This window comes from Streptomyces sp. NPDC101219 (genome assembly GCF_044767675.1).
Taxonomy (GTDB): Bacteria; Actinomycetota; Actinomycetes; order Streptomycetales; family Streptomycetaceae; genus Streptomyces.
The window spans coordinates 57672-115342 of sequence record NZ_JBIWOK010000005.1; the positions used below are offsets into that span (position 1 = coordinate 57672).

Below are 57671 nucleotides of genomic sequence, written 5' to 3' on the forward strand. Positions count from 1 at the left end.
CGTCGCGGAGAGTTCCCCTGCCGCGTGCTGCGCATCGGCCGTACGACACGTGTCGTCACCGCGTCCCTGCTCCGCGTGCTCGAGAGCGGGGTGCCTGAATACAACGGTACCCACGCCGACCGCGACACGTCGTAGCACGATTCGCGCAGAAGCCCCGATGGGGTGCTTCCCGAACGGCTTCGTCGTATCAAGGGCTCCGAACGCTCGAGAGAGGTGAAGTCGACAGTTGTGCCCATCGGGGACGCCCCACTCCCTTGTGCGCTCCCTGCAGAAGCCCCGTCGGGTATGGATCCCCGACGGGGCTTCGCCGTATCACCGACATCTCACAGCGCGCTCGCCCATACAGGCTGCGGCCCCCTGGGCGCCGGGGCTCCTTAATCAGTGTCGGCAAATCGCTGCCGGACGAGGAGAAGAAGTACAGGGCGTTCCCGTAGCCTGGGCCCACGTTGCCGTCGAGATCCCTACTCCCTACCAGCGCTCCTCGGGAAGCGGGCGGCCGCTCAGACCTCACCGATGAGTTACCTCCCGCACAAACGCTGCCTCTGCTGACCGAGTTCGGGAGGAGAGTCAGCGGTGACCGGGCATGATCGGATCGGTGGGTTCGACGGCCATGTATGTCTCGGCCGTCCTCGCCTCCAGCACCCCGCCTCTGGCTTCGGGCCCTTCCACCACGAGGGGAGCACCGCGCAGGAGTCCGGCCGGCACCTCTTGGGTCCTGTACGCGTTGGCCATCTCCCGCCTGACCGTCACCAGTCGCTCGTCCTCGCGCTCGTAGAAGGTGCGCCGCGCTTTGCGGCTCATCTCCTCACGTTCCTCGTCCGCCCCGCGCCGCACGAGGAACGGAGCCGCAGGGAACAGGGGCTCCTCCGCTGGGATCTCCGTCTGCATCTGGTGCAGATGGGCGCAGGCCGCGTACAAGCCACGCGACAGGCCAAGGTGGAGGCCAATACCGGGGATACGCCCGACCACGAACTCCTTCACGGTCGAGTGCTGTTCCTGCCGAAGCCGCTCGTAAGGCACCCCTTCGGCCAGCACACGCCTGCGTAGATCGCGGGTCCCGGCATCTAGTTCAAGCGGCCTCATGGCGCTCTTCCGCCTGGATGGTCCGCCATGTCCCGGCCCCGTTTCCGCAAGCGGGACGACCCGCAGGTCCTGGACTGCCCCGAACGCCAAGGCTCTGAAGACGAGAAGTTGGTCCCGCGCGACACTGAGCAGATCGTCCGGGGTCTCGTCCAGTGAGGGTTCGCCTCCGTCACTCGAGGGGTCTGGTAGGGAGTGGACGCCGCCGACCGGGGACGGGCCCACGAGAGTGGTGTGCACCATCATGACGAGGTGGTCGTCCTCCCAGCGGCCGGGCTCCGGCAGTACCGTTCCGCAGAGCACCTGCCGGTGCGCGACGGCGATCTCCGCCGTCGCCTGGTCCAGCTGCCACTGTCCGTCGCGCATGTCGCCGACTCCCAGTGACTTGCGCGCCTTGGCTTCGATCAGCCACGGCAGCGCCTCGACCGCGTGATTGCCGTAGAGATCTGGGAGCTTCTTCGTCGGATCCACCAGCTCGGGTATGCCGCAAGCCTCCAGGTGCACGGTGGCCGGCAGCCCCGCCATACCGACCGTCAGCCACTGGGCCATCGTCATGCCCAGGTGGTATCCGAAGGCGGCATGGGCGCTGCGTTCTGTGCCGTGGCGGTAGACGGCGTTCACGAACAGCCGCCGCTCCGCCGCTCCAGCGGGCGCCTTGAAATCCTTGAGTGTGAGATACGCCTGCAGTGGGGCAACGCGGGCGATGAGTTCGTTGACGGCGAATGCCGGCGTCTTCCGCAGCCAGGGTGCCAGGTCGCGGCCCGCGCTGGTCGCCGCCGTCACGAGTTGCCGCCAAGTGGTGGTGGCCAGGTATTCACCGTCTGCCGGGAGCGCGTCGGTCACCGGCCATGGCTGCGCGGCCTTCGGCGCCTGGCGGCGGTCCCACTTCGCCAGGTCTCCGTCGGAGCGCACGCGGACAGGTATGTCGAGTGCGTCGGCCAGCGTGAAGGTGAAGTCCGAAGCCTCGGGAGGAGGGGTGAACGCCATGAGGGGAGCCTGCCAGAGCGCGCGACTCCACCTCCACCAGTGACCGGAATGGACGGTCCGCGTTCAGCACCACATCGGCCAGTTCGAAGAGCGCGTCCGCACGTCTGGTCAGGAGAACTCGTCCCGAAGGAGTGACCTGGTCGGCGTGGTGGCTCTCGTAGAGGTGACTGCGGTGTTCGGCGGCCAGGCCGAGCCAGGCGGTGACCTCGGGGCTGGCGTCCCATCCGCGCACGGCCTTCCCCACGCTGTCGTGCACCACGGCTCCTTCACTGGCCGGCCCTGCGACCGAGAGGCACAGACCGCGCGCCTCCTGAGGGGCGACCAGCGTTGGCCCCAATCTCTGGACGGTAGATACCTGCAGCCGCCTTGGCCGGATCAGGATCGCCCCGTCGTGAACAGTTGCAGTGAACTGTTCACTACGTTTTGCTTCCGGTATGGCACAGTCCCTCCGCCCCCAGGCCCTGCAACGCCAACGACTGTTCAGAGACATGAGCGTGGAACAGCTCGCCGACGCTGTAGGGGTTACGCCACGTGCTGTACGCCACTGGGAAGCGGGAACACGGACTGTTGGTGACCGAGCTTTCGGCCGATTGCTAGAGGTTCTGCGATGTGGTGCGCAGGATCTGACAGGGCGCGAACCGGGTACCGAGAATCTGGCCGACTTGCGTCGTGATGCTGGCTTGAGCACGGAAGAAGCCGCCTCAGCTCTACGACGCAAGCGTGGTGCGCACGGCCTACATATCAGCGCCGAGAAGATCCGCGATCTTGAACGCGGCAGACGTGTGCGCGGCTGGATGTGGGGATCTCCCGAGACCCTGGGGAGGGTGGCGCACATGATCGCCCAGGTCTATAAAGTCCCCGACCGGGTGGTAATGGATGCCTGGCGCCGCAGCCGCCCGGAGGACCCCCTTCCAGTGCTTCCCGTCCGACGTCCCCGTCAGCCTTCCGAGGAGTCGATGGCTGTATGGAGGGCCCTCAACAAGCGGCAACGTACCTATCTGACGTGCATCTTCCGTCACGATCAGGAGGTAGAGGAAGAACAGCGGCAGGCCCGCTTGGTGGGAGCGGAACAGCGACCGGCAGCCGAGTGGCGGCGCATGACGTTGGCGGTCTCCGCCTCGTCTGATGTAGTCGGGTACACCCGCATTCAGGAGGGGCTGCGCGCAGCGGGGGTACATGACCCAGGAGCTGGATCGTCGGTGGCCGCTTTGGAGCGGCGTGGCCTGATCGTCGTGTACCGGGACCGGCTGTATGTCGACGGTCTGGGGGATATCCCCCGTACCCGGGTGGAGATGACCCGGCACGGGCGAGCGGTGGCCCGTGCGGCCCTCGGGGCTCCCCGGGAAGCAGGACCACCTGCGCCGCTGCTGTCGTTGTGGCTCTGGAAGATCATGGTCCGGGTCGCGCGCGCCGGAGCGCAGGGGGTGGACGGCAGCCTCGCCGGGCGTGGGCCGCATTACCTGGCGGTGGGGCAAAGCCCTGATGGACGGACCCCGAGCCGGGGCTTCATCGTGTTGCGGCACCCCGACGGAGTGACTCACGGACCGTACCGGTGGTTCCTCACCGACTCCGGGCGAAGCCACATCGCCGACCACCTCGACGCCTACCGCGGCCTGTATCCCAGCATCGACACCGAGGGCCTCGACGAGAGCTCTGGCTGAACTCCCCTCCGGATTCCCAGGGCCCCATTGTCAGTGGCCTGCCGTATGGTCCGGCACGTGATGCAAGCTGACGACACAACGGACATTCAGCAGACTCACGCACTGCTGGAAATCGTCAAGGCGTTCGCCGTGTGCGAGCACGCGATGGTCGGCGAGGGACTGGACGGGCCGAGACGCCTGGACCGCCTCATGGAGGCCCACGGCATCCTGATGGCGGCATGCGGCCCGGGGCACCTGATCCTGTTCGACGAACTGATGGGCAGGCTCACTGGCGACCGGGCTGGCTCCCTGGAAGGGCTGCTGCCCGACTGGATCGACAGCGAGGCTCTCGCTGGCGTGCGGCTCATGGACAGCGAGGGCGTTGCCACGGAGGACGGGTTCGACTTCCGGCACGAAGCCCAGCGCGTCCTGCGGGCCGCGCAGAAGGTCGGGAAGTTCACCGGGCAGGTAACGAAACCGAAGCTGGATGACGAGTACAGCCAGGAAGCCGTCTTCAGCGCGATCAAGGGCTCCTTCTACCAGAGGCACCGCACCACTCTGGTTGAGAACCCGACGGTGCCGACGGGCAGTCTCACGGAGCTCAAGCTGCCCTCCCGGGCGAACGACTTCTACAAGCCGATCGCCCAGTACGCGCAGTTCAACGGCTGGTGGTGGCCCTGCCCCGCCTGCAAGTGGCCGATGAAGGTGACAACTGCCCGCACCGGCGCGCGCACAAGGGGAAGGGTGCGGTGTCTGTACCCCTGGCACGAGGAGACGGGCGCGTCGTACGAGTTCGTCGTGACCGCCCGGAAGAAGTCGGCCCCCGAACTGAGTCCGACGTTCGAATGCCGGGTCCCGTCCGGCCGGTTCGCACGCCTATGGACCGGGGCCGTACCGCACGTGCCGCAGGCTAAGCCGGCCGCAGAGTACATGGCGCTGGTACGGCCGGTGTGGCGCTACACCGTCATCCCTGGCCTACCCGAACTGGCCCTGCACCGAGCCGCCGCGGCGGCCCTGGAGGGAACCGCCTGGACATCACATCTGTGGCCCAACGGGGACCAGTGTGACCTGTGGATCACCCGCGAAGGAAGCGAACAGCCGCACTTTCCTGCTGACTTCAAGGACTACACCTGGCCGAATCACCTGGTCAGCAAACTTCATATGGACGGCGGCGATAAGGGCGGCGCCGAGTACCTGGTAGTGCCCGACCATCGCCAGGACCAGGTGGCCCAGCTCCACGCGGTGTGCCGCACATACAGGATGAAGGCGGCGATGACCGCGACGGACTACCTCGAGATGGTCATCACGCAGATCAAGGAGGGCAAGGCGTGAGCGGGGAGATGACGGGTAAGGAAGCCGGCCTGGCTGGAGCACTCGCTCTGGCCGCGCACTACTTTCCCCGCAAGGACGACGAGGGGCGCATCCTGGCCGGCTTCGAAGAAGCCACGTTCTTCGCCCACCGCAAGCCGCAGGCATGGTCGGAGTGGGCGAGCTTGCCAGTGGCCGAGCGGAACCTGATCCGTCAGGTGATGGCCTTGATGGCTCCCGAATGGACGGATGCGAAGAAACTCAGGGCCGCCGTCCTCGCGCTCCTAGGCACCCTGGCCCCCGATCCCGACCTCGCGGACAGGTCGGGAGGTTCGCTGCGGCTGCCGGCCGGAGACCCACAGCTGGCCGAGGCGGTGATCCCCAGGGTGGGAGGGGATTTCCTCGGCTACGCACAACGCGTCACCGGGCCGTTCTTCACCTTCGGCAAGCGCCCCAAGGCACAGGCGTTCGCGGGCCCAGGGACCCTCAAGACGAGGACGGCCTACCTGGGCCAAGAGCACGGCACGACCAGTAGAGAGATCCATATCCAGGCGACTCCCGGCTTCCTTGAAGCGCCCGGCCACGAGGTGCTCCCGCAGGTGCACACTCGCCCGCAGCGCGACCGGGTCGCGCCGACAGTGAACCAACTCCTGGATGTCGCCAAGATCCTTAGCGGCCAGGACAAGAGCGTCGCCTACCTGCACAAGGTGCTCAAGCGCTTCTTCAAGGCAATGAAGACGACCGACGGCGAGCTGACCGAACTGGACCTGACGTCCGGAGACCTGCAGGTCCTCAACGCCCCCACGGGAAGCGGCAAAACGGTACTCGTACGGGTCATGGCGTCCTGGGCAGCGCTCAACGACCGGCGAATCGCCCTCGCCGTCACCGATGTCCGCGCCACCCTGGACATGGCCTGGGACATCAACAACGACCTGGCCTATCTGCACAAGAACAAGCACCTAGCCGAGCCCGCTCACTGCACTCCGCTGATGTCCCCGTCGAGCATGCACCGGCGGGCCATGGACTACGCCGCCCTGGGTACCTCCACCCAGATCGACGAATGGGACCGGCGCGCCAGGACCGACATCGCGCTGCTGTCGGCCGGCTGCGCGCAGCGGGCGTTGATGGACCCGCCCACCCTGTATCCGTACGGGGAGGAGAACTGCACCTCGCTGACCTCTCCGGCCACCGGCTCCACCCGGCTCACCTGCTCCTTCGCCCCGGTGTGCGGCAAGTTCCAGCAGTTCTACCGGGCCACCGACGCGGCCGTGATCGTCACCAACCACGCCAACCTCCTGGAAGGCCGCACACGCATCGGTGTCGTCCTGGACGGGCAGGAGTTCCGCGGCAAGGCACGTGGCACCAGGGGCATGAGCGTGCTGGAGATGACGCTGCGCGCCTGCGATGCGCTGGTGATCGATGAGATCGATGCCTTCCAGACGGCCGCCATCAGCCGCTGTACCTCGGAGCTCACTCTGGCTTCCCGGAAACGGACGACCGCGTTGCGGGAGATCGACTCGGACGCCAGGAACCTGCCCGTCGTCCATGAGATGTCCCTTGCAGCGCCGGTCAGCCACGCGCGGCTCATGGCCGAGATGCTGCTGCTGTGGCTCTGCTCAGGCAGCGGGCTCAGGCTGAACCCGGGCAACGAGGCGGACAGCCCTGACGGGGCCAGCCGCGACAACACCGGCTGGCGCCTGGCCCGCTCGAGGGACCGTGAAATCCTTCAGCTCCTGTTCCCCCACCAGACCGCGGCCGACGACGTTCCGCCCGAGCTGTTCGCCTTCCTCGACGAGATCATGCCCGCCCGCTGGTACGCGGCCGGACCGGATGAGGAGGCCAAGCTTCCCGACGGAGCCGACTGGGACGCCATCCAATCAGCCCTGACGATCCTCACCGCGCAGCGCGGCCAGGACCACCTCACCGACACTCGCGACGCGATGCGCACGCTCCTGCGTGAGCTCGTGCCCGATGCGCATCAGCAGGCCGCCGTGGTGAACCTGTTGATCACCCGCACCGTGCTACGGGAACTCGACAGCGCGCTGGACGAGCTGCGCATGCAGGCCCAGACCCTGCGCTATCTCGACCTGGGATCGGTCCGCAAGATCCTTGAAAGCATGCGCAGCAGCACGGTCGCCACCCTCTACCCCCTGGCCATGCTGGGCCGCTCCATCCACGGCTACCAGGTCAAGGGCATGGACAAAAAGGAGCAGGAAGCGGAACTCCTGTCACGTTCTTTCGGCGGCGATCCGCACACCTTCGTCAGCGAACTCGGCGGCCTCACCGCTCTGCTGGCGGCCGGCGTGCAGCGCCCCGTCATGGGCCTGTCCGCCACCGCCTACCTACCACAGGCCGTACAGGAACACATCCATGCCCCGGTCCGCTGGTGGCTCCCCGACACCCGTCCGGAGTCCATCGTCACCCTCGCCACGCCTGTACGGGGCAGCAGCGGGGATGCCATGAGGATCGGGGGTCTCCCGCCAGAGCTGAAGCCCAACGCACTGCGCGATCTCGGCCGGGGCCTGTACGAGCAGCAGCTCGCCAAGCGCCTGGCCCGCCTGGAGAAGCACGAACCGGAACGGGCCCGCGTCATCCTCGCCGTCAACTCCTATGAGCAGGCCGCCTACCTCGCCTCCGGGGTGGCACAGGCCGACGGGCTGAACCACCGGATCTGCCTGCTGGTGAAGAAGCCGGAGAAACAGAACTACGAGGAGCACCTACCTGCCCACGTGGACCGGATGGTCCGCGAAGAGCTCAAGGAGTTCCCCGACCGCGGAGAGATCCTTATCGCCCCCCTCGCCGTCATCGGCCGGGGCCTGAACATCGTCGTCGGAACGCGCTCGGCAGTCCGCGACATCTATCTGTGCGTCCGGCCTGTCCTGAGCATCGAGGACACCGACTGGCTGCACGCAAGCGTCAACGCCGCCGGTTACAACACCCTTCCCGCCGGCGGCAGCGACGAGCCCTTGGCCGTCCTGCGCGCAGCAGGCGAAGCCTCCTGGAAGCAACTCACCAAGATCCTTCGCTCCCCGGCCCGGTTCTCCAACATGGACCACGACCTGCGCAAGGAACTCGTCGCAGGAATGCTCGTCCTGCTCATCCAGCTCGCCGGCCGTGCCCGGCGGGGCGAGACCGACATGACCCTCCACATCGTGGACCACTCCATCCACGACAAGAAGTTCAGCTCCGACCTGGCCACGATCATCGAACAGATCTACCGCGACTGGACTCCGAAACAGCGCGACATCATGAATGAGCTCTACGGTCAAGCGCTTCAGGCATTCCTGACCTATGCAGGGCTCGACCGCGAGACGCTCTGAACTGACCACGCCCGTCGCCGCCTTGCCGCGGCGGAGACGGACCCGCATCCTCTCCCAAGCGGAGAGACCGAGAGACGAGGTACCCCCGCTCATGGGGCGAAGCAACACGCAGCGGGATCTCACCGCGCACACCACATCGATCCGGTGCACCCCCGAGCTCCTGGACGGCATGACCGCCCTGGTCTGGGACTTCGGCGACTACCACTCGCCCATCCGCACGGCCTGGCGGGATTTGGGGAGCACGGCCTCAAAGAACGCGAAATGGATCAAGGGTGTCCAGGAATCCGACCCCTTCCTGGTCCCCTATTCCATCGCTGTCACCGTGCTCCAGCAGATCACCGATGGCTACGTCTACCTGGACAAGTACCTGGCCTTCATGGTGACGCTCAACCCCGTGGAGCCCGACGCCCTCAGGACGGTCTTCACTTACCTGGAAGGCATCGTCCGCCGGATTCCTCTGGATGAGATCCCCTTCGTGGATCCACCCACCTTGGCCCGACTGGTCGCGGACGTCGCTCCTGAGCGCCGAAGCCTGGCTAAGAACATCCTCCAGGAGGAAGACGGCAAGCCCGCCAGTCCGGACAGCTGGGCCTATGAGGCGGTGAAGTGGCACATCGCCAAGAAGCTGGCGGCAAAGCCCTTCCTCGACCGGGAAGTCGAGCCGGTCCGTGAGGCGTACGAGGCGACGAACGGCCAGGTGAAACACAGGACCGTCGGCTGGCAGCCCTCCGACAACGTCGCGGCCGTGCAGTACCGGCCCATCAGCAACGGTGACCTGATCGCCTGGGAACAGCCCATCGGCCCGGTCTTCGCCACCCTCGCCCACCCGGTCGACCTCGCCGAAGCGCTCAAGGCCCGTCCCGAGAACCCCACCCGCAGTCAAGTCCAGTACGCGCTGTCCCGCCTGTCGGTGAAGATGGCCACCTACACGGCCGAGCCGAACCCCGTCCTGAATCTTGACGCTCACATCCGGCGCATCAACAACACGGTGATCCACGCCAGCACCGTTCTCGTGGACCAGGGAACAGACCGGCCGATCATGTCTGTGTCCCTGGATGGGCGCGGTCTGCGGCAGACGAACAAGCATGCGCTGGAAATCCTGGCGAAGATGGACGCCGACCGGTCATCGCTCAACGCCATCGAGGAACGCGTCGCCGGTGAGCGCAGCCGCCTGAACGCCAGGGACGAAAATGGCAAGAGGATCGACATCCTGACTCCTCCTCCTGGCGCGATCAGGCCGACCATGCCGAAGACGGACTCCTTCGCTGTCGGTACCGGCGCCGGCATCTACCATCTCTCCCTGCTGCGGGAACACATCCAGCGAGTCTTCGGTGACGCCGTCTCCCTGCTCGACCTGAAGTCGAAGGGGAATGTCTTCGGTAAGCGTTCCCACGAGCCCGCCACCGCCGCCCAGGAGAAAGAGAAGAAACAGAAGAAGCAGGATGGCGAATACGTCGATCTCATCGGCAAGCCCTCCCCGGAGGGTATTCGCCGTTCCATCGAAGCGGCCGGATACAAGAAACTCCGCATCCTGTGCCTGTGGTACCGCGACGCGACCCTCACGCGGATGATCCACGGTCTCGCCCACCCCTACGGGCTGGACCCGGAGGGCATCGATCCGGACCCTGGCGGAAAGAAGTCCTTCCCGCTCGCGGACGGCATCGAAGCTGTCTTCTGCAACGCCGAAGCCCTGCTGGAGCACGGCCCCGGCACTCAGCGCGCCACTGACGCCCAAAGGATCGCCGGCACCTTCGCAGAACCCGGCGTCCTCCTCGCCGCCTGGTGTGAAACAGAGATCCCGGTGCGCGGCGAGGAACACGAGGGCATGAAGCCCGCCGAAGTGAAGACCGCCCTGGCGGAGAACGACGCCAAGCACCAAGTCGTCCGGGAGCTCGCCAAGGCTGCAGTGCCGTCCCAATTCCTCGTCGGCCGCGAGTACGACCCGTTCACCAAGACCTTCACCATCATCAAGAGGCCCGCGAAAGCCTTCGAGGATCACCGCGTCTACATGGGTCTGCTGGACCTCTACCGTTCGTGCGGGGTCGTGGACGACCGCTTCGAGCGTGCCCTCTACCCCGGCGACGACCCCTACCCGCTGCCCCGCATGGCCTTCTGCGGCATCCACATCCGCAAGCAGGCCACGGACCGCAAGTACAAGGGCCAGCCCAAAAGGATCATCACCGCCAGCGTGATCATCCCCTCCCCTGAACCCGGCGGCCCGTGGCGCATGATCGGCTGGAGCAACATCCACCCGCAGTGGGAGCACTACGCCCTCGCACAGAGCAACTTCCACGCCGCCAACTACCCTCTTCACACTGAAAACGGCGACGGCGAAATCCAGCGCTGGGCACAGGCCGGTGAAGACGTCCGCACCGCCCTCCAAGAGCTCCACGACGAACTCGACGGCCTGCCCTACGCCTTGATGATCGACGGTCACGCCAGCCGCCGTGTATGGCCCGGCCTCCACAACAACAAGCAGGGCCTCGGAAAAGATCCCGGGGACCCGCGCCTCTGGCTCCCCGCAAGCGGACTGCCCCCGTCCTGGAATCCGGTCAGCATCATCCGCATGAACTGCGCGCAGGCGGAAATGCCCCGTCTGGTCGCCGTCACCGAGAAGCAGAAGAACGGCAAGACCGTCCCGCTCAAGACCTCCAGCGACCTCTACTACCCGGAAGCCCGGCCCGAAGGCCACCCCTGGTTCCTGTTCACCGAACCCCGCAACTACGGCAAGAAGCGCCATGGGCAGTGGAAGACCCGCTGGCGCGCCGACCCGGGGAAAGCATCGAAGAATGCCGACGAGCGCAAGGAGAACGAACTGAACGCACCCTGGTACAGCATGACCACCAGGGAGATCACCCCGATGCACACGCGGGACGGCTACGACCGAGAGATTCTCGCGGTTGCCGCGGCGCGGCTTTGTCACCAGGCGCTCTCCTGGTCAGACCGGACGCGATACCCGGCCCCGCTCCACGCCGCGCTTCAGATGGACCTTGGCCACCCCCAGTACCGACGCTCCGAGCCGAAGGACCCTGAGAGCATGGAAATCCTGAAGGAAGCCAGCGGCACCGACCTGTAGATACCGGGACGGCTCCGAGCCGTTCGGCGTGGCGGCCTCGAAGATGAGGCCGCCACGCCGAACGGCAGCAACGCTGGCCGCATTGCCCCTATGACGGGGCACCGCGATCTTCCGTCGATGGTTTGGACACCGCCTCCTGGTCGCGCTCTGAAGGCACACTGGCCAGTCGAGGGACTCGCCACATTCGCGAAGGCAAAGCCGTTCGGCGGGCTGAGCGAACGTGTGTGCCGTGTGGTCGGCCAGGCCCTACCACGCCCGGCATCCTTGCTCCCGGTGCTCCAGAGCCGGGAGTCCAAGCGTCAGTGCCCGTGCTGCCGGACGCCGCACTCTGTCATAGCCCCCTCCATGCGGAAGCCCCGTCGTGATGTTTCCGACGGGGCTTCGCCGTATCACCGGCGCTCTCACAAGTCTGTCACCAACTACGCCGACTCCCCCGGACCGCGATGCCCTGACCTGCTACTACGCACCTGCCCTGGACTGACGTGGACGCCCATGGACGGTCTTTACAACCTGTGCCAGGTGGTGCCAAGTGAGGGACCCAGGATCAGGACTGGTGCGTCTTCCGGTCCGTCGAAGCGGTATTGCAGGGTGTTCGGTGGTGTCTCGCTCACGCCGTACACCTTCTCATCTCTCCCATACGCCCACGACCGGTTGCCGGGCACATCACCGGGTCCGTGCGAGACCTCCCCAAGCTCCCAATGATGGAAGGAGGTCGAACGCCGCCGTCACTGAACACGGGGGAAGCCGACGGGACCTGAGGGGAATCTGAGCTTCATCACCGCCGAGATCGGCCATTCTCATCCGTCGATTCATCCGGTTTGCCCGGGCGGAAGAGGCCGTTTGACGGGTGGTTGATGACCGTTGTCCGGAATGCCCCCACGAGGCGATTTTGGTCAACCGCCGCAATGGGCTGTCGGCCGCCATCGGCCCTGGTTGAGTCCCTCAGAAATACATGACCGTCCGGGCCCTCTGTCGCGAACGCCGGCATGTCCGTCGGCCACCGTGCCTCGCCCTCACCACCGGAGATCTCCTTGCGCCGCTGCACACTCACCGTCGCCGCCGTGGCGGCATCGTTTCTGCTCGGAGGCTGCTCCGGCGAGTCCGGGGCGAAGGACCCGGAGCCCGGCGGGTCGACGGCTTCGCCGGACCGGCCCTCACGGACGGGCGAGACAGCGGCCTCCGGGCTGGATCTGCCCGGGGATGCGCAGGTCCTCGTGCCCGAGACCGCCGGTGAGACGGGCCGGGGGCTGCCCGCGTTCACGCCGGAGGAAGGCAGCTACACCATCTACGCCAGCTGTGACGGCAAGGGGGAGGTGTCCATCGTGGGGCGGGACAGCAGCAAGCCGCACCCGGTCGCCTGCGGCGGGGCCCTCACCGTCGGCGTCGTCCATGTGGAGGGGAAGGAGGTGCAGCGCATCCGGATCCAGGTGGTCGGCGGGGCTGCTGCCTGGAGGGTCGCGGTGGTGTCCGGGAACCATCAGGCCTGACCCGGCGTGCCGGTGCGGGGGTCCGGGCCGGTGGTGGTCACCGGCCCGGTCGTGTCGTGCTCGTCCTCCCCCGGTCAGAGCCGGTTGCCCGGCGCGTCACCCGCGCCCCGCAGGTCACCCTCCGTGGACGGGGCGGCGAAGGCCTCGCAGTCCGCCGGGTCCGGGATTTCGGGTTCGCCGAGGAAGCCGCCGGACTGGTGGTGCCAGAGGCGGGCGTAGGCGCCGCCGGCCGCGAGGAGGCGGTCGTGGCTGCCCTGTTCGATGACGGTGCCGCGGTCGAGGACGACGAGGCGGTCCATGCCGGCGACGGTGCTGAGGCGGTGGGCGACCACGAGGGCGGTGCGTCCTTCCATGAGGCGCCACAGGGCGTCCTGGACGAGGAGTTCGCTCTCCGAGTCGAGCGCGCTGGTCGCCTCGTCGAGGAGGAGGATCGGGGCGTCGCGCAGGATGGCCCGGGCGAGGGCGACGCGCTGGCGCTGGCCGCCGGAGAGTTTGACGCCCCGCTCCCCCACCAGGGTGGCGAAGCCGTCGGGGAGTTGGGCGGCGAACTCGGTGACGTGGGCGGCGGCGGCCGCCGCGTGGATCTCCTCGTCGGTGGCGCCGGGCCGGGCGAAGGCGATGTTGTCGCGCAGGCTGCGGTGGAACATGGCCGGTTCCTGCGGGACGTAGGCGATCAGTGAGCGCAGGTCGCTCTGGCGCAGGCGGCTGATGTCCTGGCCGCCGACGAGGATGCGTCCGCCGTCGAGGTCGGACATGCGCAGCAGCAGCCGGGTGAGGGTGGTCTTGCCGCCGCCGGACCGGCCGACCAGGCCGATCCGGGCGCCCGGGGGGACGTCGAGGTCCAGCTTCTCGAAGATGGGCGGCGCGCCCGCGTGGGCGAAGGTGACCGACTCGAAGCGGATGCCGGTGTCCCGCGGGGCGAGCGGTTCGGGGTCGGCGGGGTCGAGCACGGTGGGCGGGTGCAGCAGCAGTTCGGTGAACTGCGCGGCCTCGGTCATGGAGCTCTCCAGGCGCCGGTAGATCTGGTTGAACTCGAACATGATCCGGGTGGCGTTGGAGTAGTAGGTGAAGGCCACCACGACCTCCTCGACGCCCTGGCCGCTGCCGCCGAAGGCGACGGCCACGAGCAGGCCCAGCACGTTGGTCAGGATGGACATGGGGGCGATGAGGACGTCGACGCGCAGGTTGCCGTAGTCCCACGACCTGAGGGTCAGGCGCCGGGACTCCGCGACGCGGCTGCGGTGTTCCCCGGCCTCCCGGCGCTCGGCGGCGAAGGCCCGGATGGTCTCCATGTTCATGAGGCTGTCGGCGACATGGCCGGAAACGCGCGCGACGGCCGCCTCGCGGGCGGCGACGAGCCGCTGCCGGCGGCGGATCAGCGGCAGCGCGGCCACGACGGTCACCGTGATCATCAGCAGCAGGCCGGCGACCAGCATCGGCTCGTAGCTCCACAGCACCACGGCCCCGAAGACCAGGGGGACGGCGCTGCCCACGATCCGGTAGGTGAGGGTGTCGACGAAGTCCTCGAAGCGCCTGCCGAAGCCGAGGAGCCGCTTGGTCAGGGAGCCGGCGAAGTTGTCGTGGAAGAAGGCGGCGTCCTGGGCGAGCAGGTCGTCCATGCCGCGCACGTAGAGGTGCTCCATGCCGAGCGCGTCCACCCGGTTCAGGCAGTGCTGGCCGATGCGCCAGACCACCTCGGCGAGCAGCAGCGTGATGCCGAAGCCCAGCACGTAGGGGAAGGCGGAGGCGAGGGCGAGGCCGCCGTCGGCGGCGGCCTGTCCGGCCAGCTTGGCGATGAGCAGCGGCGCGATGTAGTGGATGCCGATGTTGCCCACGGCGGGCAGCAGCAGGGCGGGCACGGCGAGCCGTCGCAGGCGGCGGAGTTCGCGGCCGTAGAGGCGGAGGGCCAGGAGGACCGCGCCCCTGCCAGGCGTCGGTCCTCGGGTTTCGGACGTCCCCATCACACTCCCGGTGGTTCGGAAAGGGGGAATCCTCCCGTCGGCGAGGGGGCATGGTCCAGGCATTTATGGATGTGCGAAAGGAACCGGACATCTTTGATGGGAGGGGGCACGAGGGGCATTTCCGGTGGTGCGGGACGCGGGGGCGGCGTGCGGCCGGGCGGGCGCGTGCGCGTGACCCCGGGGCGCGGAGTTCGCGCCTGTGCTGGCCGTCACACCCCTCTCACCTTCGGCAATTTACTAGGACGTCCTAGTATCTCTACGGCCACCACTCCGCCCGTCCTGTCCGGGAAGGCACCCATGAACGCTCTGCACCGCCCCGTGCACCCCGTCCGCCTGGTCACCGCTTCGGCCCTGTTCGACGGGCACGACGCGTCGATCAACATCATGCGGCGGATCTTCCAGTCCCAGGGCGCGGAGGTGATCCACCTCGGGCACAACCGGTCCGTGCAGGAGGTCGTGGACGCGGCGCTGGAGGAGGACGTGCACGGCGTGGCGGTCTCGTCCTACCAGGGCGGGCACGTCGAGTACTTCGAGTACCTCGTGGAGTCGCTGCGCGAGCGCGGGGCGGGGCACATCCGCGTGGTCGGCGGGGGCGGCGGCGTGATCGTGCCCGAGGAGATCGACCGGCTGCGCGGGAGCGGCGTCACCATCTTCTCCCCCGAGGACGGCCAGCGGATGGGCCTGGCCGGGATGGTCAACTCGGTGGTGCGGGACTGCGACATCGACCTGTGGGACAGCGGGGCGGCCGACGCCGACGCCGTCCTGGCCGGTGACCGGTTCGCCGTCGCCCGGGCCATCACCGGCGCGGAACTCGGCAAGCTGCCCGCGGACTTCCTGGCGCGGCTGCGGGGCGCGGCGGCGGAGCGGGTCACGCCCGTGCTCGGAATCACCGGGACCGGCGGCTCGGGCAAGTCGTCCCTGACGGACGAGCTCGTGCGCCGGTTCCGGGTCGACCAGCGGGACGCGCTGCGGATCGCGGTGATCGCCGTCGACCCGACCCGGCGGCGCGGGGGCGGCGCGCTGCTCGGTGACCGGATCCGGATGAACTCCCTCGACGGCGACCGGGTCTTCTTCCGCAGTCTCGCCACCCGGGGCAGCCACGAGCTGCCCGAGCACCTGTCGGACGTCATCGACGTGGTCAAGGCCGCCGGGTTCAACCTGGTGATCGTGGAGACGCCGGGCATCGGCCAGGGCGACGCGGCGATCGTGCCGTTCGTCGACATCCCGATGTACGTGATGACACCGGAGTTCGGTGCCGCCTCGCAGCTCGAGAAGATCGACATGCTCGACTTCGCCGACGTCGTCGCGATCAACAAGTTCGAGCGGCGCGGCGCCAAGGACGCCCTGCGCGACGTGGCCCGCCAACTGATCCGGAACCGTGAGGCGTTCGGCAAGCGGCCGGAGGACATGCCGGTGTTCGGCACCTCGGCGGCCACGTTCAACGACGACGGCGTCACCGCGCTCTACCAGTATCTCAGGCCCGCCCTGGGCGAGAAGGGGCTGCCGCTGACCGAGGGCGCGCTGCCCGCGGTGGACGTGCGCCACTCCTCCGGCATCCGGCAGGTGGTCCCCGCCGACCGGGTGCGCTACCTCGCCGAGATCACCGAGACGGTCCGCGCCTACCACGCGGAGACGGAGCGGGTCGCCGAGGCGGCCCGACGGGTCCAGCGCCTGGACCTGGTGCGGGGCGAGCTCGACCGGTCCGGGTCCGACGCGGCGAACGTGGCGGCCCTGCTGGACGAGGCGCGCAAGCAGCTCCCCCACCACGTCGCCGAGCAGATCGAGGGCTGGCCCGCCGTCGTGGAGTCCTACTCGGGCGACGAGCAGGTCGTGAAGGTCCGGGACAAGGAGATCCGCACCAAGCTCACCCGCGAGTCCCTGTCGGGCAACAAGGTCCCGCGCGTGGCGCTGCCCGCGTTCACCGACCACGGGGAGCTGGTGCGGTTCTGGCGCCGCGAGAACCTGCCCGGTCACTTCCCGTTCACGGCCGGGGTGTTCCCGTTCAAGCGGGACGGCGAGGACCCGGCCCGGATGTTCGCCGGCGAGGGCGACCCGTTCCGCACCAACCGGCGCTTCAAGCTGCTGTCCGAGGACCAGCCGGCGACCCGGCTGTCCACCGCCTTCGACTCGGTCACGCTGTACGGCCGGGACCCCGACCGGCGTCCCGACATCTACGGCAAGGTCGGCACCTCCGGCGTGTCCGTGGCGACGCTGGAGGACATGAAGGCCCTCTACGACGGCTTCGACCTGGTCGCGCCCACCACCTCGGTGTCGATGACGATCAACGGTCCGGCGCCGACCGTGCTGGCCTTCTTCCTCAACGCCGTCGTCGACCAGCGGATCGAGCGGTTCCGCGCCGCCGAGGGCCGGGACCCCTCACCCGAGGAGGCGGCGGAGCTGCGCGCGCACGCGCTGGCGAACGTGCGCGGCACCGTGCAGGCGGACATCCTCAAGGAGGACCAGGGCCAGAACACCTGCCTGTTCTCCACGGAGTTCTCGCTGCGGATGATGGCCGACATCCAGGAGTGGTTCATCCGGCAGCGGGTCCGCAACTTCTACTCCGTGTCGATCTCCGGCTACCACATCGCCGAGGCCGGCGCGAACCCGATCAGCCAGCTGGCGTTCACCCTCGCCAACGGGTTCACCTACGTGGAGGCGTACCTGGCGCGCGGGATGCACATCGACGACTTCGCGCCCAACCTGTCGTTCTTCTTCTCCAACGGCATGGACCCCGAGTACTCCGTGCTCGGCCGGGTCGCCCGCCGCATCTGGGCCGTCGCGATGAAGGAGAAGTACGGCGCCAACGAGCGCAGCCAGAAGCTGAAGTACCACGTGCAGACCTCCGGGCGTTCCCTGCACGCCCAGGAGATGGACTTCAACGACATCCGCACCACCCTGCAGGCGCTGATCGCCATCTACGACAACGCCAACTCGCTGCACACCAACGCCTACGACGAGGCCGTCACCACCCCGTCGGCGGAGTCCGTGCGCCGCGCGCTCGCGATCCAGCTCATCATCAACCGCGAGTGGGGTCTCGCGATGAACGAGAACCCGCTGCAGGGCTCGTTCGTCATCGACCAGCTCACCGACCTGGTCGAGGAGGCCGTGCTCGCCGAGTTCGACCGGATCAACGAGCGGGGCGGGGTGCTCGGCGCCATGGAGACCGGCTACCAGCGCGGCCGCATCCAGGACGAGTCGATGCTCTACGAGCAGCGCAAGCACGACGGTTCACTGCCCATCATCGGCGTGAACACCTTCCGGCGGCCCGGCGGTGACGCCGAGCAGCAGGAGCTCGAACTGGCCCGCGCCACCGAGCAGGAGAAGGAGTCCCAGCTCAAGCGGGTCCACGACTTCCGGACCACGCACCACGACGAGGCGGCGCGGGCGATCGCCCGGCTCAAGGAGGCCGCGATCAACGGGGACAACGTCTTCGAGGTCCTCATGGACGCGGCCCGGGTCTGCTCGCTGCAGCAGGTCACGGAGGCGTTCTTCGAGGTCGGCGGCCAGTACCGGCGCAACGTCTGACCGGCGCGCCGGGTGCCGTTCCCCGCGGGCGCCGTTCCCCGCGGCCGGCTAGCGCGCCCCGTACACCGGCTGCGGGGCGCGCGCCACGGCGAGCAGGGCGCGGGCCGTCTCGCCGGCCTCGGCGGGAGTGCGGCGGGCGGGGTGGTCGGCCGTGGGGCCGGGGCTCCAGCCCTCCATGACGGTGATGCGCCCGCCCTGGGCCTCGAAGACGCGGCCGGTCACCCCCGCGCAGGAGGCGGACCCCAGCCAGACCACGAGCGGGGAGACGTTCTCGGGCGCCATGGCGTCGAAGCCGCCGTCGGCGGGGACGGCCATGGTGTCGGCGAAGGTCCGTTCGGTCATCCGGGTGCGGGCGGCGGGGGCGATGGCGTTGACCTGGACGCCGTAGCGGGCGGTCTCGGCAGCGGCGACGAGGGTCAGGGCGATGATCCCGGCCTTGGCGGCGGCGTAGTTGGCCTGGCCTACGCTGCCGAGCAGTCCGGCGCCGGAGCCGGTGTTGACGACGCGGGCGACGGGCGTCCGGCCGGCCCGGGTCTCGGCGCGCCAGTGCGCGACGGCGTGCCGGACGGGCAGGAAGTGGCCCTTGAGGTGGACCCGTACGACGGCGTCCCAGTCGTCCTCGCCGAGGTTGACCAGCATGCGGTCGCGCAGGAATCCGGCGTTGTTGACGAGGGTGTCCAGGCGGCCGAAGGCGGTCAGGGCGGTGGCGACGAGGGAGGCCGCGCCCTCCTCGGTGGCGACGTCCCCGCTGTGGGCGACGGCTTCCCCGCCGCGGGCGCGGATCTCGTCGGCGACCTGCTGGGCGGGGCCGGGAGCGGCGCCGCTGCCGTCGGGGGCGACGCCGAGGTCGTTGACGACGACCCTCGCCCCCTCGGCGGCCAGGGCGAGGGCGTGGGCGCGGCCGAGGCCCCGGCCGGCGCCGGTGACGACCGCGGTGCGGCCGGTGCAGATTCCGCTGTTCATGGTGGCGTCGCCGCCTTTCGGTGTCGGTCCGGCCGGCCGGAGGGGGTGCCGGTGAGGGGCGGGTTCCGCCGGCCGGAGAGGTGCCGGTCGGCGCAGGATCCGTCGCCCGGAGAGTGGTGCCCGTCAGGTGCAGGTTCCGTCGGCCGCAGGGGTGCCGGTCGGCGCAGGATCCGTCGGCCGGAGGGTGGTGCCCGTCAGGTGCAGGTTCCGTCGGCCGCAGGGGTGCCGGTCGGCGCAGGATCCGTCGCCCGGAGAGCGGTGCCCGTCAGGTGCAGGTTCCGTCGGCCGCAGGGGTGCCGGTCGGCGCAGGATCCGTCGCCCGGAGGGTGGTGCCCGTCAGGGGCGGCGTCCGTCGCCCGGAGGGTGGTGCCGGTCGGGTGCCGGTTCCGTCGGCCGGTGGGGATGCCGGTCAGGGGCCGGTGGCGGCGTCGAGGAAGGCGGGGCGTTCTCCGCCGCCGTGGACGTGCAGGGCGGCGCCGCTGATGTACGCGGCCCGGTCGGAGGCGAGGAAGACGCAGGCGTCGCCGATGTCGGCGGGTTCGGCGAGGCGGAGGAGCGGCACGGTGCGGGAGACGGCGGCGACGCCGTCCGCGTCGCCGTAGTGGGCGGCGGCGGACTCGGTGCGGACCATGCCGACGACGAGGGTGTTGACCCGTACGGTCGGCGCCCACTCCACGGCCATGGAGCGGGCGAGGCCGGCCAGTCCGGCCTTGGCGGCGCCGTAGGCGGCCGTGCCGGGTGAGGGGCGGGTGCCGCTGACGCTGCCGATCATGACGATGGAGCCGCCCTGCGGCCGGCGGCGCATGATGCCGTACGCGGCGAGCGACGCGGTCATCGGTGCCACGAGGTTGAGGCCGATCACCCGCGCGTGCCGCTGCGCGCCGCCCTCGGCGAGCGGCCGGTGGGGGGTGCCGCCGGCGTTGTTGACCAGGGTGTCGAGTCGCCCGTACTCCTCCTGCACCCGGTCGAACAGCCGGGCGACCGACTCCTCGTCGCGCAGGTCGACGGGGAGGTAGCGGGCCGTGCGCCCGGCCGCGGTGAGGGGCCGGGCGGGGGCCCGCCGGGCGCAGGCCACGACCTGTGCGCCGGCGTGCAGCAGGGCGCGGGTGATGCCCGCGCCGACGCCCCGGGTGCCGCCGGTGACGACGGCGACGGAGCCGGACAGGTCGGTGACGACCGCCATGGAGGACCTCCCGCTTCGAGGGGACCGCTGCTATGTTCCGCCTAACAAACGTTTGGTGGAAAGGTAGCGGATCTGCTCATGGGTGTCTCCACCGCCGTCCCCGAACCCGGTGTCGCCGTCGTCACCGTCGACTTCCCGCCCGTCAACGCCCTGCCCGTGCACGGCTGGTACGACCTGGCCGCCGCGGTGCGCGCCGCCGGGGCCGACCCGGAGGTGCGCTGTGTGGTGCTGCGCGCCGAGGGGCGCGGCTTCAACGCCGGGGTCGACCTCCGCGAACTCCAGCGCGCGGCCGGGCACGAGGCGCTGCTCGGCGCCAACCGCGGCTGCGCCGAGGCGTTCTGGGCCGTCCAGGACTGCGAGGTCCCGGTCGTCGCCGCCGTGCACGGCTTCTGCCTGGGCGGCGGGATCGGCCTGGTGGGCTGCGCCGACGCCGTCGTCGCCTCCGACGACGCGACCTTCGGGCTGCCGGAGCTGGACCGGGGCGCGCTCGGTGCGGCCACCCACCTGGCCCGGCTGGTCCCCCAGCACCTGATGCGGACGCTGTACTACACCTCCCGCACCGTCACGGCGCGCGAGATGCACCGGCACGGCGCGGTGTGGCGCGTCCTCCCCCGCGACGAACTGGACGACGGGGCGATGGAGTTGGCGCGGGAGATCGCCGCCAAGGACGGCTGTCTGATCCGGCTGGCCAAGGCGGCGATCAACGGGATCGACCCGGTCGACGCCCGCCGCTCCTACCGCTTCGAGCAGGGGTTCACCTTCGAGGCCGCGCTCACCGGGGTCGCCGACCGGGTCCGCGGCACCTTCCGCCCGGCCGGGGAGCCGCCGTCATGAGCCGGGACCGGACGATGACCGCCGAGGAGGTGGCCGGCCGGCTGGAGAGCGGGATGACGGTCGGCATCGGCGGGTGGGGCTCGCGCCGCAAGCCGATGGCGCTGGTACGCGCGCTGCTGCGGTCCCCGGTGACCGACCTGACCGTCGTGTCCTGCGGCGGCCCGGACGTCGGCCTGCTCGCCGCCGCCGGGCGGATCCGCACCCTGGTCGCGCCGTTCGTCACGCTGGACTCGGTGCCGCTGGAGCCGCACTTCACGACCGCCCGCCAGCGGGCCGCGTTCACCCTGGTGGAGCTGGACGAGGCCATGTTCCTGTCGGGGCTGACCGCCGCCGCGCACCGGCTGCCGTTCCTGCCGGCCCGGGCCGGTCTCGGCTCCGACGTCCTGCGCGTCAACCCCTCGCTGCGCACCGTCGTCTCGCCCTACGAGGACGGCGAGGAGCTGGTCGCCGTCCCGGCGCTGCGCCTGGACGCCGCGCTGGTCCACCTCAACCGGGCCGACCGGCACGGCAACGGGCAGTACCTGGGACCGGACCCGTACTTCGACGACCTGTTCTGCCGGGCGGCCGACGCGGCGTACGTGTCGTGCGAGCGGATCGTCGACACCGCCGCCCTGCTCGGGGAGCGGGGGCCGCAGACGCTGCTCGTGCAGCGGATGTACGTGGACGGCGTGGTCGAGGCGGCGGGCGGTGCGCACTTCACCTCCTGCGCCCCCGACTACGGCCGCGACGAGACCTTCCAGCGGGCCTATGTGCGGGCCGCCCGCGACCCCGCGGCCGGGCGGGAGTTCACCGAACGGTTCCTGTCCGGCGACGAGGCCGCCTACCGGACGGCCGTCGCGGCGTTCCACCGGGAGGTGCGGGCATGAGCGGCGAGGGCGGGCCCGCGACGCGCGCCGAGGTCTGCGTGGTGGCGTGTGCCGAGGTGTGGCGGGGCGCGGGCGAGGTGCTCGCCGCCGCGATGGGCACGGTGCCCGCCGCCGGGGCCCGGCTGGCCCGGCTCACCTTCGCGCCCGGGCTGCTGCTGACCGACGGGGAGGCGCTGCTGGCCGGCGACGTCCCGGCGCTCGGTGCGCCGGCCCGCGTGGTGGAGGGCTGGCTGCCCTACCGGGCGCATCTGGAGCTGGTCGCGGGCGGGCGGCGGCACGTGATGATGGGCGCGAGCCAGCTCGACCGGTACGGCAACCAGAACATCTCCTGCATCGGCGACTGGGAGCGGCCCCGGCGGCAACTGCTGGGCGTGCGCGGCGCGCCGGCCAACACGGTGAACAATCCGACGAGTTACTGGGTCCCCCGGCACAGCGCGCGGGTGTTCGTCGAGCGGGTCGACATGGTCTGCGGGGTCGGTCACGACCGGGCCGCCGCGGCCGGCCCCTCCGCCACCCGGTACCACCGTCTGCGGCACGTCGTCAGCGACCTGGGCGTCTTCGACTTCGAGACCCCCGGCCGCACGATGCGGCTCCGCTCGCTGCACCCCGGTGTCACGGTCGGCCGCGTCGTGGAGTCGACCGGGTTCACGCTGACGGTCCCCGAGCAGGTGCCGGTGACCCGGGAGCCCACCGCGGCCGAACTGCGCCTGATCCGCGAGGCGATCGACCCGGACGGGCTGTGCGAGCGGGAGGTGGGGCCGTGAGCGGCACGGTGCTCTCCACCGCCCTGACCGACCTGGTCGGGGTGCGCCATCCCGTCGTGCAGGCCGGGATGGGCTGGGTGGCGGGCCCGCGCCTGGTGTCGGCGGCGGCCGAGGCGGGGGCGCTGGGCATCCTCGCCTCCGCGACGATGAGCGTCGACGGGCTCCGGGCTGCCGTGCGGGAGGTGCGGTCCCGTACGGAGGCGCCGTTCGGCGTCAACCTGCGGGCGGACGCGGGGGACGCGCCGGAGCGGGTGCGGGTGATCGTCGAGGAGGGTGTGCGGGTCGCCTCGTTCGCGCTGGCGCCGTCCCGGGAGCTGATCGCCCGGCTGAAGGACGCGGGGGTGGTGGTGATCCCGTCCGTCGGCGCCGAGCGGCACGCCGTGAAGGTGGCGGGGTGGGGCGCCGACGCGGTGCTGGTGCAGGGCGCCGAGGGCGGCGGGCACACCGGCGGGGTGGCGACCGGCGTGCTGCTGCCCCAGGTGGTGGACGCGGTGGACATCCCGGTGATCGCGGCGGGCGGGTTCCGCGACGGCCGCGGCCTGGTCGCCGCGCTCGCGTACGGGGCCGCCGGGATCGCCATGGGCACCCGCTTCCTGCTCACCTCCGACAGCCCGGTGCCCGACGCGGTCAAGGCCGCCTACCTGGCGGCCTCGGTCGGCGACGTCGTCGTCACCACGAAGGTGGACGGGCTGCCGCACCGGATGCTGCGCACGGACCTGGTCGACGCGCTGGAGCGCTCGGGCCGGGCCGCCGCACTGTGGCGGGCGCTGCGGCACGCGGCGGCCCTGCGCCGTGCGACGGACAAGAGCTGGGCGCGGATGGTGCGGGACGGGCTCGCGATGCGGCGGGGCCGGGAGCTGACGTGGGGCCAGGTGCTGCTGGCCGCCAACACCCCGGTGCTGCTGCGCGCCTCGATGGTGGAGGGACGCACCGACCTGGGGGTGATGGCCTCCGGTCAGGTCGCCGGGGTCATCGACGACCTGCCGTCGTGCGCCGAGCTCGTCGACCGGGTGATGGCCGAGGCCGGGGCCGTGCTCCGCTCGCTGGGGTCCGGCGCGGTCAGAGGCGTTCGATGACGGTGACGTTGGCCTGGCCGCCGCCCTCGCACATGGTCTGCAGGCCGTAGCGGCCGCCGGTGCGTTCCAGTTCGTGCAGTAGCGTGGTCATCAGGCGGGTGCCGGTGGCGCCCAGGGGGTGGCCGAGGGCGATGGCGCCGCCGTTGACGTTGACCCGGGCGGGGTCGGCGCCGGTCTCGTGCAGCCAGGCGAGGACGACCGGGGCGAACGCCTCGTTGATCTCGACGAGGTCGATGGCGTCGATGCTCATCCCGGTCTTCTTCAGCGCGTGCGCGGTGGCGGGGATGGGGGCGGTCAGCATCCTGATCGGGTCCTCGCCGCGCGCGGAGAGGTGGTGGACGCGGGCGCGGGGGGTGAGCCCGTGGTCCCGTACGGCGCGTTCGCTCGCGAGCAGCATCGCCGACGCCCCGTCGGAGACCGGCGAGGAGACGGCGGCGGTGAGGCGGCCGCCCTCGGCGAGGGGGCGCAGTGCGGCCATCTTGGCCAGGGAGGTGTCGCGCCGGGGGCCCTCGTCGTCGGTCATGTCCCCGTAGGGCACGATCTCGCGCAGGAAGCGCCCCTCGTCCCTCGCGCGCACGGCGCGCCGGTGGGAGCGCAGCGCGAACTCCTCCATCGCGGGGCGGGAGATGTCCCAGGTGCGGGCGATCAGTTCGGCGCCGTGGAACTGGCTGACCGGGCGGTCGCCGTAGCGGGCCCGCCAGCCCCGCGAGCCGGCGTAGGGGCCCTCGGTCAGCCCCAGGGGCAGGGCCGCCTGCCGGGCGGCGTAGGCGATGGGCACCATCGACATGTTCTGGGTGCCCCCCGCGACGACCAGGTCGGCGGTGCCGGACAGGACGGCCTGCGCGGCGAAGTGCACGGCCTGCTGGGAGGAGCCGCACTGCCGGTCGACGGTCACGCCGGGGACGGTCTCGGGCAGTCCGGCGGCGAGCCAGGAGGTGCGGGCGATGTCACCGGCCTGCGGGCCGACGGTGTCCAGGCAGCCGAGGACGACGTCGTCGACCGCCTCAGGGTCGGCGCCCGAGCGTTCCATGAGCGCGGTGAGCACATGGGCGCCGAGGTCGGCCGGGTGGACGGCCGCCAGGGCGCCGCCGCGCCGTCCGACGGGGGTGCGTACCGCTTCGACGATGTAGACCTCGGCCATGGTCACTCCTTGTCGGTGCGACGGTTCGGTGGCGACGGTTCGGTGGCGCGGGTGCGGTGACGGCGGTGCGGTCGTGACGGTGCGGTCGTGACATGTGGTGTGCTGTGCGGGGTGCGGTGCGCGTGCGCGGTGCGGGGTGTCAGGTGGGCAGGGCGATGCCTTCCAGGACCATCGAGAGGTACTGACGGGCGATCTCCTCGGGGCTGTGCTGTCCGCCGGGCCGGTACCAGGAGGCGGCGACCCAGACGGTGTCGCGCACGAAGCGGTAGGTGAGGCGGACGTCGAGGTCGGCGCGGAAGACCCCGGCGGCCACGCCGCGCTCCAGGGTGCCCAGCCAGGCCTTCTCGAAACGGCGCTGCGAGTCGGCGAGGTAGCCGAAGCGGGGCTGGGTCTGCAGGTGGCGGGCCTCCTTCTGGTAGATGGCGACGGCGGGCAGGTGCCGGTCGATCTCCCGGAAGGACTCGGTGACGAGGGCTTCGAGGGTCTCCCTGGGGCCCAGCCCGGAGGTGAGCACGGCGTCGTAGCGGGCCCACAGCTCGTCCAGGAAGGCCGAGAGGATCTCGTCGAGCATCGACTCCTTGGAGTCGAAGTGGTAGTAGAGGCTGCCCGCGAGCAGGCCGGCCTCGTCCGCGATCCGGCGGACGGTCGTGGCGTTGTAGCCCTGGGCGGCGAACACCGCGGCGGCGGTGGCCAGGATCTCCTCGCGCCGCTCGGGGGGCGCGCTCATCGCGGCCTTCCCGCGGGCGGTGCGGTTGCTGTCGCTGTGGCTGCTGTTGCGTTTCGGCACCCTGGCATTGTCGCCTCACGCGCGCTGGCTGCTGACCGACAGGACCTCGCCGGTCAGGTAGGAGGAGTAGCCGCTGGCCAGGAAGACGATGACGTTGGCGACCTCCCACGGCTCGGCGGGCCGGCCGAACGCCTCGCGGGCGGCCAGCTCGGTCAGCAGTTCCGGGGTGGTGACCTTCGCCAGGTGCGGGTGCAGGGCGAGGCTGGGCGCGACGGCGTTGACCCGGACGCCGTACGCGGCGGCCTCGACGGCGGCGCAGCGGGTGAGCGCCATGACCCCGGCCTTGGCGGCGGCGTAGTGCGCCTGCCCGCGCTGGGCCCGCCAGCCGGACACGGAGGCGTTGTTGACGACGACGCCTCCCGTGCCGGCCGCGCGCATCCGGCGCAGGGCGGCGCGGGTGCAGCGGAAGGTGCCGTTGAGGGTGACGTCGAGGACCCGCTCCCACTGCGCGTCGGTCATGTCGGCGAGGTCGGCCGTCCCGCCGAGACCGGCGTTGTTGACGACGATGTCGAGGCGGCCGTGCCGTTCCTCGGCGCGGTCGAGGAGGGCGGCGACCCGGTCCTCGTCGGTGACGTCGCAGGGCAGGGCGGTCACGCGGTGCGCGCCGAACTCCTCGGCCAGCGCGGCGGCGGACTCCTTCAGCCGGGGGGCGTGGGCGTCGGAGACGAGGACGTCGGCGCCCTCCTCCAGCAGCCGGCGGGCGGTGGCGCCGCCGATGCCGGTGCCCGCGGCGGCGGTGACGACCGCGCTCCGCCCGGCGAGCAGGCCGTGGCCGGAGGGGTACGGGGGCGGGACGGAGGTCATGGGCGACCCTCCTCGGGGGGCCGGGGCGGGCCCGGCGGCGGCACGGCCGGTCCGCTCGACGGCCGGTGTGCCGTACGTTAACCTACCAAACACTTGTTAGGGAAGGAGGGCGGATGTCCGGCTCCGACAGCGCGTCCCCGGCCCCGGTCCGCTACGCCGTGCACGGCCCCGTCGCCGTGATCACCATGGACCGGCCCCGCCACCGCAACGCCCAGAACTCCGCCATGACCTACGCCCTGGACCGCGCCTTCTACCGGGCGGCAGACGACGACGCGGTGAAGGTCCTCGTCCTCGCCGGGGAGGGCGACCACTTCTCCGCCGGGCACGACATCGGCTCCCCCGGCAGGGACGCCCACCTGCCCTTCGAGCGGCGGGCCGGGCTGTGGTGGGACCACTCGGACAAGGAGGGCGCGGAGAGCCGCTTCGCCCGCGAGTCGGAGGTCTACCTGGGCATGTGCCGCCGCTGGCGCGAGCTGCCCAAACCGGTCGTCGCGTCCGTGCAGGGGGCGTGCGTGGCGGGCGGGCTGATGCTCGCCTGGGTCTGCGACCTGATCGTCGCCGCCGAGGACGCCTTCTTCGCCGACCCGGTGGTGCGCATGGGCATCCCCGGCGTGGAGTTCTTCGCCCACCCGTGGGTGATGCCCCCGCGCATCGCCCGGGAGTTCCTCTACACCGGCGACCGGATGAGCGCGCGGCGCGCCTACGAGCTCGGCATGGTCAACCGGGTCGTCCCCCGGGCCGAGTTGACCGAGCGCACGAGGGAACTGGCTTTGCGGGTCGCCGAGATGCCCCGGATGGGGCTGGCGCTGACCAAGCGGGCCGTCAACCAGGCCGAGGACCTCCAGGGTCTGCACGCCGGTACGGACGCGGTGTTCGGGCTGCACCACCTGGCCCACGCGCACAACGCGGAGGTCTCCCGGGACCCGCTGGGAGGCATGGACGTCCGCGCGATGAAGGAGGCGTCGTCCTGATGGACCTCGCCTTCGGTCCGGCCGAGGACGCCTTCCGCACCGAGGCGCGCGCCTGGCTCGCGGCGCACGTGCCCGCGGCCCCGCTGCCCTCCCTGGAGACGGCGGAGGGCTTCGCCGCCCACCGGGAGTGGGAGCGCACACTGCACGCGGGCCGCTGGTCGGTGGTCACCTGGCCCGAGGAGTACGGCGGCCGGGGCGCCTCGCTCCTTCAGCGCCTGGTCTTCGAGGAGGAGTACCACGCCGCCGGGGCGCCCGGCCGGGTCGGCCAGAACGGCATCTGCCTCCTGGCACCGGCCCTGTTCGAGCACGGCACGCCGGAGCAGCGGGGCCGGGTGCTGCCGCCCATGGCGAGCGGCCGGACGGTGTGGGCGCAGGCCTGGTCGGAGCCGGAGGCCGGTTCCGACCTCGCGAACCTGCGGTCCACGGCCGTCCGCACCGGCGGCGGCTGGCTGCTGAACGGGGTGAAGACGTGGTCGTCCCGGGCCGCCTTCGCCGACCGCGCCTTCGGCCTGTTCCGCAGCGACCCCGGCGCGGCCCGCCCGCACCACGGCCTCACCCAGCTGATGTTCCCGCTGGACGCGGACGGGGTCGCCGTGCGTCCGATCGGCCGGCTGGACGGCAAGCCCGCCTTCGCCGAACTCCGCCTCGACGACGTGTTCGTGCCCGACGAGGACGTGATCGGCGAACCGGGCCGGGGCTGGCAGGTCGCGATGAGCACGGCGGGCGAGGAGCGCGGGCTGACCCTGCGCAGCCCCGGCCGCTTCAGTGCGGCGGCCGCCCGCCTGACGGACCTGTGGTGTGCGGGCCGGGAGGCCGGGGCCTGCGGGGAGGGGTCGCTGCGCGACCGGGTCGCCGACGCGGTGATCGGCGCCCGCGCCTACCAGTTGTACGCGTACGAGCAGGTGGCCCGGATCGAGGCGGGGTCGGTGCCGGGCGCCGAGTCCAGTCTCACCAAGGTGTTCTGGTCCGAGCTGGACGTCGCCCTGCACGAGACCGCGCTCGACCTGCTCGGCCCCTACGGGGAACTGTCCGACCTGGCCCCGGACGCGCCCGCGCAGGGCAGCTGGGCCGAGGGCTACACCTTCTCCCTCGCCGGCCCCCTCTACGCGGGCACCAACGAGATCCAGCGCGGCATCATCGCCGAGCGGCTGCTCGGCCTGCCGAGGGGACGCAGGTGATGCGGTTCCTCCTCGACGACGAGCAGCGGCAGTTCGCCCGCTCGCTGGACGCCATGCTGTCGGCGGCGGGCACACCGGCCGCCGTACGGGCCTGGGCGGCCGGCGACACCGGTCCCGGCCGGGCCGTGTGGAAGCGGCTGGCCGGGGCGGGGGTGTTCGCGCTGGCCGTGCCGGAGGAGCACGGCGGACTCGGCCCGCTGCCGGTCGAACTGGCCGTGGCCTTCGTCGAGCTGGGCCGCCACGCGGTGCCGGGGCCGCTGGTGGAGACGGTGGCCGCGGCGGCCTTCCTGGACCGCCTCGGCGACCCGGCGGCAGCCGCGGCTCGCCTGCCCGGCCTCGCCTCCGGCGCCGCCGTCGCCTCCTTCTGCGTCCTCTCCCCCACCGCGCCCTACGCCCTGGACGCCGACACGTCCGACAGGGTCCTCGTGGTGGACGGCGACACGGTCCGCCTGGCGGAGGCGACCGGGCCGGTGCAGCCCTCGGCCGACCCGGCGCGGCGGCTCGCCCGGCCGGGCGGCGGGCCGGTGCTGGCGCGCGGGCCCCGGGTGACGGCCGCCGCCGCGCACGCCGCCGACGTGGCGGCGCTGCTCACGGCGGCGCAGGCGCTCGGGGTCGGCCGCACCCTGCTGGACCGGACCGTCGCGTACGTCCGGGCGCGCACGCAGTTCGGGGTGCCCGTCGGCTCGTTCCAGGCGGTGCAGCACCGGTTGGCCGACACGCTGGTGGCGCTGGAGTTCGCCCGGCCCCTGGTGTTCGCCGCCGCGCTGGCCCTGGCCGCCGGCGACCCCGGGTCCGGCCGGGAGGCCGCCATGGCTAAGGTCGCGGCGGGCGAGGCCGCCTACGCCGCGTCCCGCACGGCCCTCCATCTGCACGGCGCCCTCGGCTACACCGCCGAGCTGGACCTGTCCCTGTGGATCCGCAAGGCCCGCGCCCTGCGGACCGCCTGGGGCACCCCGGCCGCCTGCCGGGCACGTGTCCTCGACCCTTGAACTCCCCACCAGTGGTTGGGCGAAGCCCCTACAGCGGGGCCGCGGCGTCCATCCCGGTGAGGGCTCCGACGGGGTCGGGGTCGGGGGTGCCGCGCGGCCACCAGTCGTCGCGGCCGGGCTCGGACTCGTAGGCGTACCAGAGGTGGTCGCGGCCGAGGCGGAGCTGGACGTGGCCGCGCGGATGGGTGAGATGGTTGCGCCACGGCCGGAAGGCGGGCAGGTCGGCGGCCAGCAGCAGGGGACGGGCCCGGTCGAAAGGGCCCGCCGGCGGGTCCCAGGACTCCTCAAGCACCTCCAGGCCCGCCGGGCCGCCCTGCCGCCAGGCGGCGACCGCGCGGGCCAGCTCGGCCGGGGTGCGGCCGGCGGCGGTGGCGAGGGAGGAGTACAGGGCGCGGGTGGCGACGGTGAGTCCCGACCCGGGCCGGGCCGCGGCGAGCCGCACCGCGTCCTGCCACAGCGTGAGGCCGCCGACCGGGTCCCGGCCGGCGGTGAGCAGGGCGTGGGCGCGGGCGGCGGCGTCGGTGGCCAGCTGGTCCAGGGCGAACGCGTCCGGGCCGCCCGGCACCCCCGGGTACACCGGCGGCTGCTCGGGGTGCGCGGGCGCGGGCAGCGGGGCCGGGAGCGGCGGCAGGGCACGCGGCTCGAACGCCTCGGTGGCGCGGATGCCGGGCAGCGGCTCGGGCCGCGTGTCCCGGGCGGCACGCGCGGCGCTGCGGCGGGACAGGTCGTCGATCACCTCGCGTTCGCCGCGCCCGCGCAACAGGAGCAGGACGAACGGGTCGGCGTCGAGGAGCCGGGCGGTCGCGTAGCAGAGGGCGGCTGCGTGCTTGCAGGGGTGACCGGAGTCGGGGCAGCTGCACCGCGGGGCGAGATCGCCGGGGCCGGGCAGCAGCGGGACACCGCAGTCGGCGAGGGACTGGGGCATCACCTTGTCCAGCAGGGCCGCGATGTGACCGGGCCGCTCGGCGGCGGCGTCCAGGAACCGGTCCCATTCGGCGTCCTCGAACGTCCGCAGCCGCACCTGCACGCGGTACGGCCGCGGGCGGCTGCCCTGCACGTACGCGAGGACGAGCCCCGGCGTCACGGTGACCGCGTCGACGTGACCGCGCTCCGCGTACACCCGGCCCCGCGCCAGCCGCGCGGCGTCCAACGCCCCCTCCTCCAGCGCGGTCACCCAGGCGTTGCCCCACCAGGTGTCGGCGATCCCGGCCGCGGCGTCCGCGCGGGGCCCGAACGCCGGGAACGTGCGGCGGAGTTCGCCGTCGCGGGCGGGGGCGGCCATGGAGCGGGGGGTGTGCGGCGCCCCGCCCGCGGCGGGCGCACGGGCCGGCCCGGCGGACCGGTCCCGCGCCGGGGGTGCGGGGACCTCGCGGTCGTCCTTGGGGGTGGGGGGCGGGCCGGCGGCCGTGGCCCGCGGTCCCGGGCCGCCGGGCTCATCGGCGTCCGACGGCGGCGGCATGCGGAACGCGTCCGCGAGCGCGTCCCGCACGGCGCGTGCCCGCGCGTCGGCGACACGGTCGCCGCGCGAGGTGCGGGGCAGCCGGGGGGCCGGGGCGGGGGTCCGCCGGGGTGCCGGGCGATCGCCGCGCGGCCCGGCCTCGGCACGGGCATGCAGCGCCTCCTGACGGGCCGACCGCAGCGCCTCGCGCGCGATGTCCCCGGGGCGGCGGCCGGGGGCGGCCCCGCTGTCGTCGTTGTCGTCGCTGTTGCGGCTGTCGTCCGGGGTGGGGTTGGTGGTGCCGAGGGCCGTGTCGTGGGGTGCGGGACGGGCGGACGTGGGCGGGTCAGTGGGTCCGGGCGGCGTGCCGTGCGCTGCGGGACGGCCGGGCGCGGGCGAGCCGTCGGGCCCGGTGAGGCTGGGGCGCGTGGTGTGCGGTGCGGGACGGCCGGGCGCGGGCGGACCGTCGGAGGCCGTCGGGCCGGTGGGACCCTGAGGCGTCGCATGCGATGCGGAACAGCCGGGCGCGGGCGGACCGTCGGAGGCCGTCGGGCCGGTGGGACCCTGAGGCGTCGCATGCGATGCGGAACAGCCGGGCGCGGGCGGGCCATCGGAGGCCGTCGGGCCGGTGGGACCCGGAGGCGTCGCATGGATTCCCCCGGCGTCCCGGGCCTCATCGTCGTGTGCCGCGTGGTCGGCGGAGGGTGCCGCTTCGGGACGGGGTGCGGTGTCGCTACGGGGCGCTGTGTCGGCGTGGGCGGCGTCGCCGGGGCCGGAGGGGTCGCCGAGGCCGGGTGCGGGGCCGGAGGCCGATGCGGCACCGGGGCCGGGGGTGTCGCCGGGGGCCGGTGCGTCACCGGGCGCGGGCCCTGCCGCCCGCTGTGCGGCCCTCGCCCGGCGCAGCGCCTCGCGGGCGACGTCTGCGGGGCGTCGTTCCCCGGGCGCGGGCTCGCGCACGGTGTCGCGTGCAGCGTCACGTGCGCTGGAGGGGTGGCCGGGGGCCTCCCCACCCCCGTCGCGGTCCGCCCGGTGCTCGTCCTCCGCGCCGGTGCCGGACCGGCCCGCCACGGGCCCGGCGTCGGCACAACGCCCGGCCTCGTCAGGGCGGATGCCCGCACCGCCGGTACCCGGCTCGATGTCGCCAAAACGCCCAGCCCCTACAGGGCGGATGCCGGAACGGCCGGTACCCGACCCGGTGTCGCCCGGATGCCCGGTCCCAGCATGGCGCGTACCGTCACGCCCGCTCGCGGACCCCCCGGTCCCGCCCCGCGCCTCCCCGTACCCGTCCATGTACCCGTCCCCGGCGGAGCCGCTCGCGTCCCGCGCCGCCCCCGGCGCTTCGCCTCCGCTCGCGGCGGCGGGGTGCTCCGAGGCACGGGACGCGGCGCGGGCGGCGCGGAGGGCCTCGCGGGCCAGGTCGGCCGGGCGGGGGGTGTCGGGCGGGGGCGGGGTCACGAGGGCCTTCTCAGGGAGACCAGGTCGGACAGTTCACGGTCGGTCAGTTCGGTGAGGGCGGACTCGCCGGAGCCGAGGATGGCGTCGGCGAGGGCGCGCTTGGCTTCGAGCATCTCGGCGATGCGGTCCTCGACGGTGCCCTCCGTGACCAGGCGGTGCACCTGGACGGGCTGGGTCTGGCCGATGCGGTAGGCACGGTCGGTGGCCTGTTCCTCGACGGCCGGGTTCCACCAGCGGTCGACGTGGACGACGTGGCCCGCGCGGGTGAGGTTCAGGCCGGTGCCGGCCGCCTTCAGGGAGAGGACGAGGACGGGTGTCTGCCCGCTCTGGAACCGGTCCACCATGCGCTCGCGTTCGGCCACCGGCGTGCCGCCGTGGAGGAGTTCGACGGGGACCGCGCGGCCGGTCAGGTGGGTGGTGATCAGGCGGGCCATGCCGACGTACTGGGTGAACACCAGGGCCGAGCCGTCCTCGGCGAGCACGGTGTCCAACAGCTCGTCCAGCAGGGCGAGTTTGCCGGAGCGCCGGGCGAGCCGGTCGCCGTCGGGCCGGGTGTGCTCCTCCTTCAGGTACAGCGCCGGGTGGTCGCAGATCTGCTTGAGCGAGGTCAGCAGTTTCAGCACCAGGCCCCGGCGTCCCATGCCCTGCGCGGTCTCGATCGCGAGCATGGACTCGCGCACCACCGCCTCGTACAGGGAGGCCTGTTCGCGGGTGAGGGGCACGGGGTGGTCCGTCTCCGTCTTGGGCGGGAGTTCGGGGACGATGCCGGGGTCGGACTTCTTGCGCCGCAGCAGGAAGGGCCGTACCAGGCGGGCCAGCCGCTGGGCGGCCTCGTCGTCCTCGCCGCTCTCCACGGCGCGCGCGTGGCGGGCGCGGAAGGACTTGAGGGGGCCGAGGAGGCCGGGGGTCGTCCAGTCGAGGAGGGCCCACAGTTCGGAGAGGTTGTTCTCGACGGGGGTGCCGGTCAGGGCGACGCGGGCGGGTGCCGGGATGGTGCGCAGGGCCTTGGCGGTGGCCGAGTGCGGGTTCTTGACGTGCTGTGCCTCGTCGGCGACGACCATGCCCCAGGTCCGCTCGGCCAGGGCGGGGGCGGCGGAGCGCATGGTGCCGTAGGTGGTGAGGACGAAGCCGCCGGTCAGGTCGTCCAGGCTGCGGTCGGGGCCGTGGAAGCGGTGGACGGGCACGCCGGGCGCGAACCGGGTGATCTCGCGCTGCCAGTTGCCGAGGAGGGAGGCCGGGCAGACGACGAGGGTGGGCTCGGTGCGGGCCCGCTTCAGGTGGAGGGCGATGAGGGTGACGGTCTTGCCCAGGCCCATGTCGTCGGCGAGGCAGCCGCCGAGGCCGAGGGAGGTCATGAGCTCCAGCCAGGCCAGGCCGCGCAGTTGGTAGTCGCGCAGGGTGGCGGCGAGGCCGGGGGGTGGTTCGGCGGGGCGGACGCCGGCGGTCAGGCGGTCGCGGAGGACGGCGAGCGCGCCGGCCGGGACGGCCTCGACGGTCTCGCCGTCGACCTCGGCGCTGCCGGTGAGGGCGACGGAGAGGGCGTCGACCGGGTCGAGGAGGCCCAGGTCCCGTTTGCGGGCCTTGCGGACCAGGGCCGGGTCGACGAGCACCCACTGGTCGCGCAGCCGGACCACCGGGCGGTGGGCCTCGGCCAGGACGTCCATCTCGGCCTCGGTGAGCGGGTCGCCGCGCAGGGCTACCCGCCAGCCGAAGGTGAGCAGCCGCTCGCTCTCCAGGAAGGGGCTGCCGTCGGTCGCGGAGCCGGGGGCGGGCCGGACGACGGCCGTGGCGGTGAGGTCCTGGGCGAGGTCCCGGGGCCAGTGCACGGCGACTCCGGCCGCGGCGAGCCGGGTCGCCGCGATGCCGAGCAGGTCGGTCAACTCGTCCTCGGACAAAGCCAGTACGTCGGGTACGTCCCGGTCGGACAGCCGGTCCAGGGGCGGCCAGACGCGGGCCGCGCGGCGGACGGCGAGGGCGGCGTCCACGCGGGCGCGGGGCCCGAAGGAGCTGTCCGCCTCGCCCGCCCACAGGGCCGCCGCGTCGGCCACGAGGGTGGGATCGGCGAGGCTGTGCACCTGTACGACGGCGGCGCCCGCGGACCGGGGGGTCCGGCTGTCGTCCGCACCCTGCCCGGCCGGGGGGCGGTCACCGTCGAAGAGGTCGTACGCCGACAGGTCGAGGCGCAGGGAGATGCGGACGCCCGCGTCCATGCCGGCGGCGACCTCGGCCGCCCAGTCCCGGGCACCGGGCAGGTGGCGGGCACCGCGGGCGGCGAAGGCCCCTCCGCAGGCGTGGGGTGCGGCCGGGGTGCGGGGCAGGAGGTCGGCGACGGCGTCCAGGAAGGCGCGGACCAGGGCCTCGGGCGTGGGCAGCCGGAGGGGGCCGGGGCCGGGCAGCGGGACGGCGTGTCCCTCGGGGGGCAGGGCGGCGGCCACGGCGCGCAGGTGGGCCACGTCGTCCGGGTCGAGGGGGCCCGCACGCCAGGCGTCGTGGCCGTCGGCGGTGAGGCCGGGCAGCAGCCGTCCGCGGGCGGTGAGCCGCAGTGCGTGCAGGGCGGCGGCGCCCCAGCAGGCGGTGGCGGGGTGGGCCGCGGGGTCGTGGCGCGCGCCGGCCAGCAGGGGCAGGGCCTCGTCGAGGGGGAGGGTGAGGGCGGGGGTGGTGCGCCGCCGTACGCCGCTGCCGTGCGGGCGGACGACGGTGAGGTCGGTGCGGCGGCCGGGGGCGGCGTCGAGCAGGCGGCCGAGCGGGCCGTCCTCCGCACCGCTCTGCGGGCCGTCGTGGGTGCCGTGGTGGGGGCGGCCGTCCTGCGGGTCCCAGAAGGCGACGCGGCCGTCGCGCGGCAGCGGGGCGGGCAGGAAGACGGCCGCGAGCCGCACCGGATTTCCGCCCCCGGGCGCGGGGTGCACCGCCGTCCCGGCGGTGGTCGTCACGGCGTCGCCCATCGGTCCTGCTCACCTCCCGCCCGCATGTCGCTTCCTCGTCCTCGACTCTACGGGCGGGGTCCGACAATCGGGTCCGCCGGCCGGAGGCCCGGACACGCCGGGTCCCGGCCGGGGATCAGGGGACCGTCTCCGCGACGACGTACACCCGGGGCAGTCCGGGCCGGGAGCGGTTGACCACGATGTCGTGCGAGGGCGCGGGGTCCTTCCGCTCGCGGGTGAGGCCCGACCAGGCGCCGGGGACGTCGAAGCGCCAGCCGGTGATCTCCCGGTCCCGCTCGTTGACGGGGATCCTGCCCTCGCGCAGGTCGTCCACGGTGACGCCGAGGCTGGTGAGGAAGGTGTTCAGGCCGGCGTCGGTGGTCTCGAACTCGACGTAGAGGCGGCTGGTCTTCCAGTTGTTGGTCTCGTAGTACGCCACCCACGACGCCGGGTGCGGGATGGGCACCTGGTAGATGCGGCGCTGCACCTTCGACGGCCAGCCCTCGGTCAGGCCGGTGGCCGCGTACTTGGCCGCCTTGTCCTTGCCGCTGGCGCGGCTCTGCGCGCCGGAGACCACCAGGTACCCGGCGGGGATGCCGATGAGCAGCACGATGATGAGCAGGGTGAGGGCACGGCGGCGGATCATGTGCCGCCGGTCCTCCGGCGGCCGGGGCCTGCCGGGCAGCCCGTTGCGGTGGGCGGGGTCGGCGCTCACATCGCCTCCCCGGCGGTACGGCGGGCCTCCACGTACCGCTCGTAGCGCTCGTACCGCTCGACCCGGCGGCGCTTGGCGCGGCGGAAGCGGCGGGCGACCAGGCGGGCGAGGTCGGCGGCGCCGACCATGCCGGCCTCGGGGCCGAGCTGGGCGCGGACGATGTGGGCCTCGGGGCGGTAGCCGCGGCCGGTGAGGTGGCGCTTGAAGGCGTCACGCGCGGGACCGATGAGCAGGTCGTCGGCGGCCGAGACACCTCCCCCGACGACGAAGCAGGACGGGTCGAGGGCGGCGGCCAGGTTGGCGATGCCGACGCCGAGCCACTGGCCGATGTCCTGGAGCAGTTCGACGCACATGGCGTCGCCGTCCCGCGCGAGTTCGGTGATCATCGGGCCGCTGATCTCGGCGATGTTCCCTTTGACGTGCTCGATGATCCCGTAGGCGACGGGCGAGTCGGCGGCGGCCAGTTCGCGGGCCTCGCGGACCAGGGCGTTGCCGGAGCTGTACTGCTCCCAGCAGCCGCGGTTGCCGCAGGGGCAGCGGTGCCCGCCGGGCACGACCTGCATGTGCCCGAACTCGCCGGCGACGCCGTACTTGCCGCGCTTGACCTGGCCGTCCTCCAGGATCGCGCCGCCGATGCCGGTGCCCAGCGTGATCATCACGAGGTGGTCCTCACCGCGTCCGGCGCCGAAGCGCCACTCGGCCCAGGCGGCGGAGTTGGCGTCGTTGTCGACCAGGACGGGGACGGCGAGACGGCCGGCGAGGCGGTCTCTGAGCGGCTCGTTGCGCCAGGACAGGTGGGGGGCGAAGAGCACCCGGTTGCGGTCGGCGTCGACCCAGCCGGCCGCGCCGATGCCGACGGCGTGCACGTCGTGCCGGTCGGACAGGTCCAGCACTAGTTCGACGATGGTGTCCTCGACCACTTTGGGGCTCTTGGACTTGTCCGGTGTCTCGGTGCGCAGCTTCTCCAGGATGTTGCCGTCGGCGTCGACGACACCCGCCATGACTTTCGTCCCGCCGATGTCGATGCCCACCGTCGGCACCCGGGGTGCCGACAGGTGTGAGCGTCGCTCCCGGGTGCCGACGGTTCTCAGGACCGGGGCACGGCGGGAGCCGATGGGGGCGGTGAGGTCGCGGTAGGTGCTCATCGGGTGCGATTCTGCCGCACGCGTGGCCCGATTGCGGTACGCCGAAGGTCAGGGTGGTGTGGATCATTTTCCGTCGCGAACCGTCGGTCGCGCACTGCGGTACGCAGCGTCACGGGCCGCGCCGGTCACCGTCCACGCGCGCCCCGCTGACAGCGACCCGTCACATTGTCCGGACAAAGTACGCCGTGGTCGTGGGCGTCGCCCACGCGTGCGTCCGCGGGTCGTGGGCGTCGCCCGCGCGTGCGGCCGACGGGGGCGTCAGGACCGGACGAGCAGCTGGAACTCGAAGGAGTAGCGGTCGGGCCGGTAGGTGTGGGTGCCGTACTCGACCGCGCGGCCGTGGTCGTCGAAGGTGATGCGCCGCATGGTGAGCAGCGGGTGGCCGGTCTCCTCGTCGAGGCGCTCGGCCTCGGCGGCGGAGGCGGCGCGGGCTCCGATGGTCTGGCGGGCGCTGTGCAGGGTGATCCCGGCGGCCCGCATCAGCCGGTACAGGCCGGTGGCCTCCAGCTGTCCGGTGTCCAGTTCGAGCAGGCCGCAGGGCAGGTAGTTGCACAGGAACGCCATCGGTTCGCCGTGCGCGAGCCGCAGCCGTTCGATCCGGTGCACCTCGCTCGCCTCGGGTACGCCGAGCGCGGCGGCGATCTCGGCGGAGGCGGCGACGACGGTGTTGACCAGGACGCGGGTGGCCGGCCGCTGTCCGGCGGACTCCAGGTCGTCGTAGAGGCTGCTCAGTTCCAGCGGGCGTTTGACCTGGCTGTGCACCACTTGGGTACCGACTCCGCGGCGCCGCACCAGGAGTCCCTTGTCGACCAGGGACTGGATGGCCTGGCGGACGGTCGGCCGGGACAGTCCGAGCCGGGCGGCGAGCTCTATCTCGTTGCCCAGGAGGCTGCCGGGGGTCAGTGCGCCGTGCTCGATGGCCGCTTCGAGCTGCTGGGACAGCTGGAAGTACAGCGGGACGGGGGAACTGCGGTCCACACGCAGCTCCAGCCGGCCGGTCGGGTCCACTCCTGGTTTCGGCACGGCCCGAGCGTAGCCCCGCGCGTGGTTGACGGGAAGTAGTGAAGTTCGATTGTCCGGACATACGGATTGACAGGAAGGGGCGGGGGCCGCACTTTGATTCCATGCGCATCGGGGTCATCGGTACAGGCCGCATCGGCACCATTCACGCCCACACGCTCAGCAGGCACCGCGACGTCGGCTCGCTGATCCTCACGGACGCCGATCCGGCGCGCGCCCAGGCGCTCGCCCACCGGCTCGGGGAGACGGCGGCGCCCGGGGTGGACGAGATCTACACCTGGGGCGTGGACGCCGTGGTGATCACCACGGCCACACCGGCCCACGCCGAACTGATCGGTCGGGCAGCACGCGCGGGGCTTCCGGTGTTCTGCGAGAAGCCCATCGCCCTGGACCTGGCGGGGACGTTACAGGCCATCGCGGAGGTGGAGACGGCCGGGACGGTCCTCCAGATGGGATTCCAGCGCCGGTTCGACGCGGGCTACACCGGCGCGCGTGAGGCGGTGCGCTCCGGGCGGCTCGGCCGCCTGCACACGGTCCGGGCGATGAGCAGCGACGCGGAACCGCCGCCCGCCGGGTACCTGGCCCAGTCCGGCGGCCTGTTCCGGGACACGCTGATCCACGACTTCGACATCCTGCGCTGGGTGACCGGCCGGGAGATCACCGACGTCTACGCGGCCGGGTCGGACGCCGGGCCGGCGGTGTTCCGGGAGGCGGGCGACGTCGGCACGGGCGCCGTCCTGCTCACCCTGGACGACGGCACGCTCGCCGCGGTCACGGCGACCCGCATGAACGGCGCCGGGTACGACGTGCGGATGGAACTCGCCGGGGAACGCGACCAGATCGTCGTGGGGCTCGACGACAGGACGCCGATCGCGTCGACGGAGCCCACCGGCCCGCCGGCGGCGGACAAGCCGTGGACCGGGTTCCTGGAACGCTTCGCGCCGGCCTACGAGGCGGAACTCGTCGCCTTCGTCGAGGTGGTGCGCGGCGAGCGGCCCAACCCCTGCGACGGGCGGGAGGCGCTCCAGGCGCTGCGCATCGCGGAGGCGTGCGAGCTGTCCCGGCGGGAGCGCCGGGCGGTGCGTCCGGCGGAGATCCCGGGCGGGCAGGAGTCGGCCTTCGGCTGAGCGGGACGGACGCGGCCCCTCACCCCGCCGTCAGGGCCCCGACGGCACCGCGCCGCGCGCGTCTCAGGGGGTCGCGACCGGCAGGACGGTGCCCTCGGCGACGGCGCACAGGGTCTCGGCGCCGTCGCCGTCCACCGTGGACAGGTCGCAGCGGACGACGGCCCGGCGGCGGCCCGCGTGCACCACCTCGGCGCGGGCGCGCAGGGTCCGTCCGGTGGCCGGGCGCAGGTACTGGATGGAGAAGCCCCCGGTGAGCACGTGCGGCCCGAGCACGGTGCCGCCCGCGAAGGTGAGCGCGTTGTCGGCGGCGTAGGACACCACCCCGCCGTGCAGGAAACCGTTCTGCTGGTGCAGTTCCTCCCGGACGTCGATCTCCAGGGTGGCGCCGCCGTCCCCGAAGGCGGTCACGCGCGCGCCCACGAGCCGGCTGAAGGGCTGGCTGTCCAGGACGTGCCGGGCGGCGGTCAGGTCGAGGGCGGGCGACGGGGTCATGGCTGCGGGGCTCCTCGTGAGGCGTCGGAAGGTGCAGGAAGAGGGGGAAGGCGGGGGTGGGGAAAGGGGGATCGGAATCCGGGCGCCCGGTGCTACGGCGTCCCGGGCGGCTCCTCGGGGAGTCCGGCGTCGTACGCGAGCAGGGCGATCTGCACCCGGTTGTCGAGGTCCAGCTTGGCCAGGATGCGGGAGACGTGGGTCTTGACGGTGGCGACGCTCAGGTAGAGCTCCGCCGCGATCTCCGCGTTGGCCAGGCCCCGCCCGACGGCGACGGCGACCTCGCGCTCCCGCTCGTTGAGGGTCTCCATCCGCGCCCGCGCGCGGGCGCGACGGGTGTCCGCGGCGGTGCCGGCCGCGTGCGCCATCAGCTGCCGGGTGACCGCGGGCGACAGCACGGGATCGCCGGCCGCGACCCGGCGCACCGCGGCCACGATCTCGGCGGGCGGGGTGTCCTTCAGGACGAACCCGGCGGCGCCCGCGCGCAGCGCCCGCAGCACCTGCTCGTCGGCGTGGAACGTGGTGAGCACGATGACCTGCGGGGCCTTCTCGCGGCCGCGCAGCGCCTCGGTCGCGGCCAGCCCGTCCACCGTCGGCATCCGGATGTCCATCAGGACGACGTCGGGGCGGGTGCGGTCGACGAGGGCGCCGACCTCGCCGCCGTCGGCGGCCTCACCGACGATGTCGATGTCGTCGGCGCCGCCCAGCATGAGGGACAGCCCGGCCCGCACCAGCGGGTCGTCGTCGACGAGGAGCACTCTGATCGCAGTCATGGGCGGTACGTAACCACGGCGGGGCGGGGCGGCGACACGGGGTGCGGGCCGGCCGGTCCGGCGGCGGGGGACGGCGCGCGGTGCCGGGGCCGGGTCACGGCCACGGCAGCCGGGCCCGCACCTCGAACCCGCCGTCCGGGGTGGGCCCGTGCTCCAGGGTGCCGCCCGCCAGGCTCGCCCGTTCGGTGAGGCCGATCAGCCCCTGTCCGGCGCCGGGGACGGGCGGTACGGCGTCGCCGGGCGGCGGGTTGGCCACCGTCACCTCCAGCCCCTCCCCCGGTGCGCCGGTGACGGTCACGGTGACCTCGGCGCCGGGGGCGTGCTTGCGGGCGTTGGTCAGGCACTCCTGGGCGATCCGGTAGGCGGTGCGGCCGACGGCGGCGGGCACGGCGTCGGCGTCGGTGACGCGCAGGGCGAGGGCGACCTTCATGCCCGCCTCCCGGGACTCGGCGACCAGGGTCTCCAGGGCCGCCAGCGTGGGCTGGGGCCGGCCCCCGTCGTCGGCGTCCCCGGCCCGCAGCACCCCGATGATCTCCCGCAGGTCCTGGAGCGCCTCGTGGGAGCTCTCCCGGATCACACCGGCCGCCCGCGCGATCTCCTCGCGCGGCGCGTCGGGGCGGAACTCCAGCGCGCCCGCGTGCACGCTCAACAGGGTCAGCCGGTGCGCGAGGACGTCGTGCATCTCGCGGGCGATGGCCTCCCGGGCGAGCCGCTGCGCCTGTTCGGCGCGCAGCCGGGCCTCGGTCTCCGCCCGCCGGGCCCGGTCCCGCAGACTCAGCAGGAGCTGCCGCTTGGAGCGGACGAACATGCCCCAGCCGACGACGGCGCCCGTCAGCACGGTGAGCAGGACGAGCGAGGCGGTGTACGGCAGGTCGGGGTCCGGGCGCCACCAGAAGTAGAGCGGCACCAGGGCGAGTTGTGTCGCGCTCACCCAGGCCACGTAGCGGAAGGGCCGGTGCACGGCGAGCGTGAACAGGGCGATCATGGCCACGCCGCCGGACGTCTCCGAGACGAAGCTGACCGGGACCATGGCGACGGCGAGCCCGAGCGGCCGGCGGCGGCGCAGCCAGAGCGCGGCACAGGAGAGCGCGCCGAGCAGCTGGTCGACGGCGACCAGGGCGGGCGGCACCTCGCTGTGACTGAGCGTCTCGGCGCCCAGCAGGCCCACCACCACGGCCAGCAGGAAGCACCCGAAGTCGACGACCCAGTCGCGCACGGTCCGCCGGGGGCGGCGCCCGGAGCGGTTCGTGCCGGGGTCGAGCTCGTGCAGGAGGGCGGACGGGAAGAACCATCGGGGCCCCGTCAGCACCGGGGCGGTCTGCGCCGCCGTGTCACCAGTCACGGTCGGCAAATCTACGCAGCGGGCCGGGCGGCGTGCCGCGTCCCGGGCGGTATCGGATACCGAAGTCGCGGCGGCGCAGACTTTCGTCGCACCGGCCGCCGCGGATCATGGTCCTCCGTCGCCCCGGGGCCGTCCCCCCGGCCGATCCGGGCCGGGGCGCGGCCGCGCGAGAGTCGGCGTCATGAAGCAGACGCTGGAGGTTCTGGGTTTTCTCGCCGTGGTGCAGGGGCTGGCCGGTCTCGTGAGCGAGTTCACGGACTGGCACTGGGGGGTGGTGCAGCGCATCGGCTTCCTCGACGGTTACGAGCTCTACGCGAGCCTCGCCCTGCTGGTGCTGGGCGGCGCCCTGTTCGCCGCCGCGGAGAGCCGGGCGTCCGGCTGACCGCGGCCGCTGACCGCGACCGGCTCGACCGCTTTGGGCTGACCGAGTCCGGGTGACCGAGTCCGGGCGGCCCCACCCGCGCGGGCCGGCCGCCCGGAGCCGGTGTGCGGACCGGTCCGGTCAGGCGTCCTCCGGCAGCTCGAACGCGCCGTACTCGGGGCGGCCGGCCGGGGCGTAGGTCTGGATGGACACGCCGGTGCCGGTGACGCTGCCGCCGGTGCGGCGGAAGGCGGTCGGCAGGAAGCCCTCCCCGAACAGGCGCCGCCCGGCGCCCAGCACGACGGGGAAGGTCACCAGGTGCAGGGCGTCGACCAGGTCGAGGGCGAACAGCGACCGGGCGAGGGTCGCGCTGCCGTGCACCTGGAGCTCCCCCTCGGTGCGTTCCTTGACCGCCGCCACCTCCTCGACGAGCTCACCGGTGAGCACCGTCGTCGGGGACCAGTCCGGGTCGGTGAGGGTGCTGGAGACGACGTACTTCGGCAGCTTGTTGAGCGGCCCCGCGATCGGGTGCGCGGGGTCGGTGACCTTGGGCCAGTAGGCGGCGAAGATGTCGTAGGTGCGGCGGCCCAGGAGGAAGGCGCCCGCGCGCGTGAAGCTGTCGGCGGCGAACCCGCCGAACTCCTCCTCCACGAAGGGGACGGTCCAGCCGCCCTGGCGGAAGCCGTCGGAGGTGTCCTCGTCCGGCGCGCCGGGAGCCTGGTGGACGCCGTCGAGGGTGACGAAGCTGGTGACTACGAGCCGGCCCATGGCGGGACCTGCCTTTCCGGTCGTCGTTCACGGGTGGGACGTCATGGGTCCCGGGGGATGCATACCGTTTCGTCCCGGGTGGGACGTCATGGTGCTGACCGCCGCCGGGGCCTCGACTCATCGGTCGCGGGCGTCCGCGTGGACGATGTCCGTTGCCCGCCAGCGCTCCCGGGGCGCGGACGCTGGGATGGGCCCATGACGAAATACACCCATGTGCAGTCCTCCGGGAAGACGAGTGAGAAGGCCGACGCCAGGTCCCTGGCCGGCCGGGCGGCCCTGGTGACCGGCGGCAGCCGCGGGATCGGCGCGGCGACCGCGCTGCGGCTCGCGCGGGAGGGAGCGGACGTCGCGGTGACGTACGTGCGGGACAAGGAGGCCGCCGCGGAGGTCGTACGGGCCGTCGAGGAGCTGGGGCGCCGTGCGGTGGCGCTGCGCGCCGACGCGGGTGACGCCGGGGAGGCGGCCGGCGCGGTGGCGGCGGCCGTGCGGGAGCTGGGCCGGCTCGACGTGCTGGTGAACAACGCGGGCGTCGGGGTGCTCGGTCCGGTGGAGTCCCTCACGGTCGCCGACGTGGACCGGGTGCTCGCGGTCAACGTGCGCGGGGTCTACCTGACCTCCCGCGCGGCCGTCGCCCACCTCCCGCGCGGGGGCCGGATCATCACGATCGGCACGTGCATGACCCAGCGCGTGCCCGGGCCCGGCGGGACGCTCTACGCCATGAGCAAGTCGGCGCTGGTCGGACTCACCAGGGCGCTGGCGCGCGAGCTGGGCGGCCGGGGGATCACGGCCAACATCGTCCACCCGGGGCCGATCGACACGGGGATGAACCCGGCGGACGGCCCCCACGCGGACGGCCAGGCGGCGATGACCGCGCTGGGCCGGTTCGGCACGGCGGAGGAGGTGGCGGACACGGTCGCCCACCTGGCGGGCGCCGGATACGTGACGGGCGCGGAGTTCGCGGTGGACGGCGGACACGCGGCGTGACGCGGGCTCACGCGGGAGCGGGTCGCGCGGGGTCACGCGGGAGCGGTACACGCGCGGGGCCGCATGTGCGCCGTTCGCGCTCGGGGTCCACGCGGGAGCGGTTCCCGTGTGAGCAAGGCTGCCTGCCTTCGCGCGTGAGCAGCCGCTCGCCCACTCCCCGTTCGCGGGTGAGCCGCACCCGCGCGGGCGCCCTGCGAGCGGGCTCCCGCGCGGGCGCCGTATGAGCGGGCCCGCGCGGCCTCGTGAGCGCACCGAAGCCGAAACGGAGGGCGGGCGCACCGGCAGAACCGGCCGGTGGCGCCCTTCCGGTGCGCGGACGGCGCCGTCCCGCACGGGCTGCCGCTCACGCCGGTCCGTTCCGGTCCGCGCGGGGGCCGCCGGTCAGCCGCCCAGCTCCTGGTGGCGAGCCGTGAGGGCCGCCGGTCAGCCGCCCAGTTCCTGGTGGCGGGCCGTGAGGGCCGCCGTGCCCTGCTCGGTCAGGGAGCCGAAGAGGCGCAGGCGGGAGATGCCGCCGTCGGGGTAGACGTCCACGCGCGCGTGGGTGCCGACGGCCGGTTCCGGCAGGACGAAACGTTGGTTGGTGTCGGGCTGGAGCGGGGTGCGGGGCAGGATCTCCCGCCAGTCGCCGTCGTCGCCGTCCTTGACCGACACCGAGGCCCAGCCCGCGCTGTTGCCCAGCAGGTAGGCCGTGTCGATCTCCAGGGCGCGGACCGACACCTGGCCGGTGAGCGCGTAGCGGATCCAGTCGTGCCCCTGGTCGCGGCGGCGCCGGGTCTCCCAGCCGTCGTCCATCTTGCGGGAGCGGCCGGGCTGGATGGTGTGGTCGGCGGGCGAGTAGAAGCGGTCGGAGGCGTCCTCGACCCGGCCGCCGTTCTCCAGCGCGACGACGTCGAAGGTGCCCAGGGCCGTCAGCCAGGCCGGGTCCGGGACGACCTCGCCGTGCACGCGCAGCCGGGCGATGCCCCCGTCGGGGTACTGCCGGAGGCGCAGGTGGGTGAAGCGCTGCTCGGCGGACACGACGAAGCCGTTGGCGGCGTGCCCGCCGACGGGGGTGCGCGGGACGAGCGTCGTCCACTTCACGTGCTCCGAGAGCAGCTCCTCGGGGGACGGGGAGCCCGCCACCGAGGTGCCCTCCACGGACACGGCCTGCGGGTGGTTGCCACGGAAGTGGGCGGTGTCCACGACGATGCCGCGGACGATGCCGGGCACGCCGAGCCGGATCAGCGCCCAGTCGTGGTCGTCGTCCGCGGGCCAGGGGTGGTCGGCGGAGGTGCCGCGGCGGCGGCGGGTCTCCCAGCCGTCCATGACCTTGCCCTTGTGGCCGAAGTGCTCGGGGTCGAACTCGGCGCGCTCCGGCCGGATCAGGTTCTCGCGCTGGGCGAAGAACTCGTCGTTGGCGGCGACGACCCCGGCGCCGAGCCGCCGGTCGGCGAGGTCGGGGTGCCGGCTGAAGGGGAGGTCGGCGGTGCGGTAGTCCGCGTAGGGGTCGCCGCCGCGGTAGGGCTGTGCGTCGCCGGTGAAGCTCAGGTTCGCCGTCACGGGGATCCGGTCCTGCCTTTCGGGAGTCGGTGTCAGTGGTCGCGGGTGAGCAGGCGGCCCGTCGGCGCGGTGAACTCGCCGTCGGCCACGATGCGCCGGCCTCGCAGCCAGGTGGACCGGACGACGCCGTGCAGGGTCCGGCCCGCGTAGGCGGTCACCCGGTTGCGGTGCTGGAGCGCCGCCGGGTCGACGGTGAAGGTCTCGTCGGGGGCGAACACGGCGAAGTCGGCGTCGTGGCCGGGCGCGACGGCGCCCTTGCGGGCGTCGAGGCCGGCCAGCCGGGCGGTGCCCGCCGCCATCCAGCGCACCACGTCCTGAAGGCCGTGGCCGCGCCTGCGGGCCTCGGTCCACACCGCGGAGAGGCTGAGCTGGAGGCCGGAGATGCCGCCCCAGGCGGTGCCGAAGTCGGCCGTCTTCAGGTCGGCCGTGGACGGGGAGTGGTCGGTGACCACGCAGTCGACGGTTCCGTCCGCCAGGGCCCGCCAGAGCAGGTCCTGGTTGGCCGCCTCCCGGATCGGCGGGCAGCACTTGAACTCGCTGGCGCCGTCAGGGACCTCCTCGGCGGTCAGGGTCAGGTAGTGCGGGCAGGTCTCGGCCGTCACCCGCACGCCGTCCGCGCGGGCCTCGGCGATCAGCGGCAGCGCGTCCGCCGAGGACAGGTGCAGGACGTGCACGCGCGCGTCGAACCGGCGGGCCTGCGTGAGGAGTTGCGCGATGGCGGTGTCCTCGGCGTCCCGCGGCCGGGAGGCGAGGAAGTCGGCGTACCGGGGTCCGCTGCACGGCGGGGCGGCGGCGAGGTGGTGCGGGTCCTCGGCGTGCACGATCAGCAGCCCGTCGAAGGCGGCGATATCGGCCAGGGCGCGGGCCAGCCGGTCCTGGTCGAGATGCGGGAACTCCTCGACCCCGGAGGGCGACAGGAACGCCTTGAAGCCGAACACCCCGGCCTCGTGCAGGGGGCGCAGATCCTTGGTGTTGTCCGGCAGGGCGCCGCCCCAGAAGCCGACGTCGACGTGTGCCTGGCCGGCGGCGACCCGCTGCTTGGTGCGCAGGTGGTCCACCGTCGTGGTGGGCGGGAGGGAGTTGAGCGGCATGTCGACGAGGGTGGTGATGCCGCCGGCGGCCGCGGCGCGGGTGGCGGTCCAGAAGCCCTCCCACTCGGTGCGGCCGGGGTCGTTGACGTGGACGTGGGTGTCGACCAGGCCGGGCAGCAGGACGTCGTCGCCGATATCCTCCAGGCGTGCCCCGTCGGGGACGGGGGTGTCGTGGGGCAGGACGGCGGTGATCGTGCCGCGGGCGACGGCGACCGACGCGGCGCGCGGGCCCTCCGGTGTGATGACGCGCGTCGAGCGCAGCACCAGTTCGGTGTCGGACACCCGGACCCCCTGTTCCCCTGTGGATCGGCGACTGGTTCGGCTTGTTCGGCTCGTTCGGCTTGTTCGGCTTCTTCGGCTTGTTCGGCCCGGCTCGTGCGAGGGCCGGGCGGTCGGCCCACCTGCCGAATTCAACGTTCTGTTGAAGGAGTCTTCACTCCGGCCCGCCCACCGTCAAGGGTCCCGGACGGTGCGGGAACGCCGCACTCCCACCTCTGGATGTTTCCACTAAACGGAATTATGATTCCGGGCAGCAGAACGTAGCTCCGTACGAGCGGGCGGTCCTCCGGCCGCCGGGTAGGCTGCTGACCTTCCCGCGTGCCCGCCCGTCCGCCCCGAAAGGAACGCGTCGTGCCGACGTCCAGCGCCAGCACCCACGACTCCGCCCGGCCGTCCGCCCCGAGCGGTGGTGTGCAGTCCCTCGAGCGCGCCTTCGACCTGCTGGAACGCATGGCGGACGCGGGCGGCGAGGTCGGCCTCAGCGAGCTGTCCGCGAGCAGCGGACTGCCCCTGCCGACCATCCACCGGCTGATGCGCACCCTCGTGGCGTGCGGTTACGTGCGCCAGCAGCCCAACCGGCGCTACGCCCTGGGTCCGCGGCTGATCCGGCTGGGCGAGTCCGCGTCCCGCCTGCTCGGCACGTGGGCGCGCCCGCATCTGGCCCGCCTGGTGGAGGAGACCGGCGAGACGGCCAACATGGCGCTGCTCGACGGGGACGAGGTCGTGTACGTGGCGCAGGTGCCGTCGAAGCACTCGATGCGGATGTTCACTGAGGTAGGACGGCGGGTGCTGCCGCACTCCACGGGGGTCGGCAAGGCGCTGCTCGCCGGGTTCCCGCCCGAGGAGGTGCGGGCGCTGCTCGGGCGCACCGGGATGCCGGCCGCGACCGACCGGACGATCACCACGCCGGACGGCTTCCTCGCGGCGCTGGAGGACGTGCGCCGGCAGGGATACGCCGTCGACGACAACGAGCAGGAGATCGGCGTCCGCTGTCTCGCGGTGCCGGTGCCGGACTCCCCCACCGCGGCGGCGATCTCGATCTCCGGCCCGGCGGGGCGGGTCACGGAGTCGGCGACGGACCGGATCGTGCCGGTGCTCCAGCAGGTGGCGGCCGAACTCTCGGAGGTCCTGACCGCGGCGGGCGGCACCACCAGCGGCTGACCCCGCACGACAGCACCGGCGGCGGGTCCTGGCCGCGACGGGCACCACCACCGGCCGCCCACGTACCACCGCAGCACCGACTGACCCCGCACGCGCCCCCGCACGACGGGCGGCCCGCCCGCAGGCGCCGGCCCCTCGGACCTCCCGGGGCTCAGCCGCGCGGCGGTGCCGTGCCGAGGAGGTCCACGGCGGCCCGCACGTCCTGGACGCCCCGCCGCAGCGCGCTCATCGAGCCGATCGCCCCGGCGACCAGCAGCAGGGAGCGGCGCAGCCGGGGCAGGTCCCCGCCGCCGTCCGCGGCCAGCGCGTCGAGGGCCGCGAGTTCCTCCTCGGCGATGCTCCGGTCCGGGAAGTCCGCCGGATGGGCGGCGAGTTGGCGGCGCAGCCGGGCCACTGCGGCACGTAGCTCCGTCACCCTCGGATCCTCGCGCTCCCCTGCTGCCACCCGCCTCTGCTCGACGCTCCGCAACACGGTCCTCCCCCTCGCACGCCGGTGTGCGCCTCCCCTTTCCGGTCCGGCATCGCGCCCGACCGGTGCGCGCCAGTAAACGCCACCCCGGGCCCCGCGCGCCAGCCCGCTGCGTCATCGAGTTGCTCCGCAGCGTGACACCGTGGCCCCGGGCATCGATCGCCGCGCGCCGCGCTCGCGCCGCCCGCACCCTCCCCGGCGGGTGCGGTAAGCAGGGCGCATGACGGAATCTCACGACGACGGGGACGCTCCGGCGGTGGCGGGCCTGCTGCTGGCGGCGGGGGGCGGACGGCGGCTGGGCGGGCGCCCCAAGGCGCTGCTTCCCCACCGGGGACGGCCGCTGGTGGAGCACGCGGTACGGGTCCTGCGCGACGGCGGCTGCGGGCCGGTGCACGTGGTGCTCGGGGCGGCGGCGGACGAGGTGCGGGCCCGCGCCGCACTGTCCGGCTGCATCCTGGTCGACAACCCGGAGTGGGAGCAGGGGATGGGCACGTCGCTGCGGGCCGGGCTGGACTCGCTGGCCGGCACGGGCGTGCGGGCGGCGCTGGTCACGCTGGTGGACCAGCCGGGGATCGGGCCGGAGGCGGTCGCCCGGGTGCTGGCCGCGCACCGCGCCGGCCGGTCGCTGGCCGCGGCCTCCTACGACGGTGTGCGCGGCCATCCGGTGCTGTTCGGCGCCGCGCACTGGGCGGGCGTCGCCGCGAGCGCGACCGGCGACCAGGGGGCGCGCGCCTACCTGCGGCGGCACGCCGACGACGTCGCCCTGGTCGAGTGCGGGGACGTGGCTCAGGCGTACGACATCGACACCGAGGCGGATCTGGCGCACCTTGAGTGAGCGGGATGGCACCCAGAGCCATGCCCCGCCCGCCGGACGGGCCGGACGTCAACAGAACATTGAACTTCCACCATGAGGAAACTACTATCCACTGCTCAGAAGCGTCCGGCGCGTTGTGCGGGCGCTTCCCGCCCCACCCGGGTCGCCCGGCACCCGGTGCCACGCTCGCGAAGGAAGTGACAGCACATGTCCGCACCAGCGCCGTCCCCGCTGGCCGTCGTCGACGCCCCGGAGCTGCCCCGGCAGGAGGAGGTCCTCACCGAGGCCGCGCTCGCCTTCGTGGCCGAGCTGCACCGGCGGTTCACCCCCCGGCGTGACGAACTCCTGGCCCGCCGCGCGGAGCGCCGCGCAGAGATCGCCCGCACCGCCACCCTCGACTTCCTGCCGGAGACGGCCCACATCCGCGCGGACGACTCCTGGCGGGTCGCCCCGGCCCCCGAGGCCCTGAACGACCGCCGGGTGGAGATCACCGGGCCCACCGACCGCAAGATGACCATCAACGCGCTCAACTCCGGTGCGCGGGTCTGGCTCGCCGACTTCGAGGACGCGTCCGCCCCCACGTGGGAGAACGTGATCACCGGCCAGCTGAACCTGACCGCGGCCTACACCCGGACCATCGACTTCACCGACCCGGTGTCCGGCAAGTCCTACGCGCTGCGCCCGGCGGAGGAACTGGCCACGGTCGTCGTGCGCCCGCGCGGCTGGCACCTGGACGAGCGCCACCTCACCGACGCGGACGGCACCCCGGTGCCCGGCGCGCTGGTGGACTTCGGCCTGTACTTCTTCCACAACGCCCGGCGGCTGCTCGACCTCGGCAAGGGGCCGTACTTCTACCTGCCGAAGACCGAGTCGCACCTGGAGGCCCGCCTGTGGAACGAGGTGTTCGTCTTCGCCCAGGACCACCTCGGCATCCCGCAGGGCACCGTCCGCGCCACCGTCCTCATCGAGACGATCACGGCCGCCTACGAGATGGACGAGATCCTCTACGAACTGCGCGACCACGCCTCCGGGCTGAACGCGGGCCGCTGGGACTACCTGTTCTCCATCATCAAGAACTTCCGTGACGCGGGCCCCCGGTTCGTGCTGCCGGACCGCAACGCGGTGACGATGACCGCCCCGTTCATGCGCGCCTACACCGAACTGCTGGTGCGCACCTGCCACCGGCGCGGCGCGCACGCGATCGGCGGCATGGCCGCGTTCATCCCGTCCCGCCGGGACCCGGAGGTCAACAAGGTGGCCTTCGAGAAGGTGCGGGCCGACAAGGACCGGGAGGCCGGCGACGGTTTCGACGGCTCCTGGGTCGCCCACCCCGACCTGGTGCCCATCGCCCTGGAGTCCTTCGACCGGGTGCTCGGCGACCGGCCGCACCAGAAGGACCGGCTGCGCGAGGACGTCGACGTGCGCGCCGAGGACCTGATCGCCGTCGACTCGCTTCAGGCGCGGCCCACGTACGCCGGGCTCGTCAACGCCGTCCAGGTCGGCATCCGCTACATCGAGGCGTGGCTGCGCGGGCTCGGCGCGGTGGCCATCTTCAACCTGATGGAGGACGCGGCGACCGCGGAGATCTCCCGCTCCCAGATCTGGCAGTGGATCAACGCGGGCGTCGTCCTCGACAACGGTGAACGGGTCACCGCCGAACTGGTCCGCAAGGTCGCCGCCGACGAGCTGGCGGACATCCGGACCGAGGCGGGCGAGGAGGCCTTCGCCGCGGGTTCCTGGCAGCAGGCCCACGACCTGCTGCTGCGGGTCTCCCTCGACGAGGACTACACCGAGTTCCTCACTCTGCCCGCCTACCAGCAGCTCAGGGGCTGACCGGCCTCACCGCAGGTGCGTCGACCAGTCCTGCCGGGCCGCCGGTTTGCCGTGCAGGTCGGGCACCTGCTTGAGCCAGTCCGGGCGGCCCCGGCGGGTGCGGTCGGCGCGCCGGGCGTTCTCCGCGGCGAGCTCCTCGGCGTCGGGGAAGTCGGTGGGCAGCCACTCCGCGGAGGCCCGGGCCCGCGCGAGGAGGTGGCCGACGTAGGCGTCCCGGGCCGCGTCCGGGGTGGCGAAGCCGGGCTCGTCGGCCAGCCAGGCGTCGGGCACCCGGGCCACGACGGAACGCAGCAGCTCCTCGGTCACCCGGGGTGCGAGCTCGGCGTCGGCGGCGCGGACGTCGGGTCCGTAGGAGCCCAGGGCGTGGTGCCGGAAGTCGTAGCGCCTGCGCGGGTCGAGCCCCTCCCAGCGGTGGTGGAAGACCAGCGCGGCGCCGTGGTCGATGAGCCACAGGCGCGGCGGCACGGTGCCCAGGGTCGGCCAGATCATCAGGTTGGAGCTGTGCACGGTGCGGTCGACGTTCACGGTGAGCGCGTCGAGCCAGACGATCCGGCCGGCCTCCAGCGGATCGACCGGGAAGACCTCCGCCACCTCGGGGGTGAAGTCCCGCGCGCCCGGCAGGAAGTCCATGCCGAGGTTGACGCCGGCGCTGGCCGCGTGCAGCTCCCGCACCTCCTGGTGCGGCTCGCCGGCGGCGATCGCCGGGTCGAAGTGCACCAGCACCAGCTCCGGGAACCGCAGCCCGAGGGCCCGCGCCAGCTCCCCGACGATCACCTCGGCGACCAGCGCCTTGCGGCCCTGCGCGGACGCGGTGAACTTCACGACGTACGTCCCGAGGTCGTCCGCCTCGACGACCCCCGGCACGGAACCGCCCTCCCGCAGGTGCGTGAGGTAGCGGGTGGCGGTGACCTCTCTCAACACGTGCGAAGGTCCCGCCGCGTATCTTCCCTGCATTCCACGACTACCTCCGAGGTGCTTCAGTCCGGGAATCAGCCCGATCACCCCCGCGGGGAGAATCCGGGACGTCGCTTCCGGCCTCCGGCATGAAGTGAGCATAGTGACCAGGCGTGACAGCCGGAAAGGAATTCCCGCGCCACCTGCCGGGCACGAGCGGCAGCCGGGGACATGGCCGCGCCCGGCCCCCGCACGGGCCGGGCGCGGGGCGCGCGTCACTACGCGGGGACACGCACCTCCTCGGCGGGCAGGGCGGCATCGTGCTGCTCGACGCCTCGGGCGAGGACGTAGTAGAGCACCCCGGAGACCAGGAGTCCGACGACGAACGCGAGGTCGGCGCCGCCGAGGGCCTGCGTCACCGGGCCCGTGTAGAAGCTGAGGGTGACGAAGGGGATCATGGACACGAAGCCGCCGAAGTAGGCGGTCAGCCCGCGCCAGGCCCAGTGGCCGTAGGAGCCGTGCGGGTCGATGATGTCGCCGATGGCGTAACGGCCGCGCCGGACCACGTAGAAGTCCACGAGGTTGACGGCGGTCCACGGCACCAGCAGGTAGCACATGACGGCGATGAAGGTGTGGAAGCTGTCCATGTAGGCGGCGGGCATGCTCAGGGTGATGCCGAGTCCCACCGCGCCCACCGCGCACACGCCGACGACGCGGAGCCGCAGGGTGGGGTTCACGCGTCTGATGCCGTCCAGGACCGTGGTGGCGCTGAGCATCGCTCCGTAGGCGTTGACGCCGGACGTGCCGATCAGCGCCGGCAGGGTGGCCAGGACCGCCACCGCGCCGAAGCCGGGGAAGACGGTGTCGCCGACCAGGTACAGCTGGCGCAGCGCGTCCGGCGCCGGGACGTGGGAGGCGAAGATCGCGCCGAGGCTGCCGAGCCAGGCGGCGCCGGTGAATCCGCCGAGGAACGTCCAGCCGATCAGCTTGCCGTCGGGGATGTTCTCGGGGAGGTAGCGGGAGTAGTCGGAGACGTAGATGCCGTAGCTGATCTGGTAGCCGCCCGCCGCGGCGAACTGGGCGAGGAAGGCGGCGCCGGAGAATCCGGTGGCGACGGGAGCCACGTCGCCCATCGGGTAGTGCAGGACGGCCGCGACGGTGACGACCGCGAAGATCGTCATGGTGAGGTAGCTGAAGTAGCGCTGCACGGTGTGCAGGAGGTCGTGCCCGACGACGGCGATCACGACCGCCACCACCGCGAGGACGACGTACCAGATCTTCTGGCCGGGCAGGAACATCGACAGCGCGTCACCGGCCAGCACCATCTGGAAGACGTTGTAGCCGATGTAGATGAAGACGGCCATGGCCAGCGGGAAGATCGCTCCGCGCGAGCCGAACTGGGCGCGCGACTGGATCATCTGGGGGAGGCCGAGGCGGGGGCCCTGGTTTGCGTGCAGGGCCATGAAGAGCGTGCCGAAGGCCATGCCGGAGATGACGGCGATCAGCGACCAGCCCATGCCCAGCCCCATGGACGGGCCGAGGAAGCCGATCAGCATGGACGGCAGCATGAAGCCGCCGGTCAGCCAGAACGGGCCCTGGTGCCAGGCCTTGCCGTGGCGTTCAGTGGAGGGGACGTGGTCGATCGACCGCCTCTCCACACCGTCCATCAAGGCACCCGAGGGGTTGTGTGCCATAACGGTTTCCTCCTGCTGTGTGCATGATGCTCAAGGGGTCCTTGGTTCTGTGGGGGTGGGTGGCGCTCGGCGGGAGGGGCGCCGCGAGCGGTGCGGCGCCCTGTCCGTACGGGTGGGTCAGCCGGCCCGGCGGAGGCTCGGGCGGACGGACTCGGCGCCCTGGTGTGCGGCGACGTTGACCCGCGCCTGCCAGCGCCTGGACCGTCCGGCCGCCCAGACCAGGGCGGAGCGGACGTCGGCGACGGGGCGCGGCCAGCGGGTGCCGACGCGGCCGTACAGCCGGGAGTAGCGCTGGGTCGCGTCCGTGACGGGACGCTGGCGCGCCTCCCAGGCGAGCAGGCCGCCGGGCACGTCGGTCCGGCCCTGAAGCATCAGGGCCAGGCCGTAGCCGTTGGTCATGGCCAGGCAGGCGGCCTGTCCGAGGTTGGGCGACATGGCGCTGGCGGCGTCGCCGACGAGGGCGACGTGCCCGTTGACCCAGCGGTGGCAGCGGACGTCGGAGAACGAGGCCCAGCGGGAGATGTCCGGGATGCGGTCGAAGATGCTCCGCAGGTGGGGGAACGACTCGGTCCAGGACTCCTTGTTGAACGGCCGCTCGCGTCCGGGGAGGTCGCTGGAGGGGCAGCAGGTGTAGATGTAGACCTGGTCGGGGGTGACGGGGACGACGCCCACGCGCCGGCCGCCGTGCCAGTACTCCAGGGCGTTGTCGACGGGGTCGTGCGGCAGCCTGGGGATGAGGCTGCGCATGCATCCGTCCTCCAGGTCGCGGACGACGAGGTTCAGGCCGACGGAGTTACGCACGGGTGAGCCGACGCCGTCCGCGCCGACGACGAGGTCGGCCTTGAGGACCTTGCCGTTCTCCAGGATCAGCTCGCCGTCGGGGTTGGCGCCCGCGACCAGCGAGTCGGTGACGATCTCGACCCCGGCCTCGGTGGCCGCGTTGGCGAGCGCCCGGTGCAGGTCGGGCCGCAGCACGGTGAACAGGCGGGTGCCGCCGCCCTTCATCCAGTCGTCCTGGAGCCGGCGTTGCCGCTCGTCGTAGAGCCGCCAGCTGTCGATGCGTTCGGCGCGGTGGACTGCTTCGTCGAAGGCGCCGATCTCCTCGAGGACGCGCAGGGCGTTCTCCCACATGAAGATGCCGGCGCCGATCTCGCGCAGCTCACGGCCGCGCTCGTGCAGGCGCACGCTCCAGCCGCGCTGGGCCAGGGCGGTCGCCGTGGTCAGGCCGGCGAGGCCGCCCCCGGCGATTTCGGCGTGACGGGTGGGCGATGACATGGGGCCTCCCTGCAGAGGTGACGGGTGCGGATGTCCGGACGCGGTGTCCGGCACGGCGATGCCGTGGGAGATGAGGGCGAGCGGTGGCGGAAAGGCCGCACACTTCGCGGCGCTCGAACAGAATCAGTCATCGGATGCACTGTCAAGGGTTGATTTCGTTATGCGCAACGAATCTGCGGGTTGAATCAGTCATTGACACGCGGCAGAGCGCGCGATTACGTTCCGGCTTCAACCACAGCCCCGTCGGGCGGACCATCGAGGAGGCGTACATGAGCGAGGGCACCGCGGAACTCGTCCTGATCTCGGACAAGGTGATCCGGATGGCCGAGGGCGAGCAGATGGGCCCCGGCTTCGTCGCCGTACGGGACGGGGTCGTCGTCGCCACCGGCCCCAAGGAGGACGCCGACGCCCACATCGGCCCCGGCACCCGGGTGCACGACGTCGGCGGGCGTCCCCTCATGCCGGGCTTCGTCGATGTGCACGCCCACATGGAGGTCGCCGCCCGTACGCACTACCAGACCGTCGACTGCCGGGCGCCGCGCTGCGGCTCCGTCGCCGACGTCCTCGCCACCCTCCGCGCACACCTCGGCGAAGCGGTCGACGGCTGGCTGGTCGGCCAGGCCAACCTCTTCTTCGACCAGAAGCTCACCGACAAACGCCTGCCGACCCGCGCCGAACTCGACTCGGTCAGCACGGAGGTGGCCATCGCCGTACGCGCCGGGGGACACATCACCGTCCTCAACAGCCGCGGCCTGGAGCTGGCCGGCATCGACCGCGACTACCGCGAGGCCGACTACAGCATCACCGGACTGCCCACGGTCCTGCGGGACGAGACCGGGGAACCCACCGGCGTCGTCAAGGAGATGGACAACCTCCTGCCACTCCCCCGGCTCTCCGGCGACGCGCTGCACCGCGCCGTCGAGCGGGGCGTGCGCGAGCTGTTCACGGCCCACGGGGTGACCACCATCGGCGAGATCTCCGAATCGGTGGACGGGCTGCGGGCCATGGACCGCCTGCACCAGGACGGCGAGCTGGGCGCCCGGCTGCGGGTCTATCTCTGGGCCCCCGGCACGGTCTCCCTGGACGAGGCCTGCACCCACCGCGAGTGGCTGGACCTCAAGGCGCCCGAGGAGCTGCTGCGCGTCCACGGCGTCAAGATGTTCGCCGACGGCGGCTACTCCGCCGCCAGCGCCGCCGTCAAGCAGCCCTACGTCAACGACGGCCACGCCGGCCACCACCACTGCGGCGACGTGGCCCTGAGCCCCGGTCAGATCGGCGAGGCGCTGCGCCGTACCGCGGAGGCGGGCCTCCAGCTCGCCGTCCACGCCAACGGCGACCGGGCCCAGGAAGAGGTCTGCGAGGCCGTCGCCGCCGCGGGCGGTGCCCCCGCCGGGGTCCCCGCTCCCCGCGTCGAGCACGCCGGCAACTTCCTTCCGGACCCGGCGGCGACCGCGCTGTGGCGCAAGGCGGGCATCATCCCCGTCCCGCAGCCGGTCTTCCTCTACACCTTCGGCGACTTCTTCCCCGCCTACCTCGGCGACTACGGCCGGCTCGGCCGCTTCCCGTTCCGGCGCCTGCTGGACGAGGGCTGGCCGATCACCGGCAGTTCGGACGTCTGGATCGGCTCGGAGGAGCGCGCGACGAACCCGTTCTTCAGCATCTGGTGCACCCTGCGCCGCCGGTCGTTCCTGGGCGAGATCCTCGACGCGGAGCAGGAGATCACCCTCGCCGAGGCCCTGCGCATGCACACCATCAACGCCGCCCGGACCCTGGGCGAGGGCGACCGCTACGGCTCGCTGGAGGCCGGCAAGTACGCGGACGTCGTCGTCCTGGACCGCGACCCCTTCGCCTGCCCGGTGGACGAACTGCTCGACGTCCGCGTCGACGAGGTGTATCTCGCCGGGCGCCTCGTCCACGAAGCCGCACCGATACGATGACTGCCATGCACGGCCCCTCCCACCTCGTCTCCGGCTTTCTCGACGGCTCGCTGCCGCTGCCCGGCCAGGACGAGGTGGACGCGCGGCTCACGGAACTCGACCGCCGGCTGATCCGCCTCCTCCAGGCGGACGGACGCCGGTCCTTCGCCGGCATGGCCCGCGAGCTGGACGTGCCGGAGAAGACGGTCCGCCGCAAGGTCAACCAGC

Annotated in this window: 44 protein-coding genes and 1 pseudogene (2 of these 45 cut by a window edge); 23 read left to right on the top strand and 22 right to left on the bottom strand. The window is 72.7% G+C overall.

Annotation, left to right across the window (positions count from 1 at the left end; genetic code table 11):
- Positions 1-135, top strand: partial view of a helix-turn-helix domain-containing protein gene (locus ACIRPP_RS11185; protein ID WP_392708819.1) — the 3' end only. 138 nt of this gene lie to the left of the window's left edge; the window shows 135 of its 273 coding nt (coding positions 139-273); its start codon lies off the left edge, out of view; it ends in the stop codon at positions 133-135.
- A gap of 432 nt (positions 136-567) precedes the next feature.
- Here the strand turns inward: ACIRPP_RS11185 and ACIRPP_RS11190 are convergent, their stop codons facing one another.
- Positions 568-2067: a hypothetical protein gene (locus ACIRPP_RS11190; protein ID WP_403640223.1), complete on the bottom strand. Its 1500-nt coding sequence runs from the start codon at positions 2065-2067 to the stop codon at positions 568-570.
- A gap of 434 nt (positions 2068-2501) precedes the next feature.
- Between ACIRPP_RS11190 and ACIRPP_RS11195 the strand changes: the two are divergent.
- The 6 genes and pseudogenes from ACIRPP_RS11195 to ACIRPP_RS11220 all read left to right on the top strand — a co-directional run.
- A pseudogene (locus tag ACIRPP_RS11195) lies at positions 2502-2678 on the top strand (helix-turn-helix domain-containing protein); the annotation flags it as partial.
- A 588-nt stretch (positions 2679-3266) separates the two neighbouring features.
- Positions 3267-3728, top strand: coding sequence for a hypothetical protein (locus ACIRPP_RS11200; protein WP_229901339.1), 462 nt, complete (start codon positions 3267-3269; stop codon positions 3726-3728).
- A 60-nt stretch (positions 3729-3788) separates the two neighbouring features.
- Complete coding sequence (locus ACIRPP_RS11205) at positions 3789-5039, top strand: hypothetical protein (RefSeq protein WP_392708826.1); 1251 nt, start codon at positions 3789-3791, stop codon at positions 5037-5039.
- Positions 5036-8335 carry a hypothetical protein gene (locus ACIRPP_RS11210; protein WP_403640226.1) on the top strand — a complete coding sequence of 1100 codons (3300 nt, stop codon included), beginning with the start codon at positions 5036-5038 and terminating at the stop codon, positions 8333-8335. Before ACIRPP_RS11205 ends, ACIRPP_RS11210 begins: the two co-directional genes overlap by 4 nt.
- A 91-nt stretch (positions 8336-8426) precedes the next feature.
- Positions 8427-11411, top strand: a complete 2985-nt coding sequence (locus tag ACIRPP_RS11215; protein WP_403640228.1) for an RNaseH domain-containing protein — start codon at positions 8427-8429, stop codon at positions 11409-11411.
- Between the two features lie 1061 nt (positions 11412-12472).
- A complete protein-coding gene (locus ACIRPP_RS11220; protein ID WP_403640231.1) occupies positions 12473-12898 on the top strand; it encodes a hypothetical protein in 426 nt (141 codons plus the stop codon).
- A 74-nt stretch (positions 12899-12972) separates the two neighbouring features.
- On the opposite strand, the gene ACIRPP_RS11225 is transcribed toward ACIRPP_RS11220, so the two are convergent.
- A complete protein-coding gene (locus ACIRPP_RS11225) occupies positions 12973-14859 on the bottom strand; it encodes an ABC transporter ATP-binding protein (protein WP_403640234.1) in 1887 nt (628 codons plus the stop codon).
- A gap of 297 nt (positions 14860-15156) precedes the next feature.
- Between ACIRPP_RS11225 and icmF the strand changes: the two genes are divergently transcribed.
- On the top strand, positions 15157-18384 hold the full coding sequence (icmF, locus tag ACIRPP_RS11230) for a fused isobutyryl-CoA mutase/GTPase IcmF (RefSeq protein ID WP_403640237.1): 3228 nt from the start codon (positions 15157-15159) through the stop codon (positions 18382-18384).
- A 48-nt stretch (positions 18385-18432) separates the two neighbouring features.
- Here the strand turns inward: icmF and ACIRPP_RS11235 are convergent, their stop codons facing one another.
- Positions 18433-19347: an SDR family oxidoreductase gene (locus ACIRPP_RS11235; RefSeq protein WP_403640240.1), complete on the bottom strand. Its 915-nt coding sequence runs from the start codon at positions 19345-19347 to the stop codon at positions 18433-18435.
- 409 nt (positions 19348-19756) lie between these two features.
- Positions 19757-20530: an SDR family oxidoreductase gene (locus tag ACIRPP_RS11240; protein WP_403640243.1), complete on the bottom strand. Its 774-nt coding sequence runs from the start codon at positions 20528-20530 to the stop codon at positions 19757-19759.
- Positions 20531-20608: 78 nt separating this feature from the next.
- Between ACIRPP_RS11240 and ACIRPP_RS11245 the strand changes: the two genes are divergently transcribed.
- The 4 genes from ACIRPP_RS11245 to ACIRPP_RS11260 are packed head-to-tail and all read left to right on the top strand — an operon-like array spanning position 20609 to position 24070.
- The gene (locus ACIRPP_RS11245; RefSeq protein ID WP_403640246.1) at positions 20609-21364 is read left to right on the top strand and encodes an enoyl-CoA hydratase family protein; all 756 of its coding nucleotides are present in this window, start codon (positions 20609-20611) and stop codon (positions 21362-21364) included.
- Positions 21361-22230 (top strand): CoA transferase subunit A, encoded by an 870-nt coding sequence (locus ACIRPP_RS11250; RefSeq protein ID WP_403640249.1) that lies wholly within the window; start codon positions 21361-21363, stop codon positions 22228-22230. Before ACIRPP_RS11245 ends, ACIRPP_RS11250 begins: the two co-directional genes overlap by 4 nt.
- The gene (locus tag ACIRPP_RS11255) at positions 22227-22994 is read left to right on the top strand and encodes a CoA-transferase subunit beta (RefSeq protein ID WP_403640252.1); all 768 of its coding nucleotides are present in this window, start codon (positions 22227-22229) and stop codon (positions 22992-22994) included. The genes ACIRPP_RS11250 and ACIRPP_RS11255 overlap by 4 nt, the downstream gene beginning before the upstream one ends.
- Positions 22991-24070, top strand: a complete 1080-nt coding sequence (locus tag ACIRPP_RS11260; RefSeq protein ID WP_403640254.1) for an NAD(P)H-dependent flavin oxidoreductase — start codon at positions 22991-22993, stop codon at positions 24068-24070. Before ACIRPP_RS11255 ends, ACIRPP_RS11260 begins: the two co-directional genes overlap by 4 nt.
- Here the strand turns inward: ACIRPP_RS11260 and ACIRPP_RS11265 are convergent.
- The 3 genes from ACIRPP_RS11265 to ACIRPP_RS11275 all read right to left on the bottom strand — a co-directional run bounded on the left by ACIRPP_RS11265 (position 24054) and on the right by ACIRPP_RS11275 (position 26802).
- Complete coding sequence (locus tag ACIRPP_RS11265; RefSeq protein WP_403640257.1) at positions 24054-25211, bottom strand: acetyl-CoA C-acetyltransferase; 1158 nt, start codon at positions 25209-25211, stop codon at positions 24054-24056. The genes ACIRPP_RS11260 and ACIRPP_RS11265 overlap by 17 nt on opposite strands.
- Before the next feature lie 139 nt (positions 25212-25350).
- On the bottom strand, positions 25351-25938 hold the full coding sequence (locus ACIRPP_RS11270; protein WP_403641160.1) for a TetR/AcrR family transcriptional regulator: 588 nt from the start codon (positions 25936-25938) through the stop codon (positions 25351-25353).
- Between the two features lie 75 nt (positions 25939-26013).
- Complete coding sequence (locus ACIRPP_RS11275) at positions 26014-26802, bottom strand: SDR family oxidoreductase (protein ID WP_403640260.1); 789 nt, start codon at positions 26800-26802, stop codon at positions 26014-26016.
- Between the two features lie 113 nt (positions 26803-26915).
- Between ACIRPP_RS11275 and ACIRPP_RS11280 the strand changes: the two genes are divergently transcribed.
- The 3 genes from ACIRPP_RS11280 to ACIRPP_RS11290 are packed head-to-tail and all read left to right on the top strand — an operon-like array spanning position 26916 to position 29940.
- On the top strand, positions 26916-27773 hold the full coding sequence (locus tag ACIRPP_RS11280) for an enoyl-CoA hydratase (protein ID WP_403640263.1): 858 nt from the start codon (positions 26916-26918) through the stop codon (positions 27771-27773).
- Entirely contained in the window at positions 27773-28951 is a 1179-nt protein-coding gene (locus ACIRPP_RS11285) for an acyl-CoA dehydrogenase family protein (RefSeq protein WP_403640266.1), read from the top strand. Before ACIRPP_RS11280 ends, ACIRPP_RS11285 begins: the two co-directional genes overlap by 1 nt.
- Positions 28951-29940, top strand: coding sequence for an acyl-CoA dehydrogenase family protein (locus tag ACIRPP_RS11290; protein ID WP_403641162.1), 990 nt, complete (start codon positions 28951-28953; stop codon positions 29938-29940). Before ACIRPP_RS11285 ends, ACIRPP_RS11290 begins: the two co-directional genes overlap by 1 nt.
- 28 nt (positions 29941-29968) lie before the next feature.
- Here the strand turns inward: ACIRPP_RS11290 and ACIRPP_RS11295 are convergent, their stop codons facing one another.
- The 5 genes from ACIRPP_RS11295 to ACIRPP_RS11315 form a co-directional block, all read right to left on the bottom strand.
- Positions 29969-32032: an SWIM zinc finger family protein gene (locus ACIRPP_RS11295; RefSeq protein ID WP_403641165.1), complete on the bottom strand. Its 2064-nt coding sequence runs from the start codon at positions 32030-32032 to the stop codon at positions 29969-29971.
- A gap of 797 nt (positions 32033-32829) precedes the next feature.
- Complete coding sequence (locus tag ACIRPP_RS11300; protein WP_403640268.1) at positions 32830-35775, bottom strand: SNF2-related protein; 2946 nt, start codon at positions 35773-35775, stop codon at positions 32830-32832.
- A gap of 115 nt (positions 35776-35890) precedes the next feature.
- Complete coding sequence (locus tag ACIRPP_RS11305; protein ID WP_403641168.1) at positions 35891-36400, bottom strand: sugar kinase; 510 nt, start codon at positions 36398-36400, stop codon at positions 35891-35893.
- A 65-nt stretch (positions 36401-36465) separates the two neighbouring features.
- Positions 36466-37614 carry an ROK family glucokinase gene (locus ACIRPP_RS11310; protein ID WP_403640271.1) on the bottom strand — a complete coding sequence of 383 codons (1149 nt, stop codon included), beginning with the start codon at positions 37612-37614 and terminating at the stop codon, positions 36466-36468.
- A 258-nt stretch (positions 37615-37872) separates the two neighbouring features.
- Positions 37873-38622, bottom strand: a complete 750-nt coding sequence (locus ACIRPP_RS11315) for a GntR family transcriptional regulator (protein ID WP_403641171.1) — start codon at positions 38620-38622, stop codon at positions 37873-37875.
- Positions 38623-38738: 116 nt separating this feature from the next.
- Here ACIRPP_RS11315 and ACIRPP_RS11320 point away from each other — a divergent pair, with 116 nt between their 5' ends.
- Positions 38739-39761 (top strand): Gfo/Idh/MocA family oxidoreductase, encoded by a 1023-nt coding sequence (locus tag ACIRPP_RS11320; protein ID WP_403640274.1) that lies wholly within the window; start codon positions 38739-38741, stop codon positions 39759-39761.
- A 63-nt stretch (positions 39762-39824) separates the two neighbouring features.
- Here ACIRPP_RS11320 and ACIRPP_RS11325 read toward each other — a convergent pair whose 3' ends face one another.
- From ACIRPP_RS11325 to ACIRPP_RS11335, 3 genes are all read right to left on the bottom strand, one after another.
- Complete coding sequence (locus ACIRPP_RS11325; RefSeq protein WP_403640277.1) at positions 39825-40253, bottom strand: PaaI family thioesterase; 429 nt, start codon at positions 40251-40253, stop codon at positions 39825-39827.
- Between the two features lie 92 nt (positions 40254-40345).
- Positions 40346-41023, bottom strand: coding sequence for a response regulator (locus ACIRPP_RS11330; protein ID WP_403640280.1), 678 nt, complete (start codon positions 41021-41023; stop codon positions 40346-40348).
- Positions 41024-41117: 94 nt separating this feature from the next.
- Positions 41118-42365, bottom strand: a complete 1248-nt coding sequence (locus ACIRPP_RS11335; RefSeq protein ID WP_403640283.1) for a sensor histidine kinase — start codon at positions 42363-42365, stop codon at positions 41118-41120.
- Between the two features lie 181 nt (positions 42366-42546).
- On the opposite strand from ACIRPP_RS11335, the gene ACIRPP_RS11340 reads away from it, so the two are divergent.
- Positions 42547-42747: a hypothetical protein gene (locus tag ACIRPP_RS11340; RefSeq protein ID WP_192232512.1), complete on the top strand. Its 201-nt coding sequence runs from the start codon at positions 42547-42549 to the stop codon at positions 42745-42747.
- Between the two features lie 120 nt (positions 42748-42867).
- Here ACIRPP_RS11340 and ACIRPP_RS11345 read toward each other — a convergent pair whose 3' ends face one another.
- Entirely contained in the window at positions 42868-43494 is a 627-nt protein-coding gene (locus ACIRPP_RS11345; RefSeq protein ID WP_403640286.1) for a dihydrofolate reductase family protein, read from the bottom strand.
- Positions 43495-43689: 195 nt separating this feature from the next.
- On the opposite strand from ACIRPP_RS11345, the gene ACIRPP_RS11350 reads away from it, so the two are divergent.
- Positions 43690-44478 carry an SDR family NAD(P)-dependent oxidoreductase gene (locus ACIRPP_RS11350; RefSeq protein ID WP_403640288.1) on the top strand — a complete coding sequence of 263 codons (789 nt, stop codon included), beginning with the start codon at positions 43690-43692 and terminating at the stop codon, positions 44476-44478.
- A 423-nt stretch (positions 44479-44901) separates the two neighbouring features.
- On the opposite strand, the gene alc is transcribed toward ACIRPP_RS11350, so the two are convergent.
- Complete coding sequence (gene alc, locus ACIRPP_RS11355; RefSeq protein WP_403640291.1) at positions 44902-46017, bottom strand: allantoicase; 1116 nt, start codon at positions 46015-46017, stop codon at positions 44902-44904.
- A gap of 32 nt (positions 46018-46049) precedes the next feature.
- Positions 46050-47390 carry an allantoinase AllB gene (allB, locus tag ACIRPP_RS11360; RefSeq protein WP_403640294.1) on the bottom strand — a complete coding sequence of 447 codons (1341 nt, stop codon included), beginning with the start codon at positions 47388-47390 and terminating at the stop codon, positions 46050-46052.
- 348 nt (positions 47391-47738) lie between these two features.
- Here allB and ACIRPP_RS11365 point away from each other — a divergent pair, with 348 nt between their 5' ends.
- The gene (locus tag ACIRPP_RS11365) at positions 47739-48548 is read left to right on the top strand and encodes an IclR family transcriptional regulator (protein WP_403640297.1); all 810 of its coding nucleotides are present in this window, start codon (positions 47739-47741) and stop codon (positions 48546-48548) included.
- Positions 48549-48699: 151 nt separating this feature from the next.
- On the opposite strand, the gene ACIRPP_RS11370 is transcribed toward ACIRPP_RS11365, so the two are convergent.
- Positions 48700-48963, bottom strand: coding sequence for a DUF5955 family protein (locus tag ACIRPP_RS11370; protein ID WP_403640300.1), 264 nt, complete (start codon positions 48961-48963; stop codon positions 48700-48702).
- A 274-nt stretch (positions 48964-49237) separates the two neighbouring features.
- Between ACIRPP_RS11370 and ACIRPP_RS11375 the strand changes: the two genes are divergently transcribed.
- Both ACIRPP_RS11375 and aceB read left to right on the top strand, forming a co-directional pair.
- Positions 49238-49852, top strand: a complete 615-nt coding sequence (locus ACIRPP_RS11375) for an NTP transferase domain-containing protein (protein ID WP_403640303.1) — start codon at positions 49238-49240, stop codon at positions 49850-49852.
- A 186-nt stretch (positions 49853-50038) separates the two neighbouring features.
- Positions 50039-51664, top strand: coding sequence for a malate synthase A (gene aceB / locus ACIRPP_RS11380; RefSeq protein WP_403640305.1), 1626 nt, complete (start codon positions 50039-50041; stop codon positions 51662-51664).
- A gap of 6 nt (positions 51665-51670) precedes the next feature.
- Here aceB and ACIRPP_RS11385 read toward each other — a convergent pair whose 3' ends face one another.
- From ACIRPP_RS11385 to ACIRPP_RS11395, 3 genes are all read right to left on the bottom strand, one after another.
- Complete coding sequence (locus ACIRPP_RS11385) at positions 51671-52585, bottom strand: HipA family kinase (RefSeq protein ID WP_403641173.1); 915 nt, start codon at positions 52583-52585, stop codon at positions 51671-51673.
- Between the two features lie 251 nt (positions 52586-52836).
- On the bottom strand, positions 52837-54252 hold the full coding sequence (locus ACIRPP_RS11390; RefSeq protein WP_403640308.1) for a purine-cytosine permease family protein: 1416 nt from the start codon (positions 54250-54252) through the stop codon (positions 52837-52839).
- A gap of 117 nt (positions 54253-54369) precedes the next feature.
- On the bottom strand, positions 54370-55527 hold the full coding sequence (locus ACIRPP_RS11395; RefSeq protein WP_403640310.1) for an FAD-dependent oxidoreductase: 1158 nt from the start codon (positions 55525-55527) through the stop codon (positions 54370-54372).
- A gap of 269 nt (positions 55528-55796) precedes the next feature.
- Between ACIRPP_RS11395 and ACIRPP_RS11400 the strand changes: the two genes are divergently transcribed.
- Both ACIRPP_RS11400 and ACIRPP_RS11405 read left to right on the top strand, forming a co-directional pair.
- Entirely contained in the window at positions 55797-57464 is a 1668-nt protein-coding gene (locus tag ACIRPP_RS11400) for an amidohydrolase (protein WP_403640312.1), read from the top strand.
- Between the two features lie 5 nt (positions 57465-57469).
- Positions 57470-57671 carry the 5' portion of an Lrp/AsnC family transcriptional regulator gene (locus ACIRPP_RS11405; RefSeq protein WP_403640314.1) on the top strand. 833 nt of this gene lie beyond the right edge of the window, so only the first 202 of its 1035 coding nucleotides appear in the window; its start codon is at positions 57470-57472; its stop codon lies beyond the right edge, outside the window.

Coding starts and splice junctions, on each gene's coding strand:
- ACIRPP_RS11255 (WP_403640252.1), top strand. CDS start 22,227: ATGAGCGGCGAGGGCGGGCCCGCGACGCGCGCCGAGGTCTGCGTGGTG.
- ACIRPP_RS11305 (WP_403641168.1), bottom strand. CDS start 36,400: ATGATCCGCCGCCGTGCCCTCACCCTGCTCATCATCGTGCTGCTCATC.
- ACIRPP_RS11270 (WP_403641160.1), bottom strand. CDS start 25,938: ATGAGCGCGCCCCCCGAGCGGCGCGAGGAGATCCTGGCCACCGCCGCC.
- ACIRPP_RS11400 (WP_403640312.1), top strand. CDS start 55,797: ATGAGCGAGGGCACCGCGGAACTCGTCCTGATCTCGGACAAGGTGATC.
- ACIRPP_RS11310 (WP_403640271.1), bottom strand. CDS start 37,614: ATGAGCACCTACCGCGACCTCACCGCCCCCATCGGCTCCCGCCGTGCC.
- ACIRPP_RS11325 (WP_403640277.1), bottom strand. CDS start 40,253: ATGACCCCGTCGCCCGCCCTCGACCTGACCGCCGCCCGGCACGTCCTG.
- ACIRPP_RS11290 (WP_403641162.1), top strand. CDS start 28,951: ATGCGGTTCCTCCTCGACGACGAGCAGCGGCAGTTCGCCCGCTCGCTG.
- ACIRPP_RS11240 (WP_403640243.1), bottom strand. CDS start 20,530: ATGGCGGTCGTCACCGACCTGTCCGGCTCCGTCGCCGTCGTCACCGGC.
- ACIRPP_RS11225 (WP_403640234.1), bottom strand. CDS start 14,859: ATGGGGACGTCCGAAACCCGAGGACCGACGCCTGGCAGGGGCGCGGTC.
- ACIRPP_RS11350 (WP_403640288.1), top strand. CDS start 43,690: ATGACGAAATACACCCATGTGCAGTCCTCCGGGAAGACGAGTGAGAAG.
- ACIRPP_RS11205 (WP_392708826.1), top strand. CDS start 3,789: ATGCAAGCTGACGACACAACGGACATTCAGCAGACTCACGCACTGCTG.
- ACIRPP_RS11390 (WP_403640308.1), bottom strand. CDS start 54,252: ATGGCACACAACCCCTCGGGTGCCTTGATGGACGGTGTGGAGAGGCGG.
- ACIRPP_RS11340 (WP_192232512.1), top strand. CDS start 42,547: ATGAAGCAGACGCTGGAGGTTCTGGGTTTTCTCGCCGTGGTGCAGGGG.
- ACIRPP_RS11375 (WP_403640303.1), top strand. CDS start 49,238: ATGACGGAATCTCACGACGACGGGGACGCTCCGGCGGTGGCGGGCCTG.
- ACIRPP_RS11215 (WP_403640228.1), top strand. CDS start 8,427: ATGGGGCGAAGCAACACGCAGCGGGATCTCACCGCGCACACCACATCG.
- ACIRPP_RS11300 (WP_403640268.1), bottom strand. CDS start 35,775: ATGGGCGACGCCGTGACGACCACCGCCGGGACGGCGGTGCACCCCGCG.
- ACIRPP_RS11245 (WP_403640246.1), top strand. CDS start 20,609: ATGGGTGTCTCCACCGCCGTCCCCGAACCCGGTGTCGCCGTCGTCACC.
- ACIRPP_RS11250 (WP_403640249.1), top strand. CDS start 21,361: ATGAGCCGGGACCGGACGATGACCGCCGAGGAGGTGGCCGGCCGGCTG.
- ACIRPP_RS11280 (WP_403640263.1), top strand. CDS start 26,916: ATGTCCGGCTCCGACAGCGCGTCCCCGGCCCCGGTCCGCTACGCCGTG.
- ACIRPP_RS11345 (WP_403640286.1), bottom strand. CDS start 43,494: ATGGGCCGGCTCGTAGTCACCAGCTTCGTCACCCTCGACGGCGTCCAC.
- aceB (WP_403640305.1), top strand. CDS start 50,039: ATGTCCGCACCAGCGCCGTCCCCGCTGGCCGTCGTCGACGCCCCGGAG.
- ACIRPP_RS11265 (WP_403640257.1), bottom strand. CDS start 25,211: ATGGCCGAGGTCTACATCGTCGAAGCGGTACGCACCCCCGTCGGACGG.
- ACIRPP_RS11190 (WP_403640223.1), bottom strand. CDS start 2,067: ATGGCGTTCACCCCTCCTCCCGAGGCTTCGGACTTCACCTTCACGCTG.
- ACIRPP_RS11395 (WP_403640310.1), bottom strand. CDS start 55,527: ATGTCATCGCCCACCCGTCACGCCGAAATCGCCGGGGGCGGCCTCGCC.
- ACIRPP_RS11285 (WP_403640266.1), top strand. CDS start 27,773: ATGGACCTCGCCTTCGGTCCGGCCGAGGACGCCTTCCGCACCGAGGCG.
- icmF (WP_403640237.1), top strand. CDS start 15,157: ATGAACGCTCTGCACCGCCCCGTGCACCCCGTCCGCCTGGTCACCGCT.
- ACIRPP_RS11330 (WP_403640280.1), bottom strand. CDS start 41,023: ATGACTGCGATCAGAGTGCTCCTCGTCGACGACGACCCGCTGGTGCGG.
- ACIRPP_RS11320 (WP_403640274.1), top strand. CDS start 38,739: ATGCGCATCGGGGTCATCGGTACAGGCCGCATCGGCACCATTCACGCC.
- ACIRPP_RS11275 (WP_403640260.1), bottom strand. CDS start 26,802: ATGACCTCCGTCCCGCCCCCGTACCCCTCCGGCCACGGCCTGCTCGCC.
- ACIRPP_RS11235 (WP_403640240.1), bottom strand. CDS start 19,347: ATGAACAGCGGAATCTGCACCGGCCGCACCGCGGTCGTCACCGGCGCC.